This is a genomic window from Rathayibacter sp. AY1E8, assembly GCF_002931415.1.
Lineage (GTDB): Bacteria > Actinomycetota > Actinomycetes > Actinomycetales > Microbacteriaceae > Rathayibacter.
In genome coordinates this window covers 1-44,086 of sequence record NZ_PSVI01000032.1, presented here as the reverse complement: position 1 = coordinate 44,086, position 44,086 = coordinate 1, and the positions used below count along the sequence as shown (strand labels likewise).

The window sequence follows — 44,086 nt, the reverse complement described above, 5'->3', positions numbered from 1 at the left end:
CTCCGTTCCGGATCATCCGCGCGGCCCTCCCGCACCTGCCCGCGGGCGCCACGATCATCAACACGGCGTCGGCGGAGGCGCACAAGCCCGCCCCCGACCGCCTCGACTACGCGATGACGAAGGGCGCGATCAACAACCTCTCGAAGGGCCTTGCGCAGCAGCTCGCCGCGAAGGGCATCCGCGTGAACGTCGTAGCGCCCGGCCCGACGTGGACCGCCCTGCAGGTGAGCGGCGGCGTCGACCCCGAGAGCCTGCCCGACTTCGGCTCCAGCGAGTCGCCGATGGGCCGTGCCGCCCAGCCCGCCGAGCAGGCCCCGGCCTACGTGTTCCTGGCGTCCGCCGAGTCGAGCTTCGTCGCCGGCGAGACCCTCAACGTGAACGGCGGCATGGTCTCGCCCTGACACGCCGCGGCGCCGTCGCTCGCTGGTGTGCCGCCGAGACGCCTCCGTCCTGCTCGAGACACGGGCTCGCGTCAACCCTCTCCCGAGCGGCGGGGGGCGCGAGGTGCCATGGAGGGACCACCACGAAGGAGCACCATGAGCACCACGACCGTCCTCCCCATCGAGACCTACTCCGACGAGCAGGGCTGGCACAACCGCATCGCCCACGCCCGCGTCCCGCTGAGCCACCACGAGTCGCGCCAGGAGGCGGAGGAGGTCGGCGAGGAGATCGCCGAGCAGCGCGGCGGGGAGCACGTCGTCCTCGGCTGACGGCCGGCGCGGGGCGCGGCATGCCGTGCCCGATCGGGGAACGCGCCCGGCCCGCGGAAGGCGCCGGGCCCGCAAGTCGCGCCCGGCCCGCAGGCGCCCGCTCCGCAGACGCCCCGTCCCGCGCGTGTAGCGCCCTCGACCCCGCCCGGTCAACCTTCTCGACCTCCCGGCCCCCTCCTCCCTAGCGTGGCCCGTCGTGCTCGCTCCCGAGCGCGCGACGAGAGGACGACATGGCCACCACGAGCGACGCCCCCGCGACCGGAGAGGCCGGCGGCACCTCCCTGCGCCGCCGCATCACCGGCCCGCTGCTCTACTTCTTCATCCTCGGCGACGTCCTCGGCGCGGGCATCTACGCCCTCATGGGCACGCTCTCGGCGGAGGTCGGCGGTGCCGTCTGGATGCCCCTCCTGCTCGCGCTCGGTCTCGCGCTGCTGACCGCCGGCTCCTACGCCGAGCTGGTGACCAAGTACCCGAAGGCGGGAGGCGCGGCGGTGTTCGCGCAGCGGGCGTTCAAGCGCCCGATCGTCTCGTTCCTGGTCGGCTTCGCCATGCTCGCGGCCGGAGTGACCAGCGCGGCCGGTCTGTCGCTCGCGTTCGCCGGCGACTACCTCGGCACCTTCCTCGACGTGCCGACCGTGCCGACGGCCATCGTCTTCCTGATCCTCGTCGCGTGCCTCAACGCGCGGGGCGTCGCGGAGTCGCTGCTCAGCAACACGGTGATGACCGTGATCGAGGTCGGCGGCCTGCTGATCGTGATCGGATGCGTCGCGCTGCTGGTGGCGGGCGGAGGCGGCGACCTCTCCCGCACGGTCGAGCTCAGCTCCGAGCAGGCGCCGGCGCTGGCGGTGCTCGGCGCGGCGATCATCGCGTACTACTCCTTCGTCGGCTTCGAGACCCCGGCCAACATCGCCGAGGAGATCCGCGACCCCAGCCGCGTCTACCCGCGCGCGCTGTTCGGCTCGCTGCTGACGGCCGGCGCGGTGTACGTCCTGGTCGGCCTCGCGAGCTCGATCGCACTGCCCGCCGACGAGCTGTCCGGATCCTCCGCCCCGCTGCTCGACGTCGTGACGGCGAGCGGAGCCGGGGTGCCGGCATGGCTGTTCAGCCTGATCGCGCTCGTCGCGGTCGCCAACGGAGCGCTGCTGACCATGATCATGGCGAGCCGCGTCACCTACGGCATGGCGAAGGACGGCCTCCTCCCGGACGTGCTCGGCCACGTGCTGCCGAAGCGCCGGACGCCGTGGGTGGCCATCGCGGTGACCACGCTGGCGGCGTGCCTCCTGACTCTGGTCGGCGATCTGGCGACCCTCGCCGAGACCGTGGTGCTGCTCCTCCTGCTGGTGTTCATCAGCACGAACGTCTCGGTGCTCGTGCTGCGGCGCGACAAGGTCGAGCACGACCACTTCCGCGTGTGGACGGCGATCCCCGTGCTCGGCGTCGCCTCGTGCGTGCTGCTCCTCAGCCAGCCGGACCCGATCGTCTGGCTCTACGCGGGGACCCTCCTCGTGGTCCGAGTCCTCGTGCACCTGGCGACCCGTCGTTCGTCCCGCCGCACCGCCTGCTCCGCTCACGGTCCCGGCGGGCCCGCCGCTCCGCCGGACCGTCCCTCCCGACCGCCGCGCTCTCCCCGCGACCGGTCAAGCCCCTGGGCGGACGGCCGTCCGAGGCGTGGGATGGAGGGAACGGAAGGAGTACGAATGACCGACACACCCTCCCGCGAGGAGCTGCCGCTCCCCGACTGGAACGACATCCCGCTCGGCACGCTCGCGGAGCGCATCCGCCCGCTCGACGAGGCCGGCCTCGGCGTGCTGCTCGCCTACGAGGAGGCGCACGGGCACCGCCTGCCGGTGACGACGATCCTGCACTCGCGTCTCGAGCAGCTGCGCGGGGGAGCGGAGCCGGCAGGCAGCGTGCCGGAGTCGCTGCCCGAGGTGTCCCGCTCGTCGTCCGGATCGCCGGTCTCGCCGGCGACGTCCGGTCCGGCGATCAATCCGCCCTCGCACGGAGTGCCGACGAACCCGGCTCAGCCGCGCTGAGGGCGGCGGGGGCGGAGCCGCGGTCGCGGCGGCTCCGCCCCCGCCGCGCGCTGCCCAGGGCCTGCCCAGCGCGCACGGGCAGACTGTCCGGAGCCGATGACGGCGACCGGACGAGGGAGCAGTACCCGGAACGCGACAAGACTGACTCGTAGGAGCTGTCATGTCCTGGATCGTCCTCATCCTCTCCGGTGTCCTCGAGGCCGTGTGGGCCACCGCCCTCGGCAAGTCGGAGGGATTCACGCGGCTCGGCCCGTCGGTCGTCTTCGGAGTCGGCGTCGTCGCGAGCATGGCCGGCCTCGCCTACGCGATGCGCGAGCTGCCCACCGGCACCGCGTACGCGGTCTGGGTCGGGATCGGCGCTTCGCTGACCGTCCTCTACGGCATGTTCTTCGGCGGCGAGGCCTTCTCGCTCGTGCGCACGCTGCTGGTCCTCGGGATCGTCGGCTGCGTCGTCGGCCTGAAGCTCGTGCACTGACCTGGCGGCCGTCCTCTCCTCCGCGATAGGCCGCTCCCGTACGCGACACGCCGACGGAGGCGCGCCGGACTGGCATCTCGCCGAGGGTCCGAGGCCGGTGGTTGCAGGACGCCGCGCGTTCCACCTAGGCTCGGCGCATCAGGGGAGAACGATCGTTCTACGGTTCTCCCCGCCCCCCAAGGAGGACTCATGCCCACTCGTACCGCACGCACCGCCTGGAACGGCTCGCTCGAGACCGGCGAGGGCCAGGTCGAGCTCTCGAGCTCGAAGATCGGCACCTACGACGTCTCGTTCCCCAAGCGCGCCGCCGACGACGCCAACGGCTCGACCAGCCCCGAGGAGCTCCTCGCGGCCGCCCACTCCGCCTGCTACGCGATGCAGTTCTCGGCCGTCCTCGGCCAGGCCGGCGGCACCGTCGAGGCGCTCGACGTCCGCGCCGACGTCTCGCTCGGCCCGGACTCGGCCGGCGGATTCAAGCTCACCGGCATCAAGCTCGTCGTGAGCGGCGAGGTCTCCGGCATCGACGAGGCCGCCTTCCTCAAGGCCGCCGACGAGGCCAAGGAGACCTGCCCCGTCAGCAAGGCGCTCACCGGAGTCGACATCACGCTCGACGCCACCTTCGAGGGCTGAGCCCCTTCGCACGTCACGAGCACCCCGTCGCGCATCGCGGCGGGGTGCTCGTGCGTCCGGCGCGGCCGCGGAGCGGCGTATCGAGACCCCCGCCCCCGCCGGCCGCCCGGCGCCCCCTGTCGTCAGACCGCCGCCGGCGCGTAGCGGAAGCCGGCGCCGAGGTGCTCCTCCGGCAGCCGGTCGCCGCGGCCGTGCAGCTTCTGGCGGAGGCTCCCCTCGACGTACTCCTCCGGGTACGCACCGCGGCGGCGCAGCTCCGGCACGATGAACTCCACCACGTCCTCGAAGGTGCCGGGCGTGATCGCGTAGGCGAGGTTGAACCCGTCCACGTCGGTCTCCTCGACCCACTCCTGCAGGTGGTCGGCGACCTCCGCGGGCGAGCCGACGACGAACGGGCCGAGCCCGCCGATCACGCTGAGCTCGGCGATGTCGCGGACCTTCCACTCTGAGCCGTCCTCGTTCGCCTCCTGGAAGTTGGCGACGGCCGACTGGATCGCGTTGCTCTTCACGTTGCCGATCGGCTCGTCGAGGTCGTACTGCGACAGGTCGATGCCCATCCAGCCCGACATGAAGACCAGCGCCCCCTCCTCGCTCCCGTAGGAGAGGTAGTCGCGGTGCTTCTCGTGCGCGGCCTCGCTGGTCTCGGCGGTGATGATCGTCAGCAGCGTGTAGATCTTCGCGGAGTAGCGGTCGCGGCCGGCCGCCTCGAGGGCGTCGCGGATGCGCGAGACGGTCGCCTTCAGGCCGGCCTTCGTCGAGGACGCGACGAAGATCGCCTCCGCGTTGCCCGCCGCGAAGCGGATGCCGCGCGGTGACGCTCCCGCCTGGTAGATGACGGGGGTCCGCTGCACCGACGGCTCCGAGAGGTGGATGCCGGGGACGGTGAAGTTCTTGCCGCGGTGCCCGATCTCGTGCACCTTCGCCGGGTCGGTGAACACGCCGGACTCGCGGTCGCGGACGACCGCGTCGTCCTCCCACGACCCCTCCCACAGCTTGTAGAGCACCTCGAGGTACTCGTCGGCGACGTCGTAGCGGTCGTCGTGCTCGAGCTGGTCCTCGTGGCCCATGTTGCGGGCGGCGCTGGGGAGGTCGCCGGTGACGACGTTCCAGCCCACGCGGCCTTTCGTCAGGTGGTCGAGCGTCGACATGCGCTGCGCGAACGGGTACGGGTGCTAGTAGGCGGTGAAAGCGGTGATGACGAAGCCGAGGTGCTCGGTCGCGGCGGCCATCGCCGAGACGAGGAGGATCGGGTCGTTGACGGGGACCTGCGCGCCGTGGCGGATCGCCGCCTCGTTCGAGCCGCCGTAGACGTCGTAGGTGCCGAGCACGTCGGCGATGAAGATGCCGTCGAACGTGCCGCGCTCGAGCAGCTTCGCCAGGTCGGTCCAGTACGAGAGGTCCTTGTAGCGCCAGGACTGGTCCTGGGGGTGGCGCCACATGCCCGAGGACTGATGGGCGACGCAGTTCATGTCGAAGGCGTTGAAGCGGATCTGGCGGGTCATGGAGTCGATAGTGCCCAGAAGAGCAGCGAACGGGTACCGAGCGCGACGCACGGCGTCACAATGCGACGCCCGTCAAGGCGCCCGGCAGGTCTGGGTGGTCGGCGACGTCCTCGACGAGCTGGCCGACCTCGAGGACCGCATCGGCAGCGCGACGATCGAGAGTCGGAACGGGTGATGCGCCGGGGCGCACCGCCCCCGTCCGCCAACCGGGCGGCTCCTCCTCCTACGCCAGCTCGCGCCCCAGGAAGCGCACGTGCTCGCCGATCTGGAACGCCTCGCCGCCCTCGTGGCCGTTGAAGGGGTAGACGCGGATCTCGCGGGGTCCGGCATAGCGGTCGTAGGAGGCGTAGACGGTGGACGGCGGGCAGATGTCGTCGCGGAGCGCGACTGAGAACAGCGCGGGGGACTGCGCGTAGGGGGCGAAGGAGGTGCCGTCGAAGTACGAGAGGGTGTCGAACACGCGCGCCTCGGCGCCGCGGTGGGTGTGCAGGTACTGCACGATCTCGCCGTACGGCATCGTGTCGACCAGCCGGACGGCGTGCGGGATGTGGGAGAGGAACGGCACGTCGACGATCGCGGCGCGCGCCGACTCCGACTCGCCGAGCAGGCCCAGGATCCCGGTGACGGCAAGAGCGATCCCGCCTCCCTGGCTGCCGCCCGAGACGGCCACGCGGGAGGCGTCGACCGCGGGGTGCGCGCGCAGCACGTCGAGCGCGCGGACGGCGTCGGTGAAGACGCGGCGGTAGAAGTGCTCCGCGGGCGACTCGATGCCCTGCGTCATGAAGCCGGAGACGTGCGGCCCGCTGCCGACCGGGTCGGGCGTGGCTCCGGAGCGGTGCCCGGACCCCTGGCCGCGGGTGTCCATGACCAGGTGCGCGTAGCCGGCGGCCGACATCGCGGTCCACTCCGCGAGCTGCCCGCGGCCGCCTCCGTAGCCGATGAAGGTCACGAGCCCGGGGAGGGGGCCCTCGACGCCGCGGGGGAGGATCAGCCACGCGCGGATCGGGTGGCCGCCGAAGCCGGAGTAGGTGACGTCGAAGGTGTCGAGCAGTCCGAAGCCGGCGTCGACCCGCTCGAGGCGCGGCTCGGTCGCGACGGCCCTCGCCTCGGCGATCGTGTCGCGCCAGAACTCGGCGAAACCGGCGGGCTCGGCGATCTCGGGGGCGTACTGCTCGAGGAGGTCGAGCGGGAGGTCGTACTGCGGCATCACGGGCTCCTTCTCGGGCAGCGGCGCCCGAGGACCGAGGCTACTGGAGGCACGGGCCCACCTGGGTGCGGCGTGGGAGAACGCCGCAGAGCGGAATGCCTGGGCACCCTCCGCGTTCTCCTCAGCATGACGACGTACGGAATCATCGGAGCAGGCAACATCGGCAGCCAGGTCGCACGGGCGGTCATCGCCCTCGGGGACGAGGTGGTCATCGCGAACTCGCGCGGCCCCGAGACCCTCGCCGACCTCATCGCGGAGCTCGGCCCGAAGGCCCGCGCCGCCACGGCACAGGAGGCGGCCGAGGCCGCCGAGATCGCCGTGGTGACGGTGCCGCTGAAGAACCTCGAGGAGGTGCCGGTCGCCCCGCTCGCCGGCAAGATCGTCCTCGACACGAACAACTACTACTTCGAGCGCGACGGCCGCATCGAGGCGCTCGACAAGGGCGAGACCACGACCAGCGAGATGCTCCAGCAGCACCTCCCGGAGTCGAAGGTCGTCAAGGCGTTCAACCACATCATGGCCGCCGACATCACCACCGACGGCACTCCGGCCGGCACGCCCGACCGCCGCGCTCTCGCGACGTCGAGCGACTACCCCGAGGCGATCCACTTCGTGACCGACCTCTACCACCGGATAGGCTTCGACACCGTCGCGATCACGCCGCTGAGCGCGTCGTGGCGCGTCGGGCGCGACCGCCCCGCCTACGTGGTGCGGCACAACCGCGAGGAACTCCAGGCCAGCCTCGCGAAGGCCCCCCGCACGGTCTGATCCAGTCTCTCGGAGGGGAGCGGTGCTGCGGCGCCGCTCCCCTTCTGCATGTCCGGACGGCCTCCGGAGGCGCGCCCGGGACGGCCCCCTCGGCGCTCGCAGCCGCCGGGCCTGCGATAGTCGAGAGGACCAGACACGCACCAGAGAGCCCCGATCGGGCTCCGAGAGGAGAGGCCTGCCATGCCCTCGACACCCCGTTCCGTTCCGTCCCGCTCCGGGCTCTCGCGCCGCAGCGTCGTGATCGGCGGTCTCGCGGTGCTCCCGCTGCTCAGCGCCTGCACGCCCGACTCCTCCGCTCCGGACAACGCTCAGCAGGAGGCGCCCCGCACCCGCACCGCGCCTCCGAGCGGGCCGGTGGCGCTCGCCCCGGACGCGCTCGCCGCGAGCGCGGCCCTGTTCGCCGCGGCTCCGCTGGTCGTCCTGGTCGAGGACGTCGCCGAGTCGCGCCTGCGCGCCGCCCAGGTGAGCATCGCCTGGGGCGTGCCGCTGCTGGTCGGCTCGGCGGGATCCGGAGCGACGGCCGCCCCGACCGCGGACGCCGCGGCCGCGGGATCCACGGCTTCCGACACGCCGTCCGACTCCGCGACGCCGTCGGACTCGGCGACGCCGTCCGACTCCGCGACCCCGTCCGTCGCTCCGTCCTCCACCGCTCCGACCTCCGACGCCCTCGCCGCCGAGTTCGCCCGCCTCGGCGTGACCCTCGTGCTCGCGATCAGCGACGTCACCGCGCCCGAGGGCGTCAACGTCTTCACCTCCGCCTCCGACGCGGCCGCCCTCAGCGCTGCGTCCGGCCTGACCGTGACCGACCTGGCGCTCGCCGACCTCGCCGCCGCCGCGCCGTCCACCGCCTCCGACGCCCCCTTCGGCGCCCTCCCGGCCCGAGCCGACGCCCTGACCGGCCTGCACGCCCTCGCCCGCGCGCAGGACGCCGACGTCGCCGCACTGGCGACCGCCCGCGCGGCCGGCGTACCCGTCACCGTGGTCGACGGCGACGACCTGCTCGCCTCGGGCGGAGCCGTGACCGCGATCGCCGAGGCCGACGCCTCCTGCACGCTGCTGCTCGGCCCCGTGCTCGCCGCCCAGCCCGAGCCCGAGTGGGCCGTGCGCGCGGCCGCGAGCGGCTGGCAGCTGCCGGGCGGCGGCCAGCGGATGTTCGGCGGGCACCTCTTCGTCGCGATCTACGGCACTCCGGGCGCTCCCGTCCTCGGCGTGCTGGGGGAGCAGGGCCTCGAGCCCACGATCGCGCGGGCGGAGGCGGTGGCCGAGCCGTACCGGGCGCTCGCCGACAAGCAGGTCGTGCCGAGCCTCGAGATCATCACCACGGTCGCGGCGGGCGACCCCGGCAAGGACGGCGACTACTCCAACGAGCTCGACGCCGCCGACATCCGCCCGTACATCGACGCGGCGCAGGCGGCCGGGATGTACGTGGTGCTCGACCTGCAGTCGGGGCTGACCGACTTCCTCACTCAGGCGAAGCAGTACGCGGATCTGCTGACGCTGCCCAACGTCGGCCTCGCGCTCGACCCGGAGTGGCGCCTGCTGCCCGGCCAGAAGCCGCTGGAGCAGATCGGGCGCGTCTCGGCCGCCGAGGTCGACAGCGTGTCGGAGTGGCTGGCCGACCTGGTGCAGAGCGAGGGGCTGCCGCCGAAGATGTTCGTGCTGCACCAGTTCCGGCTGTCGATGCTGCAGGACCGCGACAGCATCCGCCGCGACCGGCCCGAGCTGGAGTTCCTCATCCACGTCGACGGCCAGGGCTCGCAGCCCGACAAGCAGGCGACCTGGGACGCGCTGCACGAGGGCGCCCCCGAGGGCATCGGCTGGGGCTGGAAGAACTTCTACGACGAGGACGCGCCCATGCTCACCCCCGCCGAGACCATGGCCGAGGTCCGCCCCCTCCCCGACCTCGTCACCTACCAGTAGGCGGAGCCCGAGGGCGGGCGTCAGCGGCGCAGGAGCTCGCCGGAGACGACGCCCGCCTCGACCTCCTCGAGGGCGCGGCCGCGGGTCTCGGGCACGCGCTTCCAGATGAAGACGAGCGCGAGCAGGCCGACGGCGCCGAACAGGAAGAACGTTCCGGTGATGCCGACCCCGGAGACGAGGGTGGGGAAGAACAGGCCGAGCACCGCGTTCGTGATCCAGTGGCAGAAGATCGCGATGCCGACGCCGACGCCGCGGATCCGCAGCGGGAAGATCTCGGACAGCATCACCCAGGTGACGATGTTGAGGAACGTCTGCATGCTCCCCACGAACGCGACGACCAGCACCAGGATCACGTACGGCCGCGCCGGGTTCCCGACGGGGAGCGCGACGGAGGCGATGCCGATCAGGAAGTGCATCGCGGTGGTCAGGGAGTAGCCGAGCAGGAGGGTCGTGCGGCGGTTCATCGTCTGCATGAGCCGCAGCCCGATCAGGCCGCCGATCACGGCGATCGCCCCGGGCGCGATGTTGGCGACGAGCGCGCCGCCGTGGTCGAAGCCCGCCTCCTTCAGCACCGCCTGGCCGTCGTACATGATCGAGCTGATGCCCGCGAGCTGCTGGGCGACTCCGATCCCGATGCCCACCAGCAGGATGCGCACCGCCCAGCGCTCGCGCAGCGCCTGCAGCAGGGGGATCCTCGGGCCGTCCTTCGCGCCGATCGAGCGGGCGATGGTCTCCGCCTCCGAGTGGGCCCGGTAGGGCGTCCGGATGGTCGTGAGCACGTCGAGCGGCTCGTCGCGGCGGCCGTGCGCGATCAGCCAGCGCGGCGACTCCGGGACCCGGGTCATGCCGAGCAGGAGCGCCGCGGCGGGGAGCGCGGCGACGGCGAGCATGATCCGCCAGACGCCGGGCAGCTCGCCCCAGACGGTGCCGATGACGGCGTTGGCCACGAAGGCGGCGAGCTGGCCGATCACGATCATCAGCTCGTTGCGGCCGGCGAGGGAGCCGCGGATCTCGGAGGGGGAGATCTCGGAGAGGTAGATCGGCACGACCACCGAGGCGCCGCCGACGGCCAGTCCGAGGACCGCCCGCCCGAGGACCATCACGCCGAAGCCCGGCGCCACCACGCAGACCAGGGCGCCGACGAGGAAGAGCACGGCGAGGAGGCGGATCGTGGTCCGCCTCCCGAGGGCGTCGGCGAGGCGTCCGCCCGAGATCGCGCCGATCGCGGCGGCGAAGAGGAGCGAGCTGGTGACGACCCCCTCGGTCAGCGCGGTGAGGCCCAGCTCGGCCGACATCGGCTCGAGGGCGCCGTTGATGACGCCGGTGTCGTAGCCGAAGAGGAGGCCGCCGAGGGTCGCGATGAGCGCGATGAGGCCGAGACGCCGAGTCGGCGCCTCCAGGGAGGTGGTGGTCATCCGCTCACTCTGACGCATGGCCGCGCGGTGAGCGAACCCTGGACCGTCGGGGGAACCCGGTGTAGCGGGTCCCCTCGACGGCCCGGGGCCCCTCGGCGGCAGGGAGGGGGGAGGGAGCGTGCGGAGGGGGTGCTCAGGAGGAGACGCGCGCGCCCTCGCGCAGGCCCTCCTCCTTGGCCTGCTGCACCAGGGCGGCGATGCGGCGGCGCGAGCGCGAGCGCCCGGCGAGCAGCGCCGCGAGGATGAGGGCGACGCCGAGGATCATGAGCAGCTGCGGGACCGGCACGGCGGCGACCGTGATCGACTCCGTCACGGGAGCGGTGGCGACCGGCTCCTGATCGGCGGCGGCGACGGTCGGTGCGATGGTCAGGTCGGCGCCGACCCCGAAGAGGGGCCAGATGCCGTCGAGCTGCACCGAGACGCTGCGCCGGTCGCCGGGCAGCAGCTCCTGCTGGGGCGCGTCGGCCGCGACGACGGGGGCGGTGGCGCCCTGGGCGCTCGCCGTGCCGTCGAGCAGCAGGCGCACGTTGCCAGTGTTCACCACGTCGGCGACGAGCCAGCGGACGCCGGGCTGGCCCCGGCTCCCGGAGCGGCGGTAGCCGCTGGCCAGGTCCTCGACGGCGAAGAACGGGGCCACCTCGCCGGTCACGCGGGTCATCACGCGGAAGCCGATGCGGCTCTCCACTCCGACGTTCGCGCCTCCCGCCTCGGTGCCCTGCGAGAGCACGGAGGCGGCGATGCCGGCGGCGTGGTCGCCGGGGGTGGCGTTGTCGGGGACCGTCACGGTGAACGGCACCACGCCGCTGCTGCCCGGATCGACGGTCACGGTCTCGGGGGCGGAGATCCACAGCCCGGCGTCGACCGACTCCTGGTCGGAGTTCAGCATGTTGAAGCGGCCGGTGTCGGTGAAGTAGCCGTCGGCGCTGGTGATGCTGAAGGTCACGGGCTGGTCGCTGAGGTTCCGCACGACCGCCTCGTCCGAGGCGCTCGCGCCGGGGGCGAGCTCGAGCTCGACCCACGCGCGCTTGTCGGGGACGCCGTCGGTGGAGGGGCTGACCGCCCAGGTGATCGCTCCGTCGGCCGCGACGGCCGCCGGAGCGACCCCCACGCCGAGGAGGGCGACGACCAGCGCGAGCAGCGCGGGGAGGAGCGGGCGGCGGGGAGCGGCGGAGCGGCGCGGAGCAGTCATCAGAACCTCATGGTCGCACGGGGGAAGCACGACGCGGCCGGGCGGGCGGGCCCGGCCGCGTCGGCCGTGGTGGGATCGCGGCCGAGGGAGTGCGTCCCCCGGCCGCGACGGGTCACTCGAAGAGCGACAGGGTGATGGTGGACGAGTACGCGCCGGCGTCCACGTTCACGGGGGTGCGGAGGAAGAGGTCGGCGTCGGCGCTCCAGGAGCCCTCGGGGTTGACCTGCTGGGAGTTGCTGGCGACGATCGCGAGCAGCTCCTTGCCCTTCAGGCCGACGCCGTTGGCGCCGCCGTCGATGGCGGTGCCGACCTCATCGCCCGCGGCGACCTCGCCGAGGTCTCCACCGTCGACCAGGTCCGGGGTCCAGCCGAGGTTCTCGGCGCCGATGGTCGAGCCGTCGGCCGACGTGAAGTCGCTCGCCGTGCCGATGACGTACCACGCGGAGCCGGGGGAGACGTCCGCGGCGTCACGGGTGTCGGTGACCGTGACGGTGGGCAGGGTGCCGGTGAACTGGCGGCGGACGTTGTCCGAGCCGGTCTCGGTCAGCGTCGTCGAGTCCGCGGCGACGGTCATCGAGAGGGCGCCGGTCCCGGGGAGGTCGGCGATCTCGACGTTGATGTCGACGTCGTCGTTGCCGTAGTTGACCTCGGCGGCGAACGCCGTTCCGGCGACTCCGAGCAGGAGGACGCCTCCGGCCAGTCCAGCGGCTCCGCGGATCAGAAGGGATCGGGTGTTCATGTCGGGTGTTCTCCGTTCTCCGGCCGGCGTCGTCGCCGGCTCGATCTCAATGGGTGTGGGTCGTGCCCGCGGATCAGCTGCAGCTGGCCGCGGAGTAGGGGGCGGTCGCGGAGGCCGTGGCCGGCTTCCCGCTGATGAACGCGGTCGCCGTGGCGGTCGCGGATCCGTCGGTCACGCTCGTCGCCCGGGTGGTGAAGGCGGCCGAGACGGTGGCGCCGGGAGCGACGTCGGCGAAGCTCTTGGAGCCCCACGTCGTGCCGATCACGATCTTCGCGGCGAAGGCGTTCGGGTTCGTGGCGGTCGCGGTGACGACGATCTTCCCGGCGGCGCAGCGCGTCGTGGAGGTCGTGGTCACGGCGATCGCGGGTGCCGAGTCGGTCACGGGACCGACGGAGGCGGAGGCCGTCGCCGGCGTCCACTGCGGCTTCGCGGCGGTCACGGCCACCGAGATCGTCGCTCCGCGGTCGGCGGCGGTGAGCGTGTAGCTCGACGCCGTCGCCCCGCTGATCGCGGTCCCACCGCGCTTCCACTGGAAGCCGGTCGCCGTCCACGGGGAGGAGGCGGAGGCGGTCAGCGTGCTGCCCACCGTCGCCTTCCCCGTGATCGAGGCTGCGAGCGGCGCGGTGTCGACGATCGTCTGCGCGGCGACGCTGGTGAGGGTCGGGACGACCTTCTGCATGAGCCCGGTCGTCTTGTCGAAGGTCACCCGGTCGATCGTCGTCTCGCGGTGCTGGCCGTCTCCGCCGGGGATGGCGAAGCGGTGGTAGGCGATGTACCAGTCGTCCGTGCCGGGCACGTTGACGATCGAGTTGTGGCCCGTGGCGAGGATGCCCTGCGAGGTGTCCTTCTCGAGGACCACGCCGCGGTAGGTCCACGGTCCGTCGACGCTCGTCGAGGTGGCGTAGCCGACCTTGTAGTTCTCCGAGCCGGTGTCGTCGATCGAGTAGGTGAGGTGGTACAGACCGTCGCGGTAGTTCAGGAACGCACCCTCGCGGAAGTCGGTCAGACCGCTGATCTTCTTGATCGTGCCGGTCTTGATCGAGAGCATGTCGTCGGACAGCTCCCCGTAGAGCGGGTCGCCGTTGCCCCAGAAGAGGTAGCTCTTGCCGGTCTTCGGGTCGGTGAACGCGGCGGGGTCGATCGCCTGGCCGGACCGCACGGACTCGCCGTTGGTGATCATCGCGGTCGGCTGCGCCGTGAACGGGCCCATCGGGCTGTCCGAGACGGCGACTCCGATCGTCTTGCGGTTCAGCGAGGAGTTCTCGCCGGAGAAGTAGAAGTAGTACTTCCCGTTCTTCTCGATGATCGTCGGCGCCCAGGCGTTGCCGGTCGCCCACGGCACGTTGCCGTTCGCGCCGTCGAGCGTCAGGAAGGGCTGCTCCGAGCGGGTCCAGTCGATGAGGTTCTTCGAGGACCAGGCGTAGAAGGTCTTGCCGCCCCAGCCGGCGAAGCCGTCCGAGGTCGCGTACAGGTAGTAGGTGTCGCCGAAGACCGCGATGTTCGGGTCGGCGTTCAGGCCTGCGAGGACCGGGGACTTCATGACGACGGCCTTCAGGGTCCAGGTGGTCGCGGTGCCGCCGGCGGCGGGCGTGAGCACGACCGTCTGCGGGGTGGAGAGGTCGCGGACGGTGCCGGAGGCGGGGCTCGCCGTGACGCCGGCCGCGGTGGAGAAGGTCGGGGTGAGCTTCGTCAGGTCGGTCCCCGGCTTCACCGGGAAGGTGACCGTCCTGCTCGCCGAGTCGACGATCGGGGTCGTCTTCAGGACGTCGCCGCTGAGCGACAGGTCGACCAGGGCCGACGTGTTGCCGGAGGCGGCGAGCACCTCGGAGGCGCTGAGGGCCCGGTTGTAGACCGAGAACTCGCGGATCTGGCCGCGGAAGCGGTTGTCGGCGTCGTAGTTCGAGCGCCCGATGTAGTTCGCCGAGGTGGAGCCGCCGCCGATGTCCTTCGGGTCGGTCGTGACGGTGCCGCTGGCGACCTTCACTCCGTCGAGGTAGATCGTGCCGGTGGTGCCGGAGAGCGTGTACGTCAGGTGCGCCCAGGTGCCGCGGGGGAGGGCCGAGCCGCCGGCGACGGTCTGCTCGGTGGTGTAGTTCCCGGTCGCGATGCTGGTGCGGTAGTTGTTGCCCGAGGTGAAGAGGTAGCCGTCGCCGGCGCCGTTCGTGGTGTTGCCCAGGCCGTAGAGGAAGTAGGCGCCGCCCTGCGCGGGGTCGATCCAGACGTCGGACTGGATGGTGAGGTCCGTCACTCCGGCGAGCAGGTCGTTCGGCAGCTTGACGTAGTCGTCGGTGCCGTCGAGCTGCAGGGCGCCGTCCTTCCAGGTGCCACCCGAGGGCAGCGTGCCGTTCTGGTTGTTGCCCGAGCTGTCGCGCACCGTGGTGCCCGAGCCGCCGTCGAAGGTGTAGCGGAGGATCTCGCCGGCCGCGTTGACCGGCTTCGCGGCGGGGCCGGTGCTGCTGGTGCCGTAGGCGGCCGTCAGGCGCGCCTCCTCAGCGCTCGAGAGGCGGAGCACCGAGCCGTGGCGGAAGGGCTTCGAGAACGAGTACGTGTTCGCGCCGGTGGTGCCGACAGGAAGCGCCGTGAACCGCATGTCCGCGAGGGTGTCGGTGACGTAGGCGGAGTAGCCGAACGAGTCGCCCATGACGACCCAGCGGCCGTCGGGCAGCTGGTAGACGGTGAGGCCCTCGAGGTGGTCGGAGAGGCCGCGGGACTTCTCCTCGCCGAAGCCGATCACGCGGGTCCAGGGGCCGGCGAGACTCGGGGCCTTGTCGACGACCGTGCGCCAGTCGGCGGTGGAGAAGCGGTAGTACGTGTCCCCCTCCTTCGCGATGGTCGTGTCGATGATGCTGCCGCGGCTCCCGCCGCCGGCGGCGGGGTTCTCGTCCAGCCAGACCTTCGGGGTGGAGAAGCCGACGAAGTCGCGCGTGGTCGAGACGTAGACGCGCTGGGCGGAGGCCCCGCCGGTCAGCGTCTTGTCGCGGGCGGCCCAGTAGACGTAGTACTGGCCGGTCGCGTCGTCCCAGATCGCCTCAGGAGCCCAGACGTTGCCCGCGTCGGGGAAGCCGGCGAAGACGATGCTCTGATCGCTCCAGTTCACGAGGTCCGTCGAGCGCCAGACGACGAGGTTCTTGCTCGCGTTGGTCTGGTCCCAGGTGCCGCCGGGAGCGGTGCCCTCGGCGTGCAGGTCGGTGCCGATGATCCAGTACTCGTCGCCGGTGGGGGAGCGCACGAGGTGCGGATCGCGGACGCCGAGGGTGCCGCCGAGGTTGGCGAGCACGGCCTTGTCGTTGTTGAGCTTCGACCAGTGCAGACCGTCGGTGCTGGAGCCGAAGTAGATCTTCTCGTAGTCGGTCGAGGCGAAGTGGGTCCAGAGGTAGCCCGCGTCGTACTCGGTGTCGAGGTCCGCGGGAGCCGCGGTCACCGTGACGGGCAGCTGCCGGGTCGCGGTCGTGCCGGCGATCGTCGCGGTGAGTGTGACGGGCGTGGCGGCGGACCGGCGCTTCACGACGCCGGTCGTGCTGAGCACGGCCGTGTTCGAGGAGGACCAGGCGACGTCGTAGGAGCCGGCCTTCGCGGGCAGCGTCACGTTGCCGCGGACGTCGCCGGAGTTGACGATCGAGAGGGCGTCGAGCGCCTTCTGGGCGTCGGCGTTCACGTCCTTGGCGGGCACGGTGGCGGTGAAGGTGCGGGTGGCCGTGGCCGAGCCGCGGGTGGTCGTGGCGGTCAGCTCGACCGAGGCGACCCCGGTCGCGGGCGGCGTGACGACTCCGCTGGTCGAGACGACCGCGGAGTTGCTCGAGGCCCAGGCGATGGCGGAGCCGTTGGGGCCGGTCGTCGGGAGGGTGAGGTTCGCGGAGACCGAGGAGAGGCTCCCGAGGTCCAGGGCGGCGGAGTCGCGGGAGACGCGCGTGCTGTCCGGGGCCTGGAGGGTCGCGACGTCGGCCGCGCTGAGCGCCGTGCTGTAGACGCGGAAGTCGCGGACCGAGCCGGCGAGGGTCTTGTCCGCCGTGTAGACGGAGCGGCCGATAGCGTTCGCGGTGGTGGTGCCGTTGCCGATCGCGGCGGGAGTGATGGTCACTCCTGTCTGCTGCGCGACCTGGGTGCCGTCGAGGTAGAGGCGTGCGGTGTCGCTCGCGTCGTCGAGCGTGTAGGTGAGGGTCTTCCAGACGCTGCGCGCGAGGTTCGCGTTGGAGTTGACGGTCTGCTCGGTGGTCCAGTTGCCGGTGGCGATCGAGGCCTTGTAGCCGTTGCCCGTCGTGTAGAGGTAGCCGTTCCCGGCGCCGTTCGTCGTGTTGCCGAGGCCCCAGATGAAGTAGGGCGTGCCCTGGTTCGCGTTCACCAGGACCTCGGTGCTGACCGTGATCGAGTTCAGGCCCGCGAGCAGGTTGTCGGGCAGCTTGACGTAATCGTCGGTCCCGTCGAGGGCGACGCCCGCGGCTCCGCGAGGAGCGGCTCCGTTGACGAGCGTGCCGGTGCGGCCCTTGCCCGAGCTGTCGGCGACGGTCGTGCCGCTCGTCTCGTCGAGCGCGTAGCGCAGGACGAGGCTGTCGGAGGGAGCTGCGCTCGCCGACTGGGCCGTCAGAAGGGGGACGGTGAGGGCCACGGCCGTCACGAGGACGAGTGGTCGCAGGAAAGGCTTCATCGCGCTTTGCTCCAGGGTCGGCACCATTGCTGAGGGGAGGGAGTGTGCCGGCTTCGTACGCGGCAATGTTCACGGTAACACTATGTTGACGACAACGTGAAGAGCCTAACCGGATCATTTCGCGACACTCCAGAGGAGAGGCGAACCGGTTCGACGAATCCCGAGTGCGTCCTGGAGCGACGCGGACGCCGATGTCCGGTCGGATCAGCCGCGGTCGACGTCGCGCGAACGGCACAGCGCGCGGTCCATCGCCCTCAGCGTCCGGAAGCCGGCCCGCTCGGCCACGGCCGCGCGAGCCGAGGGCGAGAGCGACGGGCTCGCGGCGAGCAGCGACGCGGCGAGGTGCACGCGCCGCTCGCGGAGGGTCGCGGCCACGGTCGTGCCCCGGCGGTGGAAGGCGCGGTCCAGCGTCGCCCGCGAGACGCGGAGCCGCATCGCGAGAACGCCGGCGGTGAAGTCCGCGTCACCCGCCTCCGCATCGATGACGGCGATCGCGCGGAGGAGGACGCCCTCGAGTCCGTCCTCCGGACGGGCGGGCGGCAGGCTCTGCTTGATCAGGGCCGACGCGGTCGCCTCGAGCGCCCGGCGCAGCTCGCTGAAGCCGGGATCGCCCGCCGCGAGGTCCGCGTTGAGGGTCGCGTTGACGAGGGAGACGAAGGCGCCGCTGTAGCTGTCGGCGGCGAGCAGGGTGCAGGACGGCCCGTCGGACTGTGCGCTCGTGAGGCCGAGCCTGCCCCAGGACGTCCTCAGCGCCAGCCAGGCGGAGTCCTCCTCCGCCCGGAACCGAGCGGAGTCGTCGCGTCGGAGGAGGGCGAGCCCGCCGGGCCGCAGACGAGCGGCCTCGAGAGGGCCGTCGACGACGATCTCGCCGGCGACCGGGACGATGAGGTCGACCTCGGCCCGGTCGGGGGCGGGGAGGGGCGGGTCGGTCCGGAGCGTGCCGGGTGTGTGCCAGAGGCGGCTCAGCCGGAAGCCGTCGACGGCGAGCACGTCCCCGGCGAGGTGCAGGGGCGGAGCTCCGTCGCTCGCCCAGCCGAGGCTCCTCAGCCACGCCTCCACGCGGGGACCGCTCAGCTGCAGCGTCTCGACGAGACCGCGCGGGGCGGCCGGCTGCTCGGAAGCGGTCACCGGGCTCCTTCGCAGCGGGGACGGGGTGCGCGGGCGGTGACCACGTTAGGCCGGGGGAGGGGCGCCGAGACGGGGTGGCGCGTTCCTCCTCGGACGAGGCGCCCGTCCTCGGCGGGAGGGCGGAGGCGGCCCTCCTCGCCCGCGGTCCGGCAGGACGCGGGCGGAGAGGGCCGCCGGGCGCGGATCAGCGGCAGTCGGTTCTCGCCTTGATCCAGTGGGGGTTCAGCGCGCCGTCTCCCTGGGCGGTGATCCCGGCCGCATCGGGGCCGGTGCTGGCACCGGAGCCGATCTTGGTCCACGTGTTCTGCGCCGTGCTGTAGTACCAGATGTCGCCGTTCGCCTTCACGGAGACGTTCCCATCCGCTCCCTGACCGTAGGTGCGGACGAACCCGGAGTTCTCCGGAACGGTCGCGAGCCGGGTGCCGTACTGCAGGACCCCGTCCTTGATCCAGTGGATCTCGAACGTCCCGCCCGGCCGCTGGGTCAGTCCGGCGGCGCTCGGCTCGGTGCTGGCTCCGGTGCCGACGAGGTCCCAGACGTTGCCCTGCGGGGTGTACCGCCAGATGTCGCCGTTCGACTTCACGGCGATCGTGCCGCGGGTGCCGAGGCCGTAGACGCGGACGAATCCGGAGTTGGTCGGCACGGTGGCCCCTGCGGTGCCGTACTGCAGGACTCCGTTCTTGATCCAGTGGACGTTCAGGGTCCCGGCCGGGTTCGCGGAGATGCCGGCCGCGCTCGGCTCGGTGCTGGCGCCGGTGCCCAGAAGGGTCCACTCGTCGGTCTGGCGGTTGTACCGCCAGACGTCGCCGTTCGACTTGATGGAGACGTTCCCGTCCGCGCCCTGACCGTAGGTGCGGACGAATCCGGAGTTGCTCGGAACGGTCGCGAGCGCCTTGCCGTACTGGAGGACTCCGTCCTTGATCCAGTGCGCGTTGTAGGTTCCGTCCGGCTGCTGCGTGAGCCCGGATGTGCTGGGCTCCGTGGAGGCGCCCGTGCCGAGCTTCTGCCAGCCGTCCGACCGCCGGTACTGCCAGATGTCGCCGTTCGCCTTGACGGAGACGTTGCCGTTCACACCCTGCGAGGAGGTGTGGATGAATCCGGAGTTCTCGGGAACAGTGGCGAGGCCCGTGCTGTACTGCAGGTCGCCGGTCTGGCGGACCGGGAACGGGGCGTTCGTCTTCGCCGAGCCGCCGAAGGCGAGGGCCGAGCCGGTCGAGGGGCCCGCGATGACGCCGCCGACCGGGATGGTGGCGACTCCGTTCGCGTCGGTCACGAAGGTGTCGGTCCCGCTCCCTCCGAAGCGGAAGCCGGGCGGGGTGTTCACCCGCACGGGGACGTTCGCGACGTTGCCGCCGGTGAGGGTCAGCGTGATCGGCGCCGTGTTGGGCATGCACGCGATCATGGTCGGGATGGAGCTGAACACGAGGGTCTGCGTGGCAGAGGCGGCGGCGGCCGGGGTGGCCGTCGCTGCGGCGATCACGGGCAGGGACCAGGTGGCGCCGGCGACGACGGTGCGTCGCCTCAGCGGACCCTGCTCAGCGGGAGAGTTGTCTGAAGTCACAGTGAAGCTCCTCGGTCTGTCTTCTCGCCGGCGGCCTGCTCGGAGGACGGTCGTCGTCCGCTCGGGCGCTTCGGCGGGTACGACGGGCGCCGTACCGCTGGGGAGTCTTCCCGCGGGCGGGCGGTCTGCCCAAGCGCTCGGGGGCAGGTGAGGAGGAAGTGGCGCCGCCGTGAGGAGGGAGTGGTGGGCTCCGGCGCCGTCCCGAGTCGCGATCGCCCTCCTGACCCGGTGATCCCGTCGGTCGCACGCTGCCGCCGGGGCGCCGCCGGCGCGGTGAGCGGGAGCGTCGCCGTCCGCTGTGACCGGTCCGGTGACAAACGGAGCACGCGCGGGCTGCGAATCACTCCTGTGGTTAGGCGTCAGCGTGCCCGCGAGGAGGGGGCGCCCGATGAGGTCGAGATCGGCCGAGATGTACCGGCGGATGGCCGAGCACTGGAACGGCGTGGAGGCCCGTTCTGGACTGCGGGTCGAGGCGACGGGCTCGCTCGGCTTCGAGATCGCCAGACTGTGGATTCCCGGTGGCTGCGTTCTCGAGCAGAAGCCGCAGTCGCGCTGCCCGCCGGGCGCGCATCTGCTGCTGGTCGTCGAGGGCGGAGGACGCATCCGACAGGACGGACGGATGCTCGAGTGCGGCAGTGGTGATCTGGTGGTCATCGACGCGGAGCCGCGGACCGGGGCGCGCTTCCCCCGCTCGACCGTGATCTACGCCTGGGTGCTCGGCGAGCGGGCGCTGGAGCAGCGCTGGATCACGGAGCGCTTCGGCGAGGTCCTGCCCGTCGCCGGCTGCTTCCTGGCCCCGGCGCGGGCGCTGATGAACGGTCTCCTCGACGGCGACCCCGCTCTTGCGGAGCAGCCCGCCGTCGCCCGCCCGGGCGACGCCTTCCTGAAGGAGCTGGTCGAGGGCTCCGCACCGCGCAGGCGTCCCCGCGCCGAGGACGTCTACGGGGAGGCCATGGCCCTGATCGAGGAGCGCCACCGCGATCCCGCCTTCACCGCCGCCCGGCTCGCCCGCGAGCTCCTGGTGTCGGAGCTGACGCTGGCTCGCGCGTTCTCCTTCCTCGGGCGGACGGCCGACGACGAGCTCGAGCGGCGCCGGGCGGGCACCCTCCTGCTCCTGATCGGCGGGCGGTCCCTGGCGACGGCCGACTTCGCGCGCTCGGCCGAGGAGGCGGGCTTCGCCTCCGAGGGGAGCGCTCGCCGCGCGCTGTGGCGGCTCTCCCAGCGCCGCTGACCGCGACGGTCCCCGTGGCCGTCCTCCCGGTCCGGCGACGGCGTGCGGCCGGATTCCGAGCGCGAGGCGCGGAGGCCTGGGAGATCCGTGCGAACGTCCGGCGGTGATCGACAGATGAGGGATTCTGTTCGTTCGACGCGGAGGAGGCGGGAGATGGGGGCCGCAGAGGAGCGGATGCAGGCGTTCGCTCGCGCAGGGGACGAGCGCGGGACGGGCGCTCCCGGTCTGCGGATGGACGCAGCGGACGGACCGGGACTCGCGCTGACGCGGGTGTGGGGGCCGAACGGGATCAGGGTCGCCCTCTCGCCGTCGGTCGACAGGGCGGACAGGCCGGTGGGCGTTCACATCTCCCTGATCGTCGAGGGCGGGGGCGAGGTCGTCCTCGACGAGGGCGTGCTCGAGGCGACGCCGAACAGCGTCCTGCTCCTCGACGCCAGGGTCCCGGTGCGCATCGACTGCCGGCGGCCCACCCTCTCGTACACCTGGAGCTTCGACGCCGCCGTGCTCGAGCACCGGTGGGTCCGCGAGCGGATCAACGAGGTCGTGCCGGTGCGCGAGTCGGTCTGGACGCCTGCCCGCGCCCTCGCGAACAGCCTGATCGAGGGCGATCCGGCCGTGCTGGGCGCCGCCGGCGTGAGGCGGGCGAGCGAGCTGCTGCTGGAGGGGATCGTCGAGCACAGCGCTCCGCGGGTCCGGACCCGCGGCGCCGACCAGGTCTACGCGGAGGCGATCCCGGTGATCGAGGCACGCCACCGCGACCCGGCGTTCTCCGCCGCGGTGCTCGCCCGGGAGCTGCTCGTCTCCCCTCGCATGCTCGCGGAGGCGTTCGCGTTCCTCGGCCGCACGCCGGCGGAGGAGATCGCGACGCGACGGGCGGGCACCCTCCGGCGCCGCATCGGCCTGCGGCGGCGGGGCCCTGCCGACTTCGCCCGCCTCGCCGAGGAACGCGAACGCCTCCGCGAGCATGCGAGGGGAGACGAGCAGCTCCCGGGCGAGCACCGCGGCGGAGAACGCCGGGTCGCGGTGGCGTGCCTCGATCACCGGGATCGCCTCCGCGTAGACCTGGTCGGCGCCGCGGGTCCGGACCCGCGGAGCGCTGTGCTCGACGATCCCCTCCAGCAGCAGCTCGCTCGCCCGCCTCACGCCGGCGGCGCCCAGCACGGCCGGATCGCCCTCGATCAGGCTGTTCGCGAGGGCGCGGGCAGGCGTCCAGACCGACTCGCGCACCGGCACGACCTCGTTGATCCGCTCGCGGACCCACCGGTGCTCGAGCACGGCGGCGTCGAAGCTCCAGGTGTACGAGAGGGTGGGCCGCCGGCAGTCGATGCGCACCGGGACCCTGGCGGCGAGGAGCAGGAGGCTGTTCGGCGTCGCCTCGAGCACGCCCTCGTCGAGGACGACCTCGCCCACGCCCTCGACGATCAGGGAGATGTGAACGCCCACCGGCCTGTCCGCCCTGTCGACCGACGGCGAGAGGGCGACCCTGATCCCGTTCGGCCCCCACACCCGCGTCAGCGCGAGTCCCGGTCCGTCCGCTGCGTCCGTCCGCAGACCGGGAGCGCCCGTCCCGCGCTCGTCCCCTGCGCGAGCGAACGCCTGCATCCGCTCCTCTGCGGCCCCCATCTCCCGCCTCCTCCGCGTCGAACGAACAGAATCCCTCATCTGTCGATCACCGCCGGACGTTCGCACGGATCTCCCAGGCCTCCGCGCCTCGCGCTCGGAATCCGGCCGCACGCCGTCGCCGGACCGGGAGGACGGCCACGGGGACCGTCGCGGTCAGCGGCGCTGGGAGAGCCGCCACAGCGCGCGGCGAGCGCTCCCCTCGGAGGCGAAGCCCGCCTCCTCGGCCGAGCGCGCGAAGTCGGCCGTCGCCAGGGACCGCCCGCCGATCAGGAGCAGGAGGGTGCCCGCCCGGCGCCGCTCGAGCTCGTCGTCGGCCGTCCGCCCGAGGAAGGAGAACGCGCGAGCCAGCGTCAGCTCCGACACCAGGAGCTCGCGGGCGAGCCGGGCGGCGGTGAAGGCGGGATCGCGGTGGCGCTCCTCGATCAGGGCCATGGCCTCCCCGTAGACGTCCTCGGCGCGGGGACGCCTGCGCGGTGCGGAGCCCTCGACCAGCTCCTTCAGGAAGGCCTCGCCCGCCCGGGCGACGGCGGGCTGCTCCGCAAGAGCGGGGTCGCCGTCGAGGAGACCGTTCATCAGCGCCCGCGCCGGGGCCAGGAAGCAGCCGGCGACGGGCAGGACCTCGCCGAAGCGCTCCGTGATCCAGCGCTGCTCCAGCGCCCGCTCGCCGAGCACCCAGGCGTAGATCACGGTCGAGCGGGGGAAGCGCGCCCCGGTCCGCGGCTCCGCGTCGATGACCACCAGATCACCACTGCCGCACTCGAGCATCCGTCCGTCCTGTCGGATGCGTCCTCCGCCCTCGACGACCAGCAGCAGATGCGCGCCCGGCGGGCAGCGCGACTGCGGCTTCTGCTCGAGAACGCAGCCACCGGGAATCCACAGTCTGGCGATCTCGAAGCCGAGCGAGCCCGTCGCCTCGACCCGCAGTCCAGAACGGGCCTCCACGCCGTTCCAGTGCTCGGCCATCCGCCGGTACATCTCGGCCGATCTCGACCTCATCGGGCGCCCCCTCCTCGCGGGCACGCTGACGCCTAACCACAGGAGTGATTCGCAGCCCGCGCGTGCTCCGTTTGTCACCGGACCGGTCACAGCGGACGGCGACGCTCCCGCTCACCGCGCCGGCGGCGCCCCGGCGGCAGCGTGCGACCGACGGGATCACCGGGTCAGGAGGGCGATCGCGACTCGGGACGGCGCCGGAGCCCACCACTCCCTCCTCACGGCGGCGCCACTTCCTCCTCACCTGCCCCCGAGCGCTTGGGCAGACCGCCCGCCCGCGGGAAGACTCCCCAGCGGTACGGCGCCCGTCGTACCCGCCGAAGCGCCCGAGCGGACGACGACCGTCCTCCGAGCAGGCCGCCGGCGAGAAGACAGACCGAGGAGCTTCACTGTGACTTCAGACAACTCTCCCGCTGAGCAGGGTCCGCTGAGGCGACGCACCGTCGTCGCCGGCGCCACCTGGTCCCTGCCCGTGATCGCCGCAGCGACGGCCACCCCGGCCGCCGCCGCCTCTGCCACGCAGACCCTCGTGTTCAGCTCCATCCCGACCATGATCGCGTGCATGCCCAACACGGCGCCGATCACGCTGACCCTCACCGGCGGCAACGTCGCGAACGTCCCCGTGCGGGTGAACACCCCGCCCGGCTTCCGCTTCGGAGGGAGCGGGACCGACACCTTCGTGACCGACGCGAACGGAGTCGCCACCATCCCGGTCGGCGGCGTCATCGCGGGCCCCTCGACCGGCTCGGCCCTCGCCTTCGGCGGCTCGGCGAAGACGAACGCCCCGTTCCCGGTCCGCCAGACCGGCGACCTGCAGTACAGCACGGGCCTCGCCACTGTTCCCGAGAACTCCGGATTCATCCACACCTCCTCGCAGGGTGTGAACGGCAACGTCTCCGTCAAGGCGAACGGCGACATCTGGCAGTACCGGCGGTCGGACGGCTGGCAGAAGCTCGGCACGGGCGCCTCCACGGAGCCCAGCACATCCGGGCTCACGCAGCAGCCGGACGGAACCTACAACGCGCACTGGATCAAGGACGGAGTCCTCCAGTACGGCAAGGCGCTCGCGACCGTTCCGAGCAACTCCGGATTCGTCCGCACCTACGGTCAGGGCGCGGACGGGAACGTCTCCATCAAGTCGAACGGCGACGTCTGGCGGTACAACCGCCAGACCGACGAGTGGACCCTTCTGGGCACCGGCGCCAGCACCGAGCCGAGCGCGGCCGGCATCTCCGCGAACCCGGCCGGGACCCTGAACGTCCACTGGATCAAGAACGGAGTCCTGCAGTACGGCACCGCAGGGGCCACCGTGCCGACCAACTCCGGATTCGTCCGCGTCTACGGCCTCGGCACCCGCGGCACGATCGCCGTGAAGTCGAACGGCGACATCTGGCGGTACACCCCGCAGGGCAACGTCTGGGACCTCGTCGGCACCGGAGCCAGCACCGAGCCGAGCGCCGCCGGACTGACCCAGCGGCCGGGCGGGACGTTCGAGATCCACTGGATCAAGGACGGGGTCCTGCAGTACGGCACCCGGCTCGCGACCGTTCCGGAGAACTCCGGGTTCGTCCGCACCTACGGTCAGGGAGCGGATGGGAACGTCTCCGTGAAGGCGAACGGCGACATCTGGTACTACAGCACGGCGCAGAACACGTGGACCAAGATCGGCTCCGGTGCCAGCACCGGCCCCGATGCGGCCGGGATCACCGCCCAGGGAGACGGCGCGCTGAACCCCCACTGGATCAAGGCGAGAACCGACTGCCGCTGATCCGCGCCCGGCGGCCCTCTCCGCCCGCGTCCTGCCGGACCGCGGGCGAGGAGGGCCGCCTCCGCCCTCCCGCCGAGGACGGGCGCCTCGTCCGAGGAGGAACGCGCCACCCCGTCTCGGCGCCCCTCCCCCGGCCTAACGTGGTCACCGCCCGCGCACCCCGTCCCCGCTGCGAAGGAGCCCGGTGACCGCTTCCGAGCAGCCGGCCGCCCCGCGCGGTCTCGTCGAGACGCTGCAGCTGAGCGGTCCCCGCGTGGAGGCGTGGCTGAGGAGCCTCGGCTGGGCGAGCGACGGAGCTCCGCCCCTGCACCTCGCCGGGGACGTGCTCGCCGTCGACGGCTTCCGGCTGAGCCGCCTCTGGCACACACCCGGCACGCTCCGGACCGACCCGCCCCTCCCCGCCCCCGACCGGGCCGAGGTCGACCTCATCGTCCCGGTCGCCGGCGAGATCGTCGTCGACGGCCCTCTCGAGGCCGCTCGTCTGCGGCCCGGCGGGCTCGCCCTCCTCCGACGCGACGACTCCGCTCGGTTCCGGGCGGAGGAGGACTCCGCCTGGCTGGCGCTGAGGACGTCCTGGGGCAGGCTCGGCCTCACGAGCGCACAGTCCGACGGGCCGTCCTGCACCCTGCTCGCCGCCGACAGCTACAGCGGCGCCTTCGTCTCCCTCGTCAACGCGACCCTCAACGCGGACCTCGCGGCGGGCGATCCCGGCTTCAGCGAGCTGCGCCGGGCGCTCGAGGCGACCGCGTCGGCCCTGATCAAGCAGAGCCTGCCGCCCGCCCGTCCGGAGGACGGACTCGAGGGCGTCCTCCTCCGCGCGATCGCCGTCATCGATGCGGAGGCGGGTGACGCGGACTTCACCGCCGGCGTTCTCGCGATGCGGCTCCGCGTCTCGCGGGCGACGCTGGACCGCGCCTTCCACCGCCGGGGCACGACCGTGGCCGCGACCCTCCGCGAGCGGCGCGTGCACCTCGCCGCGTCGCTGCTCGCCGCGAGCCCGTCGCTCTCGCCCTCGGCTCGCGCGGCCGTGGCCGGGCGGGCCGGCTTCCGGACGCTGATGGGGATGGACCGCGCGCTGTGCCGTTCGCGCGACGTCGACCGCGGCTGATCCGACCGGACATCGGCGTCCGCGTCGCTCCAGGACGCACTCGGGATTCGTCGAACCGGTTCGCCTCTCCTCTGGAGTGTCGCGAAATGATCCGGTTAGGCTCTTCACGTTGTCGTCAACATAGTGTTACCGTGAACATTGCCGCGTACGAAGCCGGCACACTCCCTCCCCTCAGCAATGGTGCCGACCCTGGAGCAAAGCGCGATGAAGCCTTTCCTGCGACCACTCGTCCTCGTGACGGCCGTGGCCCTCACCGTCCCCCTTCTGACGGCCCAGTCGGCGAGCGCAGCTCCCTCCGACAGCCTCGTCCTGCGCTACGCGCTCGACGAGACGAGCGGCACGACCGTCGCCGACAGCTCGGGCAAGGGCCGCACCGGCACGCTCGTCAACGGAGCCGCTCCTCGCGGAGCCGCGGGCGTCGCCCTCGACGGGACCGACGATTACGTCAAGCTGCCCGACAACCTGCTCGCGGGCCTGAACTCGATCACGGTCAGCACCGAGGTCCTGGTGAACGCGAACCAGGGCACGCCCTACTTCATCTGGGGCCTCGGCAACACGACGAACGGCGCCGGGAACGGCTACCTCTACACGACGGGCAACGGCTACAAGGCCTCGATCGCCACCGGCAACTGGACCACCGAGCAGACCGTCAACTCCAACGCGAACCTCGCGCGCAGCGTCTGGAAGACCCTCACCTACACGCTCGACGACGCGAGCGACACCGCACGCCTCTACCTCGACGGCACCCAGGTCGCGCAGCAGACAGGAGTGACCATCACTCCCGCCGCGATCGGCAACGGCACCACCACCGCGAACGCTATCGGCCGCTCCGTCTACACGGCGGACAAGACCCTCGCCGGCTCGGTCCGCGACTTCCGCGTCTACAGCACGGCGCTCAGCGCGGCCGACGTCGCGACCCTCCAGGCCCCGGACAGCACGCGCGTCTCCCGCGACTCCGCCGCCCTGGACCTCGGGAGCCTCTCCTCGGTCTCCGCGAACCTCACCCTCCCGACGACCGGCCCCAACGGCTCCGCCATCGCCTGGGCCTCGAGCAACTCCGCGGTCGTCTCGACCAGCGGAGTCGTCACGCCGCCCGCGACCGGGGTCGCCTCGGTCGAGCTGACCGCCACGACCACCCGCGGCTCGGCCACGGCCACCCGCACCTTCACCGCCACCGTGCCCGCCAAGGACGTGAACGCCGACGCCCAGAAGGCGCTCGACGCCCTCTCGATCGTCAACTCCGGCGACGTCCGCGGCAACGTGACGCTGCCCGCGAAGGCCGGCTCCTACGACGTCGCCTGGTCCTCCTCGAACACGGCCGTGCTCAGCACGACCGGCGTCGTGAAGCGCCGGTCCGCCGCCACGCCCGTCACACTCACCGCGACGATCGCCGGCACGACCGCGACCCGGCAGCTGCCCGTCACGGTGACCGCGGCTCCCGCGGACCTCGACACCGAGTACGACGCGGGCTACCTCTGGACCCACTTCGCCTCGACCGACTACGAGAAGATCTACTTCGGCTCCAGCACCGACGGTCTGCACTGGTCGAAGCTCAACAACGACAAGGCCGTGCTCGCCAACCTCGGCGGCACCCTCGGCGTCCGCGATCCGCACCTCGTGCGCTCCCCCACCGGCGACGAGTACTGGATCATCGGCACCGACCTGCACGCCGAGGGCACCGCTCCCGGCGGCACCTGGGACCAGACCAACGCGAGCAAGAACCTCGTCGTCTGGCGCTCGACGGACCTCGTGAACTGGAGCGATCAGAGCATCGTCTTCGCCGGCTTCCCCGACGCGGGCAACGTCTGGGCTCCTGAGGCGATCTGGGACGACGCGACCGGCCAGTACTACGTCTACTGGGCCGCCCGCGACAAGACGCTGACCGGCGGGGCCTCCGCCCAGCGCGTCTACGTCTCGACCACGCGCGACTTCGTCGGCTTCTCCACCCCGAAGGTCTGGCTGGACGAGAACCCCGCCGCCGGCGGCGGGAGCCGCGGCAGCATCATCGACACGACCATCGCGAAGGAGGGGGACACGTACTACCGCTTCTCCACCGCCGACTGGCGCACGGTCGTCGACAAGGCCCCGAGTCTCGCCGGCCCCTGGACCCGCGTGATCGGCTTCGGCGAGGAGAAGTCCCGCGGCCTCTCCGACCACCTCGAGGGCCTCACCGTCTACCAGCTGCCCGACGGCCGCTGGGTCGTCATGGGCGACTCGTTCGGCTACTCCGCCTACGTCACCGACACCCTCGCGGACATGCGGTTCACGGCGCTTCCTGTCGGCACCACCGGCGCGAACACGTACTCGTTCTCGAAGCCCTTCCGCCACGGCTCGGTGCTCCGCCTCTCGAGCGCTGAGGAGGCGCGCCTGACGGCCGCCTACGGCACCAGCAGCACCGGCCCCGCCGCGAAGCCGGTCAACGCGGCCGGCGAGATCCTCCGCTACACCTTCGACGGCGGCTCGGGCACCACGGTGCGCGACAGCTCGGGCAACAACCAGAACGGCACGCTGCCCTCGGGTGGCACCTGGAAGGACGGCGCCCTGCAGCTCGACGGCACCGACGACTACGTCAAGCTGCCGAACGACCTGCTCGCCGGAGTGACGGACCTCACCATCCAGTCCGACGTCTGGATCGACCCCGCGCAGGGCGGCGCCTACTTCCTCTACGGCCTGGGCAACACCACGAACGGCGCCGGCGACGGCTACCTCTTCACCTCGGGCAACAACTACCGCACCAGCATCGCGACCGGGAACTACACCACCGAGCAGACCGTCGCCGGCGGCTCGGCCCTCCCCCGCGGCACCTGGGCGCACCTGACGTACACGCTCTCCGGCACCACCGGCACGATCTACCTCGACGGAGTGAAGGTCGCCAGCGGCACCGTCACGACCGACCCGAAGGACATCGGCGGCGGCTCCACCTCGGCGAACTACATCGGGCGCTCGAACTACGACGCCGACAACCGCTTCCGCGGCCAGATCCGCGAGTTCTCGGTCTACAACCGGGCCCTCAGCGCCTCCGAGGTGCTCGCCGCCTCCGGCAACACGTCGGCCCTGGTCGACCTGTCGCTCAGCGGCGACGTCCTGAAGACGACCCCGATCGTCGACTCGGCGAGCAGGACGGTCACCTTCCCGGTGAAGCCGGGGACCGACCTGACGAAGCTCACCCCGACCTTCTCCACCGCGGCCGGCGTCACGGCGAGCCCCGCCTCCGGCACCGTCCGCGACCTCTCCACCCCGCAGACGGTCGTGCTCACGCCCGCCGCCGGCGGCACCGCGACCACCTGGACCCTGAAGGCCGTCGTCATGAAGTCCCCGGTCCTCGCAGGCCTGAACGCCGACCCGAACATCGCGGTCTTCGGCGACACCTACTACCTGTACGCGACCTCGGACGGCTTCGCCGGCTGGGGCGGCAAGACCTTCTACGCCTGGTCCTCGAAGAACCTCATCGACTGGACCCGCTCGGAGCAGCCCTTCCTGACGCTCGACGGCGCGAACGGCAACGTGCCGTGGGCGACCGGCAACGCCTGGGCGCCGACGATCATCGAGAAGAACGGGAAGTACTACTTCTACTTCTCCGGCGAGAACTCCTCGCTGAACCGCAAGACGATCGGAGTCGCCGTCTCGGACAGCCCGATGGGCCCGTTCACGGCGCAGCCGACCGCGATGATCACCAACGGCGAGTCCGTGCGGTCCGGCCAGGCGATCGACCCCGCCGCGTTCACCGACCCGAAGACCGGCAAGAGCTACCTCTTCTGGGGCAACGGCGACCCGCTCTACGGGCAGCTGTCCGACGACATGCTCTCGATCAAGACCGGCACGATCAAGAAGATCAGCGGTCTGACCGACTTCCGCGAGGGTGCGTTCCTGAACTACCGCGACGGTCTGTACCACCTCACCTACTCGATCGACGACACCGGCTCGGAGAACTACAAGGTCGGCTACGCCACCTCGACGAGCGTCGACGGACCGTGGACCTACCGCGGCGTGGTCCTCGAGAAGGACACCTCGCAGGGCATCCTCGCCACGGGCCACAACTCGATCGTCAACGTGCCCGGCACGGACGACTGGTACATCGCCTACCACCGCTTCGCCATCCCCGGCGGAGACGGCCAGCACCGCGAGACGACGATCGACCGGGTGACCTTCGACAAGACGACCGGGCTCATGCAGAAGGTCGTCCCGACCCTCACCAGCGTCGCCGCGCAGACGATCGTCGACACCGCGCCGCTCGCAGCCTCGATCACGGGGAAGGCGACGGTGGGCAGCACGCTGACCGCCTCCGCCTCCTCCCCGTGGACGGCGACCGGCTTCCAGTGGAAGCGCGGTGGGACCGCGATCAGCGGGGCGACGGCGTCGAGCTACACGCTCACCGCCGCCGACCGCGGAGCGACGATCTCGGTGGCCGTGACCGCCGCGAAGCCGCAGTGGACGCCGGCGACGGCCTCCGCCTCCGTCGGTCCCGTGACCGACTCGGCACCCGCGATCGCCGTGACCACGACCTCCACGACGCGCTGCGCCGCCGGGAAGATCGTCGTCACCGCGACCGCCACGAACCCGAACGCCTTCGCCGCGAAGATCGTGATCGGCACGACGTGGGGCTCCAAGAGCTTCGCCGACGTCGCTCCCGGCGCCACCGTCTCGGCCGCCTTCACCACCCGGGCGACGAGCGTGACCGACGGATCCGCGACCGCCACGGCGACCGCGTTCATCAGCGGGAAGCCGGCCACGGCCTCCGCGACCGCCCCCTACTCCGCGGCCAGCTGCAGATGATCCGCGGGCACGACCCACACCCATTGAGATCGAGCCGGCGAAAACGCCGGACGGAGAACGGAGAACACCCGACATGAACACCCGCTCCCTCCTGATCCGCGTACCCGCTGGACTGGCCGGAGGCGTCCTCCTGCTCGGAGTCGCCGGAACGGCGTTCGCCGCCGAGGTCAACTACGGCAACGACGACGTCGACATCAACGTCGAGATCGCCGACCTCCCCGGGACGCGCGCCCTCTCGATGACCGTCGCCGCGGGCTCGACGACGCTGACCGAGACCGGCTCGGACAACGTCCGCCGCCAGTTCACCGGCACCCTGCCCACCGTCACGGTCACCGACACCCGTGACGCCGCGGACGTCTCCCCCGGCTCCGCGTGGTACGTCATCGGCACGGCGAGCGACTTCACGTCGGCCGACGGCTCGACCATCGGCGCCGAGAACCTCGGCTGGACCCCGGACCTGGTCGACGGTGGAGACCTCGGCGAGGTCGCCGCGGGCGATGAGGTCGGCACCGCCATCGACGGCGGCGCCAACGGCGTCGGCCTGAAGGGCAAGGAGCTGCTCGCGATCGTCGCCAGCAACTCCCAGCAGGTCAACCCCGAGGGCTCCTGGAGCGCCGACGCCGACCTCTTCCTCCGCACCCCCGTGAACGTGGACGCCGGCGCGTACTCGTCCACCATCACCCTGTCGCTCTTCGAGTGACCCGTCGCGGCCGGGGGACGCACTCCCTCGGCCGCGATCCCACCACGGCCGACGCGGCCGGGCCCGCCCGCCCGGCCGCGTCGTGCTTCCCCCGTGCGACCATGAGGTTCTGATGACTGCTCCGCGCCGCTCCGCCGCTCCCCGCCGCCCGCTCCTCCCCGCGCTGCTCGCGCTGGTCGTCGCCCTCCTCGGCGTGGGGGTCGCTCCGGCGGCCGTCGCGGCCGACGGAGCGATCACCTGGGCGGTCAGCCCCTCCACCGACGGCGTCCCCGACAAGCGCGCGTGGGTCGAGCTCGAGCTCGCCCCCGGCGCGAGCGCCTCGGACGAGGCGGTCGTGCGGAACCTCAGCGACCAGCCCGTGACCTTCAGCATCACCAGCGCCGACGGCTACTTCACCGACACCGGCCGCTTCAACATGCTGAACTCCGACCAGGAGTCGGTCGACGCCGGGCTGTGGATCTCCGCCCCCGAGACCGTGACCGTCGATCCGGGCAGCAGCGGCGTGGTGCCGTTCACCGTGACGGTCCCCGACAACGCCACCCCCGGCGACCACGCCGCCGGCATCGCCGCCTCCGTGCTCTCGCAGGGCACCGAGGCGGGAGGCGCGAACGTCGGAGTGGAGAGCCGCATCGGCTTCCGCGTGATGACCCGCGTGACCGGCGAGGTGACCCCCTCCTTCTCCGTCGAGGACCTGGCCAGCGACTACCGCCTCTCCTGGAACCCGTTCCAGCCCGGCTCCCTCTCGCTCGTCGCCGACGTGGTGAACACTGGCAACGTGCGCCTGCTGCTCGACGGCACGGCGAGCGCCCAGGGCGCCACCGCCCCCGTCGTCGCGGCCGACGCGCCCCAGCACGAGCTCCTGCCCGGCGACCGGCGCAGCGTCTCGGTGCAGCTCGACGGCATCTGGCCCCTCTTCGGGGTCGGCGCCGACCTGACCATCGCACCGACCGTCGCCGCCGCCGATCAGGAGCCGGTCGCCACCGCTCCCGTGACGGAGTCGATCACGGTCGCCGCCGTGCCGGTCCCGCAGCTGCTCATGATCCTCGGCGTCGCCCTCATCCTCGCGGCGCTGCTCGCCGGGCGCTCGCGCTCGCGCCGCCGCATCGCCGCCCTGGTGCAGCAGGCCAAGGAGGAGGGCCTGCGCGAGGGCGCGCGCGTCTCCTCCTGAGCACCCCCTCCGCACGCTCCCTCCCCCCTCCCTGCCGCCGAGGGGCCCCGGGCCGTCGAGGGGACCCGCTACACCGGGTTCCCCCGACGGTCCAGGGTTCGCTCACCGCGCGGCCATGCGTCAGAGTGAGCGGATGACCACCACCTCCCTGGAGGCGCCGACTCGGCGTCTCGGCCTCATCGCGCTCATCGCGACCCTCGGCGGCCTCCTCTTCGGCTACGACACCGGCGTCATCAACGGCGCCCTCGAGCCGATGTCGGCCGAGCTGGGCCTCACCGCGCTGACCGAGGGGGTCGTCACCAGCTCGCTCCTCTTCGCCGCCGCGATCGGCGCGATCTCGGGCGGACGCCTCGCCGACGCCCTCGGGAGGCGGACCACGATCCGCCTCCTCGCCGTGCTCTTCCTCGTCGGCGCCCTGGTCTGCGTGGTGGCGCCGGGCTTCGGCGTGATGGTCCTCGGGCGGGCGGTCCTCGGACTGGCCGTCGGCGGCGCCTCGGTGGTCGTGCCGATCTACCTCTCCGAGATCTCCCCCTCCGAGATCCGCGGCTCCCTCGCCGGCCGCAACGAGCTGATGATCGTGATCGGCCAGCTCGCCGCCTTCGTGGCCAACGCCGTCATCGGCACCGTCTGGGGCGAGCTGCCCGGCGTCTGGCGGATCATGCTCGCCGTCGCCGCGCTCCCCGCCGCGGCGCTCCTGCTCGGCATGACCCGGGTCCCGGAGTCGCCGCGCTGGCTGATCGCGCACGGCCGCCGCGACGAGGCGCTCGACGTGCTCACGACCATCCGGACGCCCGACCGGGCCCACGCGGAGGCGGAGACCATCGCCCGCTCGATCGGCGCGAAGGACGGCCCGAGGATCCCCCTGCTGCAGGCGCTGCGCGAGCGCTGGGCGGTGCGCATCCTGCTGGTGGGCATCGGGATCGGAGTCGCCCAGCAGCTCACCGGCATCAACTCGATCATGTACTACGGCCAGTCGGTGCTGAAGGAGGCGGGCTTCGACCACGACGGCGCGCTCGTCGCCAACATCGCGCCCGGGGCGATCGCCGTGATCGGCGGCCTGATCGGGCTGCGGCTCATGCAGACGATGAACCGCCGCACGACCCTCCTGCTCGGCTACTCCCTGACCACCGCGATGCACTTCCTGATCGGCATCGCCTCCGTCGCGCTCCCCGTCGGGAACCCGGCGCGGCCGTACGTGATCCTGGTGCTGGTCGTCGCGTTCGTGGGGAGCATGCAGACGTTCCTCAACATCGTCACCTGGGTGATGCTGTCCGAGATCTTCCCGCTGCGGATCCGCGGCGTCGGCGTCGGCATCGCGATCTTCTGCCACTGGATCACGAACGCGGTGCTCGGCCTGTTCTTCCCCACCCTCGTCTCCGGGGTCGGCATCACCGGAACGTTCTTCCTGTTCGGCGCCGTCGGCCTGCTCGCGCTCGTCTTCATCTGGAAGCGCGTGCCCGAGACCCGCGGCCGCGCCCTCGAGGAGGTCGAGGCGGGCGTCGTCTCCGGCGAGCTCCTGCGCCGCTGACGCCCGCCCTCGGGCTCCGCCTACTGGTAGGTGACGAGGTCGGGGAGGGGGCGGACCTCGGCCATGGTCTCGGCGGGGGTGAGCATGGGCGCGTCCTCGTCGTAGAAGTTCTTCCAGCCCCAGCCGATGCCCTCGGGGGCGCCCTCGTGCAGCGCGTCCCAGGTCGCCTGCTTGTCGGGCTGCGAGCCCTGGCCGTCGACGTGGATGAGGAACTCCAGCTCGGGCCGGTCGCGGCGGATGCTGTCGCGGTCCTGCAGCATCGACAGCCGGAACTGGTGCAGCACGAACATCTTCGGCGGCAGCCCCTCGCTCTGCACCAGGTCGGCCAGCCACTCCGACACGCTGTCGACCTCGGCGGCCGAGACGCGCCCGATCTGCTCCAGCGGCTTCTGGCCGGGCAGCAGGCGCCACTCCGGGTCGAGCGCGAGGCCGACGTTGGGCAGCGTCAGCAGATCCGCGTACTGCTTCGCCTGAGTGAGGAAGTCGGTCAGCCCCGACTGCAGGTCGAGCACCACGTACATCCCGGCCGCCTGCGCCGCGTCGATGTACGGGCGGATGTCGGCGGCGTCGAGCTCGTTGGAGTAGTCGCCGTCCTTGCCGGGGTCGCCCGCCGCGACCGTGGTGATGATCTCGAGGCTCGGCACGACCTGCTTGTCGGCGAGCGCCCGGTACGGCTCGGCCACCGCCTCCGCCCGCGCGATCGTGGGCTCGAGGCCCTGCTCCCCCAGCACGCCGAGGACGGGAGCGCCCGGAGTGCCGTAGATCGCGACGAAGAGGTGCCCGCCGAACATCCGCTGGCCGCCGCCCGGCAGCTGCCAGCCGCTCGCGGCCGCGCGCACGGCCCACTCGGGCTCGGGCTGGGCGGCGAGCACGGGGCCGAGCAGCAGCGTGCAGGAGGCGTCGGCCTCGGCGATCGCGGTCACGGCTCCGCCCGAGGCGAGCAGGTCGTCGCCGTCGACCACGGTGACGGGTACGCCGGCCGCGCGGGCGGTCGCCAGTGCGGCGACGTCGGCGTCCTGCGCGCGGGCGAGGGCGTGCAGGCCGGTCAGGGCGTCGGCTCGGGCCGGGAGGGCGCCGAAGGGGGCGTCGGAGGCGGTGGACGGCGCGGCGGCGGCGAGGTCGGCGAGCGCCAGGTCGGTCACGGTCAGGCCGGACGCAGCGCTGAGGGCGGCCGCGTCGGAGGCGGAGGCGACGACGTCGACGCCCTCGGGCGCGGTGACGTCGCCGATCGCGAGCACGCGGGTCACGCCGAGGCGGGCGAACTCGGCGGCGAGGGCGTCGGAGGTCGGAGCGGTGGAGGACGGAGCGACGGACGGGGTCGCGGAGTCGGACGGCGTCGCCGAGTCCGACGGCGTCGCGGAGTCGGACGGCGTGTCGGAAGCCGTGGATCCCGCGGCCGCGGCGTCCGCGGTCGGGGCGGCCGTCGCTCCGGATCCCGCCGAGCCGACCAGCAGCGGCACGCCCCAGGCGATGCTCACCTGGGCGGCGCGCAGGCGCGACTCGGCGACGTCCTCGACCAGGACGACCAGCGGAGCCGCGGCGAACAGGGCCGCGCTCGCGGCGAGCGCGTCCGGGGCGAGCGCCACCGGCCCGCTCGGAGCCGCGGTGCGGGTGCGGGGCGCCTCCTGCTGAGCGTCGTCCGGAGCGGAGGAGTCGGGCGTGCAGGCGCTGAGCAGCGGGAGCACCGCGAGACCGCCGATCACGACGCTGCGGCGCGAGAGCCCGGAGCGGGACGGAACGGAACGGGGTGTCGAGGGCATGGCAGGCCTCTCCTCTCGGAGCCCGATCGGGGCTCTCTGGTGCGTGGCTGGTCCTCTCGACTATCGCAGGCCCGGCGGCGGCGAGCGCCGAGGGGGCCGTCCCGGGCGCGCCTCCGGAGGCCGTCCGGACATGCAGAAGGGGAGCGGCGCCGCAGCACCGCTCCCCTCCGAGAGACTGGATCAGACCGTGCGGGGGGCCTTCGCGAGGCTGGCCTCGAGCTCCTCGCGGTTCTGCCGCACCACGTAGGCGGGGCGGTCGCGCTCGACGCGCCACGACTCGCTCAGCGGCGTGATCGCGACGGTGTCGAAGCCGATCCGGTCGTAGAGGTCGGTCACGAAGTGGATCGCCTCGGGGTAGTCGCTCGACGTCGCGAGAGCGCGGCGGTCGGGCGTGCCGGCCGGAGTGCCGTCGGTGGTGATGTCGGCGGCCATGATGTGGTTGAACGCCTTGACGACCTTCGACTCCGGGAGGTGCTGCTGGAGCATCTCGCTGGTCGTGGTCTCGCCCTTGTCGAGCGCCTCGATGCGGCCGTCGCGCTCGAAGTAGTAGTTGTTCGTGTCGAGGACGATCTTGCCGGCGAGCGGGGCGACCGGCACCTCCTCGAGGTTCTTCAGCGGCACCGTCACCACGGCGATCTCGGCGGCCTCGGCCGCCTCCTGTGCCGTGGCGGCGCCGGCCTTCGGGTCCGGCGCCGCGTTGAGCTCGGCCAGGGCCTCGGGGCCGCGCGTGTTCGCCATGACCACCTCGTCCCCGAGGGCGATGACCGCCCGTGCGACCTGGCTGCCGATGTTGCCTGCTCCGATGATTCCGTACGTCGTCATGCTGAGGAGAACGCGGAGGGTGCCCAGGCATTCCGCTCTGCGGCGTTCTCCCACGCCGCACCCAGGTGGGCCCGTGCCTCCAGTAGCCTCGGTCCTCGGGCGCCGCTGCCCGAGAAGGAGCCCGTGATGCCGCAGTACGACCTCCCGCTCGACCTCCTCGAGCAGTACGCCCCCGAGATCGCCGAGCCCGCCGGTTTCGCCGAGTTCTGGCGCGACACGATCGCCGAGGCGAGGGCCGTCGCGACCGAGCCGCGCCTCGAGCGGGTCGACGCCGGCTTCGGACTGCTCGACACCTTCGACGTCACCTACTCCGGCTTCGGCGGCCACCCGATCCGCGCGTGGCTGATCCTCCCCCGCGGCGTCGAGGGCCCCCTCCCCGGGCTCGTGACCTTCATCGGCTACGGAGGCGGCCGCGGGCAGCTCGCGGAGTGGACCGCGATGTCGGCCGCCGGCTACGCGCACCTGGTCATGGACACCCGCGGCCAGGGGTCCGGGCACCGCTCCGGAGCCACGCCCGACCCGGTCGGCAGCGGGCCGCACGTCTCCGGCTTCATGACGCAGGGCATCGAGTCGCCCGCGGAGCACTTCTACCGCCGCGTCTTCACCGACGCCGTCCGCGCGCTCGACGTGCTGCGCGCGCACCCCGCGGTCGACGCCTCCCGCGTGGCCGTCTCGGGCGGCAGCCAGGGAGGCGGGATCGCTCTTGCCGTCACCGGGATCCTGGGCCTGCTCGGCGAGTCGGAGTCGGCGCGCGCCGCGATCGTCGACGTGCCGTTCCTCTCCCACATCCCGCACGCCGTCCGGCTGGTCGACACGATGCCGTACGGCGAGATCGTGCAGTACCCGCACCCGCACCGCGGCTCCGAGGCGCGCGTGTTCGACACCCTCTCGTACTTCGACGGCACCTCCTTCGCCCCCTACGCGCAGTCCCCCGCGCTGTTCTCAGTCGCGCTCCGCGACGACATCTGCCCGCCGTCCACCGTCTACGCCTCCTACAACCGCTATGCCGGACCCCGCGAGATCCGCGTCTACCCCTTCAACGGCCACGAGGGCGGCGAGGCGTTCCAGATCGGCGAGCACGTGCGCTTCCTGGGGCGCGAGCTGGCGTAGGAGGAGGAGCCGCCCGGTTGGCGGACGGGGGCGGTGCGCCCCGGCGCATCACCCGTTCCGACTCTCGATCGTCGCGCTGCCGATGCGGTCCTCGAGGTCGGCCAGCTCGTCGAGGACGTCGCCGACCACCCAGACCTGCCGGGCGCCTTGACGGGCGTCGCATTGTGACGCCGTGCGTCGCGCTCGGTACCCGTTCGCTGCTCTTCTGGGCACTATCGACTCCATGACCCGCCAGATCCGCTTCAACGCCTTCGACATGAACTGCGTCGCCCATCAGTCCTCGGGCATGTGGCGCCACCCCCAGGACCAGTCCTGGCGCTACAAGGACCTCTCGTACTGGACCGACCTGGCGAAGCTGCTCGAGCGCGGCACGTTCGACGGCATCTTCATCGCCCACGTGCCCGGCACCTACGACGTCTACGGCGGCTCGAACGAGGCGGCGATCCGCCACGGCGCGCAGGTCCCCGTCAACGACCCGATCCTCCTCGTCTCGGCGATGGCCGCCGCGACCGAGCACCTCGGCTTCGGCATCACCGCGGGCACCGCCTACGAGCACCCGTACCCGTTCGCGCGGCGCATGTCGACGCTCGACCACCTGACGAAAGGCCGCGTGGGCTGGAACGTCGTCACCGGCTACCTCCCCAGCGCCGCCCGCAACATGGGCCACGAGGACCAGCTCGAGCACGACGACCGCTACGACGTCGCCGACGAGTACCTCGAGGTGCTCTACAAGCTGTGGGAGGGGTCGTGGGAGGACGACGCGGTCGTCCGCGACCGCGAGTCCGGCGTGTTCACCGACCCGGCGAAGGTGCACGAGATCGGGCACCGCGGCAAGAACTTCACCGTCCCCGGCATCCCCCTCTCGGAGCCGTCGGTGCAGCGGACCCCCGTCATCTACCAGGCGGGAGCGTCACCGCGCGGCATCCGCTTCGCGGCGGGCAACGCGGAGGCGATCTTCGTCGCGTCCTCGACGAAGGCCGGCCTGAAGGCGACCGTCTCGCGCATCCGCGACGCCCTCGAGGCGGCCGGCCGCGACCGCTACTCCGCGAAGATCTACACGCTGCTGACGATCATCACCGCCGAGACCAGCGAGGCCGCGCACGAGAAGCACCGCGACTACCTCTCCTACGGGAGCGAGGAGGGGGCGCTGGTCTTCATGTCGGGCTGGATGGGCATCGACCTGTCGCAGTACGACCTCGACGAGCCGATCGGCAACGTGAAGAGCAACGCGATCCAGTCGGCCGTCGCCAACTTCCAGGAGGCGAACGAGGACGGCTCAGAGTGGAAGGTCCGCGACATCGCCAAGCTCAGCGTGATCGGCGGGCTCGGCCCGTTCGTCGTCGGCTCGCCCGCGGAGGTCGCCGACCACCTGCAGGAGTGGGTCGAGGAGACCGACGTGGACGGGTTCAACCTCGCCTACGCGATCACGCCCGGCACCTTCGAGGACGTGGTGGAGTTCATCGTGCCGGAGCTGCGCCGCCGCGGTGCGTACCCGGAGGAGTACGTCGAGGGGAGCCTCCGCCAGAAGCTGCACGGCCGCGGCGACCGGCTGCCGGAGGAGCACCTCGGCGCCGGCTTCCGCTACGCGCCGGCGGCGGTCTGACGACAGGGGGCGCCGGGCGGCCGGCGGGGGCGGGGGTCTCGATACGCCGCTCCGCGGCCGCGCCGGACGCACGAGCACCCCGCCGCGATGCGCGACGGGGTGCTCGTGACGTGCGAAGGGGCTCAGCCCTCGAAGGTGCCGGGCGTCGAGCGTGATGTCGACTCCGGTGAGCGCCTTGCTGACGGGGCAGGTCTCCTTGGCCTCGTCGGCGGCCTTGAGGAAGGCGGCCTCGTCGATGCCGGAGACCTCGCCGCTCACGACGAGCTTGATGCCGGTGAGCTTGAATCCGCCGGCCGAGTCCGGGCCGAGCGAGACGTCGGCGCGGACGTCGAGCGCCTCGACGGTGCCGCCGGCCTGGCCGAGGACGGCCGAGAACTGCATCGCGTAGCAGGCGGAGTGGGCGGCCGCGAGGAGCTCCTCGGGGCTGGTCGAGCCGTTGGCGTCGTCGGCGGCGCGCTTGGGGAACGAGACGTCGTAGGTGCCGATCTTCGAGCTCGAGAGCTCGACCTGGCCCTCGCCGGTCTCGAGCGAGCCGTTCCAGGCGGTGCGTGCGGTACGAGTGGGCATGAGTCCTCCTTGGGGGGCGGGGAGAACCGTAGAACGATCGTTCTCCCCTGATGCGCCGAGCCTAGGTGGAACGCGTGGCGTCCTGCAACCACCGGCCTCGGACCCTCGGCGAGATGCCAGTCCGGCGCGCCTCCGTCGGCGTGTCGCGTACTGGAGCGGCCTATTGCGAAGGAAATGACGGCCGCAAGGTCAGTGCACGAGCTTCAGGCCGACGACGCAGCCGACGATCCCGAGGACCAGCAGCGTGCGCACGAGCGAGAAGGCCTCGCCGCCGAAGAACATGCCGTAGAGGACGGTCAGCGAAGCGCCGATCCCGACCCAGACCGCGTACGCGGTGCCGGTGGGCAGCTCGCGCATCGCGTAGGCGAGGCCGGCCATGCTCGCGACGACGCCGACTCCGAAGACGACCGACGGGCCGAGCCGCGTGAATCCCTCCGACTTGCCGAGGGCGGTGGCCCACACGGCCTCGAGGACACCGGAGAGGATGAGGACGATCCAGGACATGACAGCTCCTACGAGTCAGTCTTGTCGCGTTCCGGGTACTGCTCCCTCGTCCGGTCGCCGTCATCGGCTCCGGACAGTCTGCCCGTGCGCGCTGGGCAGGCCCTGGGCAGCGCGCGGCGGGGGCGGAGCCGCCGCGACCGCGGCTCCGCCCCCGCCGCCCTCAGCGCGGCTGAGCCGGGTTCGTCGGCACTCCGTGCGAGGGCGGATTGATCGCCGGACCGGACGTCGCCGGCGAGACCGGCGATCCGGACGACGCGCGGGACACCTCGGGCAGCGACTCCGGCACGCTGCCTGCCGGCTCCGCTCCCCCGCGCAGCTGCTCGAGACGCGAGTGCAGGATCGTCGTCACCGGCAGGCGGTGCCCGTGCGCCTCCTCGTAGGCGAGCAGCACGCCGAGGCCGGCCTCGTCGAGCGGGCGGATGCGCTCCGCGAGCGTGCCGAGCGGGATGTCGTTCCAGTCGGGGAGCGGCAGCTCCTCGCGGGAGGGTGTGTCGGTCATTCGTACTCCTTCCGTTCCCTCCATCCCACGCCTCGGACGGCCGTCCGCCCAGGGGCTTGACCGGTCGCGGGGAGAGCGCGGCGGTCGGGAGGGACGGTCCGGCGGAGCGGCGGCCCCGCCGGGACCGTCAGCGGATCAGGCGGTGCGGCGGGACGAACGACGGGTCGCCAGGTGCACGAGGACTCCGACCACGAGGAGGATCCCCGCGTAGAGCCAGACGATCGGGTCCTGCTGGCTGAGGAGCAGCACGCACGAGGCGACGCCGAGCACGGGGATCGCCGTCCACACGCGGAAGTGGTCGTGCTCGACCTTGTCGCGCCGCAGCACGAGCACCGAGACGTTCGTGCTGATGAACACCAGCAGGAGGAGCAGCACCACGGTCTCGGCGAGGGTCGCCAGATCGCCGACCAGAGTCAGGAGGCACGCCGCCAGCGTGGTCACCGCGATGGCCACCCACGGCGTCCGGCGCTTCGGCAGCACGTGGCCGAGCACGTCCGGGAGGAGGCCGTCCTTCGCCATGCCGTAGGTGACGCGGCTCGCCATGATCATGGTCAGCAGCGCTCCGTTGGCGACCGCGACGAGCGCGATCAGGCTGAACAGCCATGCCGGCACCCCGGCTCCGCTCGCCGTCACGACGTCGAGCAGCGGGGCGGAGGATCCGGACAGCTCGTCGGCGGGCAGTGCGATCGAGCTCGCGAGGCCGACCAGGACGTACACCGCGCCGGCCGTCAGCAGCGAGCCGAACAGCGCGCGCGGGTAGACGCGGCTGGGGTCGCGGATCTCCTCGGCGATGTTGGCCGGGGTCTCGAAGCCGACGAAGGAGTAGTACGCGATGATCGCCGCGCCGAGCACCGCCAGCGCCGGCGCCTGCTCGGAGCTGAGCTCGACCGTGCGGGAGAGGTCGCCGCCTCCGCCCGCCACCAGCAGCGCGACGCATCCGATCACGATCAGCAGGCCGCCGACCTCGATCACGGTCATCACCGTGTTGCTGAGCAGCGACTCCGCGACGCCCCGCGCGTTGAGGCACGCGACGAGGATCAGGAAGACGATGGCCGTCGGCACGGTCGGCACGTCGAGGAAGGTGCCGAGGTAGTCGCCGGCGAACGCGAGCGACAGACCGGCCGCGCTGGTCACTCCGGCCGCGAGCATGGCGAAGCCGACCAGGAACGAGACGATCGGGCGCTTGAACGCCCGCTGCGCGAACACCGCCGCGCCTCCCGCCTTCGGGTACTTGGTCACCAGCTCGGCGTAGGAGCCGGCGGTCAGCAGCGCGAGACCGAGCGCGAGCAGGAGGGGCATCCAGACGGCACCGCCGACCTCCGCCGAGAGCGTGCCCATGAGGGCGTAGATGCCCGCGCCGAGGACGTCGCCGAGGATGAAGAAGTAGAGCAGCGGGCCGGTGATGCGGCGGCGCAGGGAGGTGCCGCCGGCCTCTCCGGTCGCGGGGGCGTCGCTCGTGGTGGCCATGTCGTCCTCTCGTCGCGCGCTCGGGAGCGAGCACGACGGGCCACGCTAGGGAGGAGGGGGCCGGGAGGTCGAGAAGGTTGACCGGGCGGGGTCGAGGGCGCTACACGCGCGGGACGGGGCGTCTGCGGAGCGGGCGCCTGCGGGCCGGGCGCGACTTGCGGGCCCGGCGCCTTCCGCGGGCCGGGCGCGTTCCCCGATCGGGCACGGCATGCCGCGCCCCGCGCCGGCCGTCAGCCGAGGACGACGTGCTCCCCGCCGCGCTGCTCGGCGATCTCCTCGCCGACCTCCTCCGCCTCCTGGCGCGACTCGTGGTGGCTCAGCGGGACCCGGTCGTGGGCCATGCGCTTGTGCCAGCCCTGCTCGTCGGAGTAGGTCTCGATGGGGAGGACGGTCGTGGTGCTCATGGTGCTCCTTCGTGGTGGTCCCTCCATGGCACCTCGCGCTCCCCGCCGCTGGGGGGGGGGTGGACGCGCGCCGGTGTCTTGAGCAGGACGGCGGCGTCTCGGCGGCACACCAGCGAGCGACGGCGCCGCGGCGTGTCAGGGCGAGACCATGCCGCCGTTCACGTTGAGGGTCTCGCCGGCGACGAAGCTCGACTCGGCGGACGCCAGGAACACGTAGGCCGGGGCCTGCTCGGCGGGCTGGGCGGCACGGCCCATCGGCGACTCGCTGGAGCCGAAGTCGGGCAGGCTCTCGGGGTCGACGCCGCCGCTCACCTGCAGGGCGGTCCACGTCGGGCCGGGCGCTACGACGTTCACGCGGATGCCCTTCGCGGCGAGCTGCTGCGCAAGGCCCTTCGAGAGGTTGTTGATCGCGCCCTTCGTCATCGCGTAGTCGAGGCGGTCGGGGGCGGGCTTGTGCGCCTCCGCCGACGCCGTGTTGATGATCGTGGCGCCCGCGGGCAGGTGCGGGAGGGCCGCGCGGATGATCCGGAACGGAG

General features: G+C 72.3%; 30 protein-coding genes, 3 pseudogenes and 2 riboswitches. Of the genes and pseudogenes, 16 read left to right on the top strand and 17 right to left on the bottom strand.

The genetic code is table 11. The features are described from left to right. The 5 genes and pseudogenes from C5C74_RS10865 to C5C74_RS10845 form a co-directional block, all read left to right on the top strand. Positions 1–401, top strand: a 401-nt coding sequence (locus tag C5C74_RS10865) for an SDR family oxidoreductase (protein WP_146079705.1), incomplete at its 5' end; no start/stop codon positions are given. Between the two features lie 135 nt (positions 402–536). After that, the gene (locus tag C5C74_RS10860; RefSeq protein ID WP_159940661.1) at positions 537–710 is read left to right on the top strand and encodes a DUF2188 domain-containing protein; all 174 of its coding nucleotides are present in this window, start codon (positions 537–539) and stop codon (positions 708–710) included. A gap of 230 nt (positions 711–940) precedes the next feature. Next, positions 941–2,254 (top strand): annotated as a pseudogene (locus tag C5C74_RS10855) (APC family permease); the annotation flags it as partial. Between the two features lie 579 nt (positions 2,255–2,833). Further along, positions 2,834–2,897: riboswitch (guanidine-III (ykkC-III) riboswitch) on the top strand. A 9-nt stretch (positions 2,898–2,906) separates the two neighbouring features. Continuing rightward, the gene (locus C5C74_RS10850; protein ID WP_104257716.1) at positions 2,907–3,221 is read left to right on the top strand and encodes a multidrug efflux SMR transporter; all 315 of its coding nucleotides are present in this window, start codon (positions 2,907–2,909) and stop codon (positions 3,219–3,221) included. Positions 3,222–3,410: 189 nt separating this feature from the next. After that, positions 3,411–3,851, top strand: coding sequence for an OsmC family peroxiredoxin (locus C5C74_RS10845; protein ID WP_104247811.1), 441 nt, complete (start codon positions 3,411–3,413; stop codon positions 3,849–3,851). 122 nt (positions 3,852–3,973) lie between these two features. Here the strand turns inward: C5C74_RS10845 and C5C74_RS10840 are convergent. Together C5C74_RS10840 and C5C74_RS10835 are read right to left on the bottom strand one after the other, a co-directional pair. Then, positions 3,974–5,353, bottom strand: a pseudogene (locus tag C5C74_RS10840) (LLM class flavin-dependent oxidoreductase). Positions 5,354–5,576: 223 nt separating this feature from the next. Next, positions 5,577–6,560, bottom strand: coding sequence for an acetylxylan esterase (locus C5C74_RS10835; RefSeq protein WP_104351530.1), 984 nt, complete (start codon positions 6,558–6,560; stop codon positions 5,577–5,579). Positions 6,561–6,686: 126 nt separating this feature from the next. Here C5C74_RS10835 and C5C74_RS10830 point away from each other — a divergent pair, with 126 nt between their 5' ends. Both C5C74_RS10830 and C5C74_RS10825 read left to right on the top strand, forming a co-directional pair. Beyond that, positions 6,687–7,328, top strand: coding sequence for an NADPH-dependent F420 reductase (locus C5C74_RS10830; protein WP_104351529.1), 642 nt, complete (start codon positions 6,687–6,689; stop codon positions 7,326–7,328). Between the two features lie 180 nt (positions 7,329–7,508). Continuing rightward, entirely contained in the window at positions 7,509–9,248 is a 1,740-nt protein-coding gene (locus C5C74_RS10825) for a hypothetical protein (protein ID WP_104351528.1), read from the top strand. A 20-nt stretch (positions 9,249–9,268) separates the two neighbouring features. Here the strand turns inward: C5C74_RS10825 and C5C74_RS10820 are convergent, their stop codons facing one another. From C5C74_RS10820 to C5C74_RS10795, 6 genes are all read right to left on the bottom strand, one after another. Beyond that, the gene (locus tag C5C74_RS10820) at positions 9,269–10,663 is read right to left on the bottom strand and encodes a sugar porter family MFS transporter (RefSeq protein ID WP_258064147.1); all 1,395 of its coding nucleotides are present in this window, start codon (positions 10,661–10,663) and stop codon (positions 9,269–9,271) included. 133 nt (positions 10,664–10,796) lie between these two features. After that, complete coding sequence (locus tag C5C74_RS10815) at positions 10,797–11,852, bottom strand: WxL protein peptidoglycan domain-containing protein (RefSeq protein ID WP_104351526.1); 1,056 nt, start codon at positions 11,850–11,852, stop codon at positions 10,797–10,799. Positions 11,853–11,964: 112 nt separating this feature from the next. Next, positions 11,965–12,591, bottom strand: a complete 627-nt coding sequence (locus C5C74_RS10810; RefSeq protein ID WP_104351525.1) for a hypothetical protein — start codon at positions 12,589–12,591, stop codon at positions 11,965–11,967. Positions 12,592–12,664: 73 nt separating this feature from the next. After that, positions 12,665–17,233, bottom strand: coding sequence for a family 43 glycosylhydrolase (locus tag C5C74_RS10805; protein ID WP_181134691.1), 4,569 nt, complete (start codon positions 17,231–17,233; stop codon positions 12,665–12,667). Positions 17,234–17,437: 204 nt separating this feature from the next. After that, a complete protein-coding gene (locus C5C74_RS10800) occupies positions 17,438–18,361 on the bottom strand; it encodes a helix-turn-helix domain-containing protein (protein ID WP_104351523.1) in 924 nt (307 codons plus the stop codon). 184 nt (positions 18,362–18,545) lie between these two features. Beyond that, a complete protein-coding gene (locus C5C74_RS10795) occupies positions 18,546–19,922 on the bottom strand; it encodes a hypothetical protein (protein ID WP_104351519.1) in 1,377 nt (458 codons plus the stop codon). A gap of 388 nt (positions 19,923–20,310) precedes the next feature. On the opposite strand from C5C74_RS10795, the gene C5C74_RS10790 reads away from it, so the two are divergent. Next, on the top strand, positions 20,311–21,153 hold the full coding sequence (locus C5C74_RS10790; protein WP_146083059.1) for a hypothetical protein: 843 nt from the start codon (positions 20,311–20,313) through the stop codon (positions 21,151–21,153). A 1,776-nt stretch (positions 21,154–22,929) separates the two neighbouring features. Here C5C74_RS10790 and C5C74_RS10775 read toward each other — a convergent pair. Then, on the bottom strand, positions 22,930–23,772 hold the full coding sequence (locus C5C74_RS10775) for a hypothetical protein (protein ID WP_104269278.1): 843 nt from the start codon (positions 23,770–23,772) through the stop codon (positions 22,930–22,932). Between the two features lie 388 nt (positions 23,773–24,160). Between C5C74_RS10775 and C5C74_RS10770 the strand changes: the two genes are divergently transcribed. The 6 genes from C5C74_RS10770 (at position 24,161) to C5C74_RS10745 (ending at position 34,814) form a co-directional block, all read left to right on the top strand. After that, entirely contained in the window at positions 24,161–25,537 is a 1,377-nt protein-coding gene (locus C5C74_RS10770; RefSeq protein ID WP_104351519.1) for a hypothetical protein, read from the top strand. A 184-nt stretch (positions 25,538–25,721) separates the two neighbouring features. Further along, entirely contained in the window at positions 25,722–26,645 is a 924-nt protein-coding gene (locus C5C74_RS10765) for an AraC family transcriptional regulator (protein ID WP_104351518.1), read from the top strand. A gap of 204 nt (positions 26,646–26,849) precedes the next feature. Then, the gene (locus C5C74_RS10760) at positions 26,850–31,418 is read left to right on the top strand and encodes a family 43 glycosylhydrolase (RefSeq protein ID WP_181134690.1); all 4,569 of its coding nucleotides are present in this window, start codon (positions 26,850–26,852) and stop codon (positions 31,416–31,418) included. Positions 31,419–31,491: 73 nt separating this feature from the next. After that, complete coding sequence (locus tag C5C74_RS10755) at positions 31,492–32,118, top strand: hypothetical protein (protein ID WP_104351516.1); 627 nt, start codon at positions 31,492–31,494, stop codon at positions 32,116–32,118. Positions 32,119–32,230: 112 nt separating this feature from the next. Next, positions 32,231–33,286 carry a WxL protein peptidoglycan domain-containing protein gene (locus C5C74_RS10750; protein ID WP_104351515.1) on the top strand — a complete coding sequence of 352 codons (1,056 nt, stop codon included), beginning with the start codon at positions 32,231–32,233 and terminating at the stop codon, positions 33,284–33,286. Positions 33,287–33,419: 133 nt separating this feature from the next. Continuing rightward, a complete protein-coding gene (locus C5C74_RS10745; RefSeq protein ID WP_258060020.1) occupies positions 33,420–34,814 on the top strand; it encodes a sugar porter family MFS transporter in 1,395 nt (464 codons plus the stop codon). A gap of 20 nt (positions 34,815–34,834) precedes the next feature. Here the strand turns inward: C5C74_RS10745 and C5C74_RS10740 are convergent, their stop codons facing one another. Both C5C74_RS10740 and C5C74_RS10735 read right to left on the bottom strand, forming a co-directional pair. Next, a complete protein-coding gene (locus tag C5C74_RS10740; protein ID WP_104351514.1) occupies positions 34,835–36,574 on the bottom strand; it encodes a hypothetical protein in 1,740 nt (579 codons plus the stop codon). Between the two features lie 180 nt (positions 36,575–36,754). After that, positions 36,755–37,396: an NADPH-dependent F420 reductase gene (locus C5C74_RS10735; RefSeq protein WP_104351513.1), complete on the bottom strand. Its 642-nt coding sequence runs from the start codon at positions 37,394–37,396 to the stop codon at positions 36,755–36,757. Between the two features lie 126 nt (positions 37,397–37,522). On the opposite strand from C5C74_RS10735, the gene C5C74_RS10730 reads away from it, so the two are divergent. Both C5C74_RS10730 and C5C74_RS10725 read left to right on the top strand, forming a co-directional pair. Then, entirely contained in the window at positions 37,523–38,506 is a 984-nt protein-coding gene (locus C5C74_RS10730) for an acetylxylan esterase (RefSeq protein ID WP_104351512.1), read from the top strand. A gap of 223 nt (positions 38,507–38,729) precedes the next feature. Continuing rightward, complete coding sequence (locus C5C74_RS10725; RefSeq protein ID WP_104351511.1) at positions 38,730–40,109, top strand: LLM class flavin-dependent oxidoreductase; 1,380 nt, start codon at positions 38,730–38,732, stop codon at positions 40,107–40,109. 141 nt (positions 40,110–40,250) lie between these two features. Here C5C74_RS10725 and C5C74_RS10720 read toward each other — a convergent pair. From C5C74_RS10720 to C5C74_RS10700, 6 genes and pseudogenes are all read right to left on the bottom strand, one after another. Further along, positions 40,251–40,676: pseudogene (locus C5C74_RS10720) on the bottom strand (OsmC family peroxiredoxin); the annotation flags it as partial. A 189-nt stretch (positions 40,677–40,865) separates the two neighbouring features. Continuing rightward, positions 40,866–41,180, bottom strand: coding sequence for a multidrug efflux SMR transporter (locus C5C74_RS10715; protein ID WP_104257716.1), 315 nt, complete (start codon positions 41,178–41,180; stop codon positions 40,866–40,868). Positions 41,181–41,189: 9 nt separating this feature from the next. After that, positions 41,190–41,253: riboswitch (guanidine-III (ykkC-III) riboswitch) on the bottom strand. Positions 41,254–41,340: 87 nt separating this feature from the next. Next, positions 41,341–41,679, bottom strand: coding sequence for a hypothetical protein (locus C5C74_RS10710; protein WP_104351510.1), 339 nt, complete (start codon positions 41,677–41,679; stop codon positions 41,341–41,343). Between the two features lie 135 nt (positions 41,680–41,814). Further along, positions 41,815–43,146 (bottom strand): APC family permease, encoded by a 1,332-nt coding sequence (locus C5C74_RS10705; RefSeq protein WP_104351509.1) that lies wholly within the window; start codon positions 43,144–43,146, stop codon positions 41,815–41,817. Positions 43,147–43,376: 230 nt separating this feature from the next. Next, positions 43,377–43,550: a DUF2188 domain-containing protein gene (locus C5C74_RS17110; RefSeq protein WP_181134689.1), complete on the bottom strand. Its 174-nt coding sequence runs from the start codon at positions 43,548–43,550 to the stop codon at positions 43,377–43,379. Positions 43,551–43,685: 135 nt separating this feature from the next. Then, a partial coding sequence (locus C5C74_RS10700) for an SDR family oxidoreductase (protein WP_146079705.1) occupies positions 43,686–44,086 on the bottom strand: 401 nt, incomplete at its 5' end.

Bases quoted from the DNA above. Each gene is read 5' to 3' on its own strand.
- C5C74_RS10860 (WP_159940661.1), top strand. From the start codon at position 537: ATGAGCACCACGACCGTCCTCCCCATCGAGACCTACTCCGACGAGCAG.
- C5C74_RS10850 (WP_104257716.1), top strand. From the start codon at position 2,907: ATGTCCTGGATCGTCCTCATCCTCTCCGGTGTCCTCGAGGCCGTGTGG.
- C5C74_RS10845 (WP_104247811.1), top strand. From the start codon at position 3,411: ATGCCCACTCGTACCGCACGCACCGCCTGGAACGGCTCGCTCGAGACC.
- C5C74_RS10835 (WP_104351530.1), bottom strand. From the start codon at position 6,560: ATGCCGCAGTACGACCTCCCGCTCGACCTCCTCGAGCAGTACGCCCCC.
- C5C74_RS10830 (WP_104351529.1), top strand. From the start codon at position 6,687: ATGACGACGTACGGAATCATCGGAGCAGGCAACATCGGCAGCCAGGTC.
- C5C74_RS10825 (WP_104351528.1), top strand. From the start codon at position 7,509: ATGCCCTCGACACCCCGTTCCGTTCCGTCCCGCTCCGGGCTCTCGCGC.
- C5C74_RS10820 (WP_258064147.1), bottom strand. From the start codon at position 10,663: ATGACCACCACCTCCCTGGAGGCGCCGACTCGGCGTCTCGGCCTCATC.
- C5C74_RS10815 (WP_104351526.1), bottom strand. From the start codon at position 11,852: ATGACTGCTCCGCGCCGCTCCGCCGCTCCCCGCCGCCCGCTCCTCCCC.
- C5C74_RS10810 (WP_104351525.1), bottom strand. From the start codon at position 12,591: ATGAACACCCGATCCCTTCTGATCCGCGGAGCCGCTGGACTGGCCGGA.
- C5C74_RS10805 (WP_181134691.1), bottom strand. From the start codon at position 17,233: ATGAAGCCTTTCCTGCGACCACTCGTCCTCGTGACGGCCGTGGCCCTC.
- C5C74_RS10790 (WP_146083059.1), top strand. From the start codon at position 20,311: ATGAGGTCGAGATCGGCCGAGATGTACCGGCGGATGGCCGAGCACTGG.
- C5C74_RS10775 (WP_104269278.1), bottom strand. From the start codon at position 23,772: ATGAGGTCGAGATCGGCCGAGATGTACCGGCGGATGGCCGAGCACTGG.
- C5C74_RS10760 (WP_181134690.1), top strand. From the start codon at position 26,850: ATGAAGCCTTTCCTGCGACCACTCGTCCTCGTGACGGCCGTGGCCCTC.
- C5C74_RS10755 (WP_104351516.1), top strand. From the start codon at position 31,492: ATGAACACCCGCTCCCTCCTGATCCGCGTACCCGCTGGACTGGCCGGA.
- C5C74_RS10750 (WP_104351515.1), top strand. From the start codon at position 32,231: ATGACTGCTCCGCGCCGCTCCGCCGCTCCCCGCCGCCCGCTCCTCCCC.
- C5C74_RS10745 (WP_258060020.1), top strand. From the start codon at position 33,420: ATGACCACCACCTCCCTGGAGGCGCCGACTCGGCGTCTCGGCCTCATC.
- C5C74_RS10740 (WP_104351514.1), bottom strand. From the start codon at position 36,574: ATGCCCTCGACACCCCGTTCCGTTCCGTCCCGCTCCGGGCTCTCGCGC.
- C5C74_RS10735 (WP_104351513.1), bottom strand. From the start codon at position 37,396: ATGACGACGTACGGAATCATCGGAGCAGGCAACATCGGCAGCCAGGTC.
- C5C74_RS10730 (WP_104351512.1), top strand. From the start codon at position 37,523: ATGCCGCAGTACGACCTCCCGCTCGACCTCCTCGAGCAGTACGCCCCC.
- C5C74_RS10725 (WP_104351511.1), top strand. From the start codon at position 38,730: ATGACCCGCCAGATCCGCTTCAACGCCTTCGACATGAACTGCGTCGCC.
- C5C74_RS10715 (WP_104257716.1), bottom strand. From the start codon at position 41,180: ATGTCCTGGATCGTCCTCATCCTCTCCGGTGTCCTCGAGGCCGTGTGG.
- C5C74_RS10710 (WP_104351510.1), bottom strand. From the start codon at position 41,679: ATGACCGACACACCCTCCCGCGAGGAGCTGCCGCTCCCCGACTGGAAC.
- C5C74_RS10705 (WP_104351509.1), bottom strand. From the start codon at position 43,146: ATGGCCACCACGAGCGACGCCCCCGCGACCGGAGAGGCCGGCGGCACC.
- C5C74_RS17110 (WP_181134689.1), bottom strand. From the start codon at position 43,550: ATGAGCACCACGACCGTCCTCCCCATCGAGACCTACTCCGACGAGCAG.